At 71.7% G+C, this 57,671-nt stretch carries 31 protein-coding genes and 2 tRNA genes (1 of these 33 running past the window's edge); 22 read left to right on the top strand and 11 right to left on the bottom strand.

Annotation, left to right across the window (positions count from 1 at the left end):
- Positions 1 to 11: 11 nt before the first annotated feature.
- The 7 genes from AB0I42_RS06845 to AB0I42_RS06875 are packed head-to-tail and all read left to right on the top strand — an operon-like array spanning position 12 to position 23,302.
- Positions 12 to 6,716 carry an amino acid adenylation domain-containing protein gene (locus AB0I42_RS06845; RefSeq protein ID WP_357535241.1) on the top strand — a complete coding sequence of 2,235 codons (6,705 nt, stop codon included), beginning with the start codon at positions 12 to 14 and terminating at the stop codon, positions 6,714 to 6,716.
- On the top strand, positions 6,713 to 10,795 hold the full coding sequence (locus tag AB0I42_RS06850) for an amino acid adenylation domain-containing protein (protein WP_357534887.1): 4,083 nt from the start codon (positions 6,713 to 6,715) through the stop codon (positions 10,793 to 10,795). The genes AB0I42_RS06845 and AB0I42_RS06850 overlap by 4 nt, the downstream gene beginning before the upstream one ends.
- On the top strand, positions 10,795 to 19,950 hold the full coding sequence (locus tag AB0I42_RS06855) for an amino acid adenylation domain-containing protein (RefSeq protein ID WP_357534888.1): 9,156 nt from the start codon (positions 10,795 to 10,797) through the stop codon (positions 19,948 to 19,950). Before AB0I42_RS06850 ends, AB0I42_RS06855 begins: the two co-directional genes overlap by 1 nt.
- Positions 19,947 to 20,702: an alpha/beta fold hydrolase gene (locus tag AB0I42_RS06860; RefSeq protein ID WP_357534889.1), complete on the top strand. Its 756-nt coding sequence runs from the start codon at positions 19,947 to 19,949 to the stop codon at positions 20,700 to 20,702. Before AB0I42_RS06855 ends, AB0I42_RS06860 begins: the two co-directional genes overlap by 4 nt.
- The gene (locus AB0I42_RS06865) at positions 20,699 to 21,742 is read left to right on the top strand and encodes a GSCFA domain-containing protein (RefSeq protein ID WP_357534890.1); all 1,044 of its coding nucleotides are present in this window, start codon (positions 20,699 to 20,701) and stop codon (positions 21,740 to 21,742) included. The genes AB0I42_RS06860 and AB0I42_RS06865 overlap by 4 nt, the downstream gene beginning before the upstream one ends.
- The gene (locus AB0I42_RS06870; protein WP_357534891.1) at positions 21,705 to 22,400 is read left to right on the top strand and encodes a hypothetical protein; all 696 of its coding nucleotides are present in this window, start codon (positions 21,705 to 21,707) and stop codon (positions 22,398 to 22,400) included. The genes AB0I42_RS06865 and AB0I42_RS06870 overlap by 38 nt, the downstream gene beginning before the upstream one ends.
- Before the next feature lie 26 nt (positions 22,401 to 22,426).
- Entirely contained in the window at positions 22,427 to 23,302 is an 876-nt protein-coding gene (locus tag AB0I42_RS06875; RefSeq protein WP_357534892.1) for a TauD/TfdA family dioxygenase, read from the top strand.
- A gap of 2 nt (positions 23,303 to 23,304) precedes the next feature.
- Here the strand turns inward: AB0I42_RS06875 and AB0I42_RS06880 are convergent, their stop codons facing one another.
- Together AB0I42_RS06880 and AB0I42_RS06885 are read right to left on the bottom strand one after the other, a co-directional pair.
- On the bottom strand, positions 23,305 to 24,420 hold the full coding sequence (locus AB0I42_RS06880) for a hypothetical protein (RefSeq protein WP_357534893.1): 1,116 nt from the start codon (positions 24,418 to 24,420) through the stop codon (positions 23,305 to 23,307).
- A 134-nt stretch (positions 24,421 to 24,554) separates the two neighbouring features.
- A complete protein-coding gene (locus tag AB0I42_RS06885) occupies positions 24,555 to 25,613 on the bottom strand; it encodes an FAD-dependent monooxygenase (RefSeq protein WP_357534894.1) in 1,059 nt (352 codons plus the stop codon).
- Between the two features lie 375 nt (positions 25,614 to 25,988).
- Between AB0I42_RS06885 and AB0I42_RS06890 the strand changes: the two genes are divergently transcribed.
- Positions 25,989 to 27,161 carry a hypothetical protein gene (locus AB0I42_RS06890; protein ID WP_357534896.1) on the top strand — a complete coding sequence of 391 codons (1,173 nt, stop codon included), beginning with the start codon at positions 25,989 to 25,991 and terminating at the stop codon, positions 27,159 to 27,161.
- An 86-nt stretch (positions 27,162 to 27,247) separates the two neighbouring features.
- On the opposite strand, the gene AB0I42_RS06895 is transcribed toward AB0I42_RS06890, so the two are convergent.
- On the bottom strand, positions 27,248 to 28,015 hold the full coding sequence (locus AB0I42_RS06895; RefSeq protein WP_357534898.1) for an FCD domain-containing protein: 768 nt from the start codon (positions 28,013 to 28,015) through the stop codon (positions 27,248 to 27,250).
- A gap of 219 nt (positions 28,016 to 28,234) precedes the next feature.
- Between AB0I42_RS06895 and AB0I42_RS06900 the strand changes: the two genes are divergently transcribed.
- The 8 genes from AB0I42_RS06900 (at position 28,235) to AB0I42_RS06935 (ending at position 35,912) form a co-directional block, all read left to right on the top strand.
- Positions 28,235 to 29,473, top strand: a complete 1,239-nt coding sequence (locus AB0I42_RS06900; RefSeq protein WP_357534899.1) for a sugar ABC transporter substrate-binding protein — start codon at positions 28,235 to 28,237, stop codon at positions 29,471 to 29,473.
- A gap of 67 nt (positions 29,474 to 29,540) precedes the next feature.
- The gene (locus AB0I42_RS06905; protein ID WP_357534901.1) at positions 29,541 to 30,494 is read left to right on the top strand and encodes a sugar ABC transporter permease; all 954 of its coding nucleotides are present in this window, start codon (positions 29,541 to 29,543) and stop codon (positions 30,492 to 30,494) included.
- Entirely contained in the window at positions 30,491 to 31,306 is an 816-nt protein-coding gene (locus AB0I42_RS06910) for a carbohydrate ABC transporter permease (protein WP_357534902.1), read from the top strand. Before AB0I42_RS06905 ends, AB0I42_RS06910 begins: the two co-directional genes overlap by 4 nt.
- Positions 31,307 to 31,312: 6 nt before the next feature.
- Positions 31,313 to 32,461 carry a galactonate dehydratase gene (dgoD, locus tag AB0I42_RS06915; RefSeq protein WP_357534904.1) on the top strand — a complete coding sequence of 383 codons (1,149 nt, stop codon included), beginning with the start codon at positions 31,313 to 31,315 and terminating at the stop codon, positions 32,459 to 32,461.
- A gap of 2 nt (positions 32,462 to 32,463) precedes the next feature.
- Positions 32,464 to 33,090, top strand: coding sequence for a bifunctional 4-hydroxy-2-oxoglutarate aldolase/2-dehydro-3-deoxy-phosphogluconate aldolase (locus AB0I42_RS06920; protein ID WP_357534906.1), 627 nt, complete (start codon positions 32,464 to 32,466; stop codon positions 33,088 to 33,090).
- Positions 33,087 to 34,094, top strand: a complete 1,008-nt coding sequence (locus AB0I42_RS06925) for a sugar kinase (RefSeq protein WP_357534908.1) — start codon at positions 33,087 to 33,089, stop codon at positions 34,092 to 34,094. Before AB0I42_RS06920 ends, AB0I42_RS06925 begins: the two co-directional genes overlap by 4 nt.
- Positions 34,095 to 34,120: 26 nt before the next feature.
- A complete protein-coding gene (gene manD / locus AB0I42_RS06930) occupies positions 34,121 to 35,350 on the top strand; it encodes a D-mannonate dehydratase ManD (protein WP_357534910.1) in 1,230 nt (409 codons plus the stop codon).
- Positions 35,340 to 35,912: a gluconokinase gene (locus AB0I42_RS06935; RefSeq protein ID WP_357534912.1), complete on the top strand. Its 573-nt coding sequence runs from the start codon at positions 35,340 to 35,342 to the stop codon at positions 35,910 to 35,912. The genes manD and AB0I42_RS06935 overlap by 11 nt, the downstream gene beginning before the upstream one ends.
- 134 nt (positions 35,913 to 36,046) lie before the next feature.
- On the opposite strand, the gene AB0I42_RS06940 is transcribed toward AB0I42_RS06935, so the two are convergent.
- The 4 genes from AB0I42_RS06940 to AB0I42_RS06955 all read right to left on the bottom strand — a co-directional run bounded on the left by AB0I42_RS06940 (position 36,047) and on the right by AB0I42_RS06955 (position 44,412).
- A complete protein-coding gene (locus AB0I42_RS06940; protein ID WP_357534914.1) occupies positions 36,047 to 37,819 on the bottom strand; it encodes a stealth family protein in 1,773 nt (590 codons plus the stop codon).
- Positions 37,820 to 37,849: 30 nt separating this feature from the next.
- Positions 37,850 to 40,579: a CDP-glycerol glycerophosphotransferase family protein gene (locus tag AB0I42_RS06945; protein WP_357534915.1), complete on the bottom strand. Its 2,730-nt coding sequence runs from the start codon at positions 40,577 to 40,579 to the stop codon at positions 37,850 to 37,852.
- Between the two features lie 62 nt (positions 40,580 to 40,641).
- Entirely contained in the window at positions 40,642 to 42,459 is a 1,818-nt protein-coding gene (locus AB0I42_RS06950) for a stealth family protein (RefSeq protein WP_357534917.1), read from the bottom strand.
- 561 nt (positions 42,460 to 43,020) lie between these two features.
- Entirely contained in the window at positions 43,021 to 44,412 is a 1,392-nt protein-coding gene (locus AB0I42_RS06955; RefSeq protein WP_357534919.1) for a serine/threonine-protein kinase, read from the bottom strand.
- A gap of 210 nt (positions 44,413 to 44,622) precedes the next feature.
- On the opposite strand from AB0I42_RS06955, the gene AB0I42_RS06960 reads away from it, so the two are divergent.
- Both AB0I42_RS06960 and AB0I42_RS06965 read left to right on the top strand, forming a co-directional pair.
- Complete coding sequence (locus tag AB0I42_RS06960; RefSeq protein ID WP_357534920.1) at positions 44,623 to 45,222, top strand: NAD(P)H-dependent oxidoreductase; 600 nt, start codon at positions 44,623 to 44,625, stop codon at positions 45,220 to 45,222.
- 760 nt (positions 45,223 to 45,982) lie between these two features.
- Positions 45,983 to 47,011, top strand: coding sequence for a MerR family transcriptional regulator (locus AB0I42_RS06965; protein ID WP_357534922.1), 1,029 nt, complete (start codon positions 45,983 to 45,985; stop codon positions 47,009 to 47,011).
- Positions 47,012 to 47,302: 291 nt separating this feature from the next.
- Here the strand turns inward: AB0I42_RS06965 and AB0I42_RS06970 are convergent.
- Both AB0I42_RS06970 and AB0I42_RS06975 read right to left on the bottom strand, forming a co-directional pair.
- Positions 47,303 to 47,375: transfer RNA gene (locus tag AB0I42_RS06970), tRNA-Arg, on the bottom strand.
- Between the two features lie 35 nt (positions 47,376 to 47,410).
- Positions 47,411 to 47,501, bottom strand: a tRNA-Ser gene (locus tag AB0I42_RS06975).
- A 793-nt stretch (positions 47,502 to 48,294) separates the two neighbouring features.
- Between AB0I42_RS06975 and AB0I42_RS06980 the strand changes: the two genes are divergently transcribed.
- From AB0I42_RS06980 to AB0I42_RS06990, 3 genes are all read left to right on the top strand, one after another.
- Positions 48,295 to 50,394, top strand: coding sequence for a carboxypeptidase regulatory-like domain-containing protein (locus AB0I42_RS06980; RefSeq protein ID WP_357534924.1), 2,100 nt, complete (start codon positions 48,295 to 48,297; stop codon positions 50,392 to 50,394).
- A gap of 380 nt (positions 50,395 to 50,774) precedes the next feature.
- Positions 50,775 to 53,135: a carboxypeptidase-like regulatory domain-containing protein gene (locus AB0I42_RS06985; protein ID WP_357534926.1), complete on the top strand. Its 2,361-nt coding sequence runs from the start codon at positions 50,775 to 50,777 to the stop codon at positions 53,133 to 53,135.
- 94 nt (positions 53,136 to 53,229) lie between these two features.
- Positions 53,230 to 54,576 (top strand): hypothetical protein, encoded by a 1,347-nt coding sequence (locus AB0I42_RS06990; RefSeq protein ID WP_357534928.1) that lies wholly within the window; start codon positions 53,230 to 53,232, stop codon positions 54,574 to 54,576.
- Positions 54,577 to 54,629: 53 nt separating this feature from the next.
- Here AB0I42_RS06990 and AB0I42_RS06995 read toward each other — a convergent pair whose 3' ends face one another.
- Positions 54,630 to 55,403 carry a CPBP family intramembrane glutamic endopeptidase gene (locus tag AB0I42_RS06995; RefSeq protein ID WP_357534929.1) on the bottom strand — a complete coding sequence of 258 codons (774 nt, stop codon included), beginning with the start codon at positions 55,401 to 55,403 and terminating at the stop codon, positions 54,630 to 54,632.
- A 235-nt stretch (positions 55,404 to 55,638) separates the two neighbouring features.
- Here AB0I42_RS06995 and AB0I42_RS07000 point away from each other — a divergent pair, with 235 nt between their 5' ends.
- Entirely contained in the window at positions 55,639 to 56,754 is a 1,116-nt protein-coding gene (locus AB0I42_RS07000; RefSeq protein ID WP_357534931.1) for a globin domain-containing protein, read from the top strand.
- A gap of 7 nt (positions 56,755 to 56,761) precedes the next feature.
- Here the strand turns inward: AB0I42_RS07000 and AB0I42_RS07005 are convergent, their stop codons facing one another.
- Positions 56,762 to 57,671 carry the 3' portion of a peptide deformylase gene (locus AB0I42_RS07005; RefSeq protein ID WP_357534932.1) on the bottom strand. The gene runs 725 nt beyond the window's last position, so only the last 910 of its 1,635 coding nucleotides appear in the window; its start codon lies off the right edge, out of view; the stop codon is at positions 56,762 to 56,764.

The following is a 57,671-nucleotide window of genomic DNA, read 5'->3' on the forward strand; positions in this document are numbered from 1 at the left end:
CCGGGCCGCTGATCCGGGGCCGGCTGGTCGTGCTCGCCCCCGACCGGCACGTGCTGCTGCTGACGATGCACCACATCGTCTCCGACGGCTGGTCGATGGGGGTGCTCACCCGGGAACTCGGCGTCCTCTACACCGCGTTCCACGGAGGTGACACCGACCCGCTGCCGCCGCTGCCGATCCAGTACGCCGACTACGCCGCCTGGCAGCGGCAGTGGCTCGCCGACGGCGTACTCGCCCGACAGGAGACGTACTGGCGACAGGCCCTCGCCGACGCACCGGCCCTGCTCGAACTCCCCACCGACCGCCCCCGGCCGGCCGAACAGGACCACGCCGGCGCCCAGTTGGCGCTGGACCTCGACGCCGACCTGACGGCGGCCCTCAAGGCGCTCGGTGCCCGGCACGGCGGCACCCTGTTCATGACCCTGCTGACCGGCTGGGCGATCGTGCTCTCCCGGCTCTCCGGCCAGACCGACCTGGTCATCGGCACCCCCACCGCCAACCGACGCCGCGCCGAACTCGAAGACCTCATCGGCTTCTTCGTCAACACCCTCGCCCTACGCGTCGACCTCACCGGCAACCCGACCGTCACCGAACTCCTCGACCGCGTCCGCGACCTCTCGCTGACCACCCTCGAACACCAGGACCTCCCCTTCGAACAGGTCGTCGAACTCGCCAACCCCACCCGCAGCCTCGCCCACGCGCCGCTGTTCCAGGTGATGTTCGCCTGGCAGAACAACGAGGACGGCGAGCTGGCGCTGCCCGGCATCGAGGTCACCGCGCTGCCGTTCCCGTACACGAGCGCCAAGTTCGACCTGGTCCTCGCCCTGGCCGAGCAGGGCGGCCGGATCACCGGCAGCCTCGAATACGCCACCGCGCTGTTCGACACCGACACCGCCCGCCGATACACCCGCTACCTGCACCGGGTCCTGACCCAGATGGCCGACCACCCCGAACGCCCGGTGACCGAACTGAGCCTGCTCGACGAGCGGGACCGGGTGCGGGTGCTGAGCCAGGCCCGTACGTCGCCGGTCGAGCGGGGCATCCGGGCCCGGTTCGACAGCCGGGTCGGCACCGCCCCCGACGCCGTGGCGGTCTCGTTCGAGGGCGGAGCGCTGCGCTACGCCGAACTCGACCGCCGCGCCAACCAGCTCGCCCACCACCTGCGGGAGCGGGGAGTCGGTCCGGACTCGCTGGTCGCGGTTTGCCTGCGCCGCTCACCGGACCTGGTCGTGGCGTTGGTCGCGATCCTCCGGGCCGGTGGCGCGTACGTACCGCTGGACCCGGGTTACCCGGCCGACCGGCTGGCGTACATGCTGCGCGACAGCGCCCCGGTCCTGCTGCTGACCGCCGGCGACACCGCTGCCGTCGCCGACCTCCCCGGCGCGCCGCCCGCGATCGACCTCCACACCGACCAGTCGCGCTGGGCCGGGCACCCGACCGGCGCCCCGGAGCCGGCGGCCGGACCCGACCACCTCGCCTACGTGATCTACACGTCCGGCTCCACCGGTCAGCCGAAGGGGGTGGCGCAGACCTGGCGGTGCCTCGACAACCTGGTCGACTGGCAGTTGCGTTTCGCGGCACCGGGCAGCCCGGCACCGGAGCGGGTGCTGCAGTTCGCCTCGATCAGCTTCGACGTGTCGTTCCAGGAGATCTGGAGCACCCTGTGCCAGGGCGGCGAGCTGGTGCTGATGGACGAGGAGCACGGTCGCGACCTCGGTGAGTTGCGCCGGTTCATCGCCGAGCGGGGCGTCCGGCGGGCGTTCCTGCCGGCGGCGGTGCTGCACCAGATGGCCGGCCTCACCGGGGCGGTCGCCCCGCTCGCGCCGGGCTGCGAGATCGTGACCGCCGGTGAGGCGCTGCGGGTCAACGACGACGTCCGGGCCCTGCTGGTCGGGCTCGGTGGCGATTACCTCTACAACCAGTACGGGCCCACCGAGACCCACGTGGTCAGCCAGTTCGCGCTGGCCACCGCCGACGCGGCGAGCTGGCCGGCGCTGCCGCCGATCGGCCGCCCGATCGCGGGTGCCCGGCTCTACGTGCTCGACGGACGGCTCGAACCGGTGCCGGACGGCGTGCTCGGCGAGCTGTACATCGGCGGCACCGGCCTGGCGCGCGGCTACCTCAACCGGTCCGGCCTGACGGCGGCCCGGTTCCATCCCGACCCGTTCGCCGGGCCGGGCGAGCGGATGTACCGCAGCGGTGACCTGGTCCGCCGGCGCGCCGACGGCACCATCGAGTTCGCCGGGCGGGCCGACGACCAGGTGAAGGTACGTGGGTTCCGGGTCGAGCCGGGCGAGATCGAGAGCGCGCTGCGGGACGTGCCGGGCGTACGCGAGGCGGCGGTGCTGCTGCGCGAGGACTCGCCCGGTGACCCGCACCTGGTCGGCTACCTGGCCGGTGAGGTCACCGCCGAGGTGGCCCGCGACCACCTGCGCCGGCGGTTGCCCGGGCATCTGGTGCCGACCCGGTGGGTGGTGCTGGACCGGTTGCCGTTGACCGCGAACGGCAAGCTCGACCGGCGGGCGCTGCGCGCCCCGGAGCAGGCGGACGACGCGACCGCCTACGTCGCGCCGCGCGACGACCGGGAAGCCCGGATGGCCGAAATCTGGGCCGAGGTGCTGCGCCGCGACCGGATCGGGGCGTACGACAACTTCTTCGCGCTGGGCGGGCACTCGCTCCTGGCGACCCGCCTCGTCCACGCCGTGAACCAGCGGATGGCGGCGGGCCTGTCGCTGCGCACCCTCTTCCAGAAGCCGGTCCTGGCCGACCTCGTGGCCGAACTGGCGCGGCACGACCCGCCCGTCGTCGTCGACCTGCCGGCGCTCACCCCCGACCCGGCCGGCCGGCACGAACCGTTCCCGCTCACCGACATCCAGGAGGCGTACTGGGTCGGCCGCGAGTCGACGATCGAGCTCGGTGGGGTCGGCGCGCACGGCTACAGCGAGCTGCGGCTGCGCGAGTTCGACGAGGGACGCTTCAGGCGTGCGCTGGACCGGCTGATCGCCCGGCACGACATGCTGCGGGCGGTCTTCCACGACGGCACCCAGCGGGTCCTGGCGACCGTGCCGTCTTACCCGATGGCCCGGCACGACCTGCGCGGGCTCGATCCGGAGACCGTCGGGCGGCGGCTGGCCGAGATCCGGGAGCGGATGTCGCACCAGTTGCTCGACGCCGGCCGGTGGCCGCTGTTCGAGTTCGCGTTGACGCTGCTCGACGGGGAGGCGCGGCTGCACGTCAGCATCGACGCGCTGATCGTCGACGCGGCCAGCGGGCAGATCCTGGAGCACGAGCTGGGGCTGCTCTACGCCGACCCGGACGCCGACCTGCCGCCGCTCACGGTGAACTTCCGCGACTACGTGCTGGCCGAGCGGGCACTGCGCCGGACGCCGCGTTACGACCGGGCGCTCGCCTACTGGCGGGAGCGGGTCGGCACGCTGGCGCCGGCGCCCGGGCTGCCGCTGGAACGCCAGCCGGAGAGCGTCGAGCGGCCGCGTTTCACCCGGTACGACGAGGTGCTGCCGGCCGAGCAGTGGGGCCGGCTGAAGGCGGCGGCCGGCCGCTACGGGGTGACCCCGTCGGTGCTGCTGCTGACCGCGTTCGCGCAGGTGCTGGCCAGGTGGAGCCGGCAGTCCCGGTTCACGCTGAGCCTGCCGCTGTTCAACCGGCTGCCGCTGCATCCGGGCATCAACGCGGTGATCGGCGACTTCACCTCGCTGGTGCTGGTGGAGGTCGACGTGCCGGCCGGGGTCGACTTCGTGACCCGGGCCCGCGCGGTGCAGGAGCAGTTGTGGCAGGACATCGACCACGCCGCGGTCAGCGGCGTACGGGTCAACCGGGAACTCGCCCGGGCCCGGGGGACGCGGCACGCCGCGCTGCCGGTCGTCTTCAACAGCACGCTGAGCGAGCTGGCGCCCGAGTCCGGTGACAGCGGTCTGCCGGCGGCGCTGAACGGTGAGGTCGTCCACGGCATCACCCAGACGCCGCAGGTCTGGATCGACCACACGGTCCTGGAGGCCGAGGGACGGTTGCACTTCAACTGGGACAGCATCGACGAGCTGTTCCCCGCCGGGCTGGTCGCCGAGATGTTCGCCGCCTACCGGACGCTGCTCGGCCGGCTCACGGACGCCGCCGCCTGGCACACCACGGTGGACGGTCCGGTGGCGCCGCCGGCACCGGCCGCGCTGCCGGCCCCGGGTCCGCTGATGCACGAGCTGTTCGACCGGCAGGCGCTGGCGACCCCGGCCGCGCCCGCCGTGCTGGCCCCGGACCGTCGGCTGGACTACGCGACGCTGCGCACCGAGGCGCGGCGGCTCGCCGGCCGCCTGCAGGACCGGGGCGTACGTCCCGGGCAGCTCGTCGCGGTGCTGCTCGACCGGGGCTGGGAGCAGGTCGTCGCCACCCTGGCGGTGCTCTACGCCGGCGGCGCCTACCTGCCGGTCGATCCGGACTGGCCGGCGGAGCGGGTGGCCCGGGTGCTGGAGCGGGCCGGGGCGGAACTGGCCCTGGTGGGTCCCGCCCCGGTCGCCGTACCCGACGGTGTCGGGCACCTGGTGGTCGATGCGACCACGGTCGGGGCCGGCGGCCCGGAGCCGCGGCCGGTCGCGGTGGCCGACACCGACCTGGCGTACGTGATCTACACGTCCGGCTCCACCGGCACCCCGAAGGGCGTGATGATCGACCACCGGGGCGCGGTCAACACCCTGCTCGACGTCAACGGGCGCTTCGGTGTCGGGCCCGCCGACCGGGTGCTGGCCGTCTCCGCGCTCAGCTTCGACCTCTCCGTCTTCGACATCTTCGGCACGCTCGCCGCCGGTGCGGCGGTCGTGACGCTCGATCCCGAACTGGCCCGCGACCCGGTGCACTGGTCGGAGCTGGCGTGGACGCACCGGGTCAGCGTCTGGAACTCGGTGCCGGCCCTGGCCGGGATGCTGGTCGACCACGCCGAGGGCGGTAACCCGCTGCCGCCGTCGCTGCGGCTGGTGATGCTGTCCGGTGACTGGATTCCGCTGCCGCTGCCGGGGCGGCTGCGGGCGCTGCTGCCCGACGTCGACGTGCACAGTCTCGGCGGCGCCACCGAGGCGTCGATCTGGTCGATCCACCACCCGATCGGCGAGATCGACCCGGCCTGGCGCAGCATCCCGTACGGCCGGGCGCTGGCCAACCAGCGGTTCTACGTGCTGGACGAGGCGCTGCGTACCCGGCCGACCTGGGCCGTCGGCCAGCTCTACATCGGTGGGATCGGCCTGGCTCGGGGGTACTGGCGGGACGAGGCGGCGACCGCGGCCGGCTTCGTGCTCCATCCGGTCACCGGTGAACGGCTCTACCGCACCGGTGACCTGGGGCGGCTGCGACCGGACGGCTCGATCGAGTTCCTCGGCCGGGAGGACGACCAGGTCAAGGTCAACGGCTACCGGGTCGAACTGGGTGAGATCGAGTCGGCGCTGGAGAGCCATCCGGGCGTACGCGCCGCGGCGCTGCGGCTGATCGGCGCGGCGCAGGCCGACAAGCGGCTGGCCGCGTACGTGGTCCCCGACGGTGCCGCCCTCGACGCCGCCGTCCTGGTCGAGCACCTGGAGCGGCGGGTGCCGGCGTACATGGTGCCGGCGTCGTTCACGTTCCTCGACGCGTTGCCGCTGTCGGCCAACGGCAAGGTCGACCGGGGCCAACTGCCCGACCCGCGGCCGTCGGCGGTGCCCGTGGTCGCGGCGCTGGTGCTCGACGACCCGGCCGAGGACCGCCTGGTGAAGATCGTCACCGAGATCCTCGACGTGCCGGTCGTCGCGCCGGACGCCAACCTGCTGCTGCTCGGCGCCACGTCGATCGACATCGTACGGCTCGCCAACGCGCTCTCCGGCGAGCTGGGCTTCCGACCGAAGCTGGCCCGGCTGATGCGCCAGCCCACCCTGGCCGACCTGCTCGGCATGTATCGCGAGCACGTCGCCCAGCGGGCCGTCGTCGCGCGGGCGCAGCGGGCGGTGGTCGACGACCCGGCCGCCCGCGCCGAGTTCAAGGCGCGTGGCGAGGGCCGGCGGGTCTTCCCGCCGGCGACCGGGCAGGTGGCGCTGGCCGCGCCGGCCGACCCGGGCTTCGCCCGCCGCTACACCGACTACCGTTCGGTGCGCCGCTTCGGCGCGGACCCGGTGCCGGCGCACGCGCTGGGCCTGCTCCTGGCCGCGCTGGCGCAGCGGCAGGTGGACGGCCGGGCGAAGTTCCAGTACGGCTCGGCCGGCGGCACCTACCCGGTGCAGACATACCTTTACGTCAAGCCGGACCGGGTCACCGGGGTGCCGGGCGGGGCGTACTACCACGATCCGGCGACGCACCGGCTGGTCGCGCTCGGTGGTGAGCGCGAGCTGAGCCCGGACGCCTACGACTACTTCGTCAACCGGCCGGTCTTCGAGTCCGCCGCATTCGCACTGTTCCTGGTGGCGCAGCGGGCCGCGATCGACCCGCTCTACCCGGAGCAGAGCGTGGCCTTCTGCAACATCGAGGCGGGTGCGATGGCCCAACTGCTGACGATGGCCGCCGCCGACCACGGTCTCGGCCTGTGCGGGATCGGCTCGCTGGAGACCGACGAGCTGGCCGCGCTGTTCGACCTGGACACGTCGCACCGGCTGGTCTATTCGCTGGTCGGCGGCACCCGCCCCGACCCCGGCATTCCCGGGCCGCGCCCGGCCGACGCCGGGTCCACCGACACCATCACGGTCGAGATATGAACGCCTTCGAGTTGCTCGACACGCTCAACCGGCACTCCGTCGGGTTGTTGGTCGACGGCGACCGGCTGCGTCTGCAGGCGCCGCGGGACGTGCTCACCCCGGAGCTGCTGGCCGAGCTGAAGCTCCACAAGGAACAGTTGATCGCGATCCTGACCGGCTCCGATCCGGAGACGATCCCGCGCCGGCCGGTGTCGGACGCGCCGCTGCCGCTCGCGTACGCCCAGCGCCAACTGTGGTTCCTCGACCAGCTCTCGCCGGGCAACCCGTTCTACAACAACCCGGTCGCCTTCGACATCACCGGCGCGCTGGACGTGGCGGCGCTGGCCCGGGCGCTGACCGAGGTGGTCCGCCGGCACGAGGCGCTGCGCACCGTCTTCGCGGACGTCGACGGCGAACCCTGCCAGGTCGTACGCCCGGCCGGCCCGGTCGCCCTGCCGGTCACCGACCTCGGCGGGCTGCCCGACCCGGAACGGCGACGGCGGGCCGACGAGGCCGTCGAAGCCGACGCGCGGGCACCGTTCGACCTGGCCACCGGGCCGCTGCTGCGCAGCAGCCTGCTCCGGCTCGCCGACGACGAGCACCGCTGGCTGCTCAACGTGCACCACACGGTGGCCGACGGCTGGTCGATCGGCATCCTGATCGGCGAGGTGACCACGCTCTACGGGGCGTACGCGCGGGGCGCGGCGAGCCCGCTGGCGGAGCTGCCGATCCAGTACCCGGACTACGCGCTGTGGCAGCGCCGGCACCTGGCCGGTGGCGAACTGGAGCGCCAGCTCGGCTACTGGACCCGGACCCTGGCCGGGGCGCCGGCACTGCTGGCGCTGCCGACCGACCGGCCCCGGCCGGCGGTGCAGCGCTACCGCGGCGACTGTCACGGCGTCGTGGTCGGTGCCGACGTGCTCCACGGCCTGCGGGAGGTCGGCCGGGCCGGCGACGCGACGCTGTTCATGACGCTGATGGCCGCCCTGTCGGTGCTGCTGTGGCGGTACAGCGGCCAGGACGACGTCTGCGTCGGCACCCCGTTCGCCAACCGCAACCACCGTGAGGTCGAGGGCCTGATCGGCCACTTCATCAACACCGTGGTGATCCGTAACCGGCTGGACCCGGGGCAGCCGTTCGCGGCGTTGCTGGCCGACGTACGCCGGCACCTGCTCGACGCGTACGCCCATCCGGACCTGCCGTTCGAGCAGCTGGTGGACGCGCTGAAACCGGAACGGCACACCAGCTACTCGCCGCTGTTCCAGGTGATGCTGGTGTTGCAGAACATCCCGCGCGGGCAGGTGGACCTGCCGGATCTGGCGCTGCGGCCGCTGGCGAGCAGCACCGGCGCCGCGAAGTTCGACCTGTCGGTCGAGGCCGCCGAGCAGGCCGACGGGCTGCATCTCACCTTCGAATACAACACCGACCTGTTCGACGCGGCGACGGTCGCCCGGATGGCCGACCATTTCGTACGCCTGCTCGGGCAGGTGGCCGCCGACCCGTCGGTGCCGGTGGGTGCGCTGCGCCTGCTCGGGCCGGCCGAGCGGCGGCGGCAGGTGGTCGACTGGAACCGCACCGGGCGGCCCGTGACCGGGTCCAGCCTGGTCGAGCGGTTCGGGGAGCAGGCGCGGCGGCACCCCGACCGGCTCGCCGTGGCCGGTGCCGGCGGACGGCTCGACTACGGCACGCTGGACCGGCGGTCGAACCGGCTGGCGCACGCGCTGATCGCCCGGGGCGTACGCGCCGACCAGGTCGTCGGCCTGCACGCGGGGCGCGGCGTCGAACTGGTCGTCGCGATCCTGGGCATCCTGAAGGCCGGCGCCGCCTATCTGCCGCTGGACCCGACCCTGCCGCCGGCCCGGCTGGCCGGCATGGTCGACGACGCGGCACCGGTGCTGGTGCTCGCCGACGGGGCCGGGTCCGAGACCGGCATCGCGGCCGAGGGCATCACGGTCGAGGACATCGTCTCGGTCGAGGCGGAGGGGCGGTCGGACGCGCCGCCCGACGTCGCCCCGCATGCCGCCGACCTGGCGTACGTGATCTACACGTCGGGTTCCACCGGCCGGCCGAAGGGGGTCGCGGTCGCCCACGGCAGCATCGCCAACCTCCTCGACCACTGGGTGTCGCGGCTGGGCGCCGTACCCGGCGAGGCGGCGGCACTGTGGTCGAGCATCGGCTTCGACGTCTCGGTGCAGGAGATCTTCCTGCCGCTGACCACCGGTGGTGCCCTCCACCTCGTACCAGAGGAGGTGCGGGCCGATCCGGCCGCGCTGATGGGCTGGCTGCGCGAGCACCGGATCGTGCAGGCATACCTGCCGCCGGCCTTCGTCCGGTGGCTCTACGAGGACCCCGCCCGGCTGGCCGGGCTGGCGCTGCGGCAGCTCCTGGTCGGCGTGGAGCCGCTGCCGGAGCAGGGCCTGCACCGGATCCAGGAGGTCCTGCCCGGCCTTCGGGTGCTCAACGGATACGGGCCGACCGAGACCGCCGTCTACAGCACCGCCTACCTCGACCCGCGGCCGCTGGCACGGCAGTGCCCGATCGGCCGGCCGCTGGCCAACACCCGCGTCTACCTGCTCGACGAGCGGCTGGAACCGGTGCCGGTGGGAGTGACCGGCGAGATCTACATCGGCGGTGCCGGACTCGCCCGCGGCTACCTGGGCCGGCCGGCGCTGACCGCCGACCGGTTCGTGGCCGACCCGTTCGTGCCCGGCGAACGCGTCTACCGCACCGGTGACCTGGCCCGTTTCCTGCCCGACGGGGACATCGAATACCTCGGCCGGCGGGACAACCAGGTCAAGCTGCGGGGATTCCGGATCGAGCTGGGCGAGATCGAGGCGGCGCTGCTCGACCGGCCCGACGTGCACGAGGCGGTGGTGCTGGTCGACCGGGACGCGGCCGGCGAGCCACGGCTGGTGGCCGGGGTCGGCCGTGGCGAGGCGACGCCGCTGCTGCACAGCGAGTGGCGGGCGGCACTGTCGCGGCGGCTGCCCGGCTACATGATCCCGGCGCAGTTCGTGGAGCTGCCGCACCTGCCGCAGACCGCCAACGGAAAACTCGACCGGGCCGAACTGCTGCGGCTCGCACGGGCGAACATGCCGTGGCAGGTCAACCTGGCCAGCCCGCGCGACCAGATCGAACTCACGCTCTACCAGATCTGGAAGCGGCTGCTGCTCCAGCCGGACATCGGCATCAGCGACTCGTTCTTCGACATCGGCGGCACCTCGATCTCGGCGATCAAGCTGGCCCACGCCGTCGGCGAGGAGTTCGGCGTACCACTGCCGGTGCACGAGATCATGCTGCACCCGACGATCGAGGCGCTGGGCGGCCGGCTGCGGCGGGGCACGTCGGGTAAGCCGCCGAGCAACCTGATCGAGTTCCGGGCCGGCGACGGCGGCGCCCGGGTGATCTGCGTGCACCCGGCCGGTGGCACCGCGTTCTGCTACCTGTCGCTGGCCAAGGCGCTGCCCGAGTCGGTCGGCGTGTACGGCATCCAGTCGCCGGGGGTGAACCCGGGCGAGGAGTTCCTGCCGACGGTCGAGGCGATGGCCGAGACATACCTGCGGCAGGTCGAGCCGCTGCTGTCCGGGCCGGTCGTCCTCACCGGACTGTCGTACGGCGGGCTGGTGGCGTACGAGATGGGCCGGCGGCTGGCGCTGGCCGGGCATCCCGGGCTGAGCGTGGTCCTGCTGGACACCCTCGGCACGGACGACCCGGCCCATCGGGCCGCGATCGAGCCGGTGGACATGGCCGAGTTCCGGGACAAGCTGATCAAGTTCAACGGGATGTATCCGGGGATCGACGACCGGCAGATCGACCAGTACCACCGGATCTACAACCACAACCGCACCACCATGCGTGACTATCCGACGTTGCCGTCGCCGGCCCGGCTGGTGCTGTTGCAGGCGACCGCCGGGCGCGGCGAGGACTTCCTGGCCGAGGTACGCGGCTTCTGGCGGCGGCGCGGCGCCGACTTCCGGCTGGAGCAGGTGCACTGCGACCACTGGGACATCCTGGAGAGCGCGGAGGTGCTCCGGGTGGCCGGCCTGCTGCGTGACGAGCTGGACCGGATTCCGGCCCGGCAACCCGTACGGGAGGCGTGATGGAGCCCGGCCTCGCCCGCGCGGTGCTCGCCCAGGCGCGCCGTACGCCGGACGCGGTCGCGGTGTCCGACGGCGACCGGCGGCTGCGGTACGCCGACCTGGACGCCGGGAGTGCCGCCGTCGCCCGGTCGCTACGGGCCGCCGGGGTACGCCCCGGGCAGGCGGTCGCGGTCCGGCTCCCCCGTTCCTGGCAGCTCGTCTGCGCGATGCTCGGCATCCTGCGGCTGGGCGCGACGGTGGTGCCGCTGGACCGGCAGAGTCCACCCGATCGGCAGCGCCACATGCTGCTCGACGCGGCGGTCACCGCCCTGGTCCACGGTCCCGACGGAGCCGGCGACCTGCCCGACGGCGTACGGCCGCTGCCGGTCGACGGGCTGTTGCGGGCCGGTGGGGAGCCGCCGCCGGAGGTGGCGCCCGCACCGGTCGCGTTCCTCTTCTACACCTCGGGCACCACGGGTCAGCCGAAGGGCGTCGAGGTACGCGACGCCGGCATCCTGCGGCTGGCCCGGCCGGGCTACATCGAACTGCCGCCGGCGGCCCGGTACGCCTGCATGTCGAACCCGGCATTCGACGCGTTGAGCTTCGAGGTCTGGGTGCCGCTGCTGACCGGTGGCCGCTGCGTGGTCCTCGACGACGAGACGGTGGCGACACCGCACCTGCTGGCCGCCGCGCTGCGGGCCGAGCGGGTCGACACGGCGTTCATCACGGTGGCGCTGTTCAACGCGGTCGTCGACCGGGTGCCGGACTGCTTCGCCGGGGTCGGTCAGGTGCTGGTCGGCGGCGAGCAGCTCAACGCGCGGCTGATCCGCCGCTGGTACGACGCCAACGCGGCCAGCGGCACCCGGCTGTTCAACGTGTACGGCCCGACGGAGGCGACGACGTTCGCCCTGTGCCATCCGATCCCACGCGACTTCGCCGGGGAGGTGGTGCCGATCGGTGGGGTGCTGCCGGGCACCGACGCGCTGCTGGTGGTCGACGGTGGCCGGGTCGCCGGGCCGGGCGAGGTCGCCGAGCTGTATCTCGGTGGCGAGGCGCTGGCGGCCGGCTACCGCAACCTGCCGGCGGAGACGGCCGGCCGGTTCGTCCGGCTGCCGTGGCTGGACGAACCGGTGGAACGGTACTACCGCACCGGTGACCTGGTGCGGCAGGACGCCGCGGGCCGCATCGAGTACGTCGGCCGGGTCGACCGGCAGGTCAAGGTCCGTGGTTTCCGGGTCGAGCCGGGCGAGGTCGAACGGCAGATCGTCACCCATCCGGCGGTCCGCCAGGCGTACGTGTGCACCCGGCGCGGCCCGCTCGGGGTGAACGAACTGCTGGCCTACCTGGTGGCCGGTCCTGATCTGTCCTTCGTGGACCTGGATCGGCATCTGGCGGCGGCGCTGCCGGCGTACATGCGGCCGCACCGGATCCACCTGGTCGACGCCCTGCCGCTGAACGCGAACGGCAAGGTGGACCAGGACGCGCTGCTGGGCCGCGACGATCCGCCGTGGCGGGGCGACGACGACGGTGCGCCCGCGACGGCGTGGCAGGCCGAGGTGCTGGCGCTGGCCGGCGAGGTGCTGGGCGTACCGGACCTGCGGCCGGGCGACCGGTGGATCGCCAGCGGTGGCGATTCGCTGAAGGCGCTGCGGCTGCGCTTCGAGGTCCAGCGGCGCTGGGGTGGGGAACTGCCACAGGCGACGGTCCTGCGCGGCGACTTCGCCGAGTTGGCCGCCGCGATCGACGCGGCGCGGGGCGTGGCCGGTTCGCCGTATCCGGTGCCGGCCGCCCTGGCCGGTGCGCGGTCGGCGCCGGCCACCTCGGAGCAGCAGCGGCTGTGGCTGTTGCAGCAGCGGTCGCCGGGGTCCGGGGCCTATCACGTCGGATTGGCGTTCGAGCTGCGCGGCCGGGTCGACGTCGCGGCGCTGCGGCAGGCGCTGCGGCGGGCGGTGGTCCGCCATCCGGCGCTGCGGACCGGGTTCCGGGCCGCGCCCGAGGGACTGCTCCAGGAGGTCGGCGACCCCTACGACCCGTGGGCCGACCCCGGGCCGGACCCGGACGACGGCTGGCAGGATCGGGCACGGGCACTGTTCGCCGTACCGTTCGACCTGGCGCGGTCGCGGATGCTGCGGGCGTACTGGCTGCCCGGCGACGACGGCGGGACGCTGTTGCTGCACCTGCACCACATCGCCGTCGACGGCTGGTCGCTCGACGTGCTGTTCGGCTCCCTGTCGGCCGACTACGCTTCGGCGCTGGCCGACCCGTCGGCCGGGGCCGGACCGTCGGCCGGGGCCGGACCGTCGGCCGGGGCCGGACCGTCGGCCGGGGCCGGACCGTCGGCCGGGGCCGGGACGGACGACGACACCGGCACGGACGTGCCGACGCCGCTCGACTACGCCGTCTGGCAGGCCGACTGGTTCGACCGGCCGGCCTATCTGGCGCGGCGGGCCACGCTGCGGGACCACTACGCCGGGATCGACGAGGTCGCCGCGCCAATGCGACCGTTCCGGGACGGGGCCGGCGACCACCTGCTCCAGACCTCGGTCGACACCGTACGCCGCAGTGCGCTCGACCGGGTCGGCGCGGAGCTGGGGCTGACCCGGTTCCATCTGCTGCTGGCCTGCTTCGCGTGGGCCGTGTACGGCGTCACCGGCCGGACCCATCCACGCGTCGCCAGCCCGGTCGCGAACCGGCCGGTACGCGACTTCGCACCCAGCGTCGGGATGTTCGCCAACACCGTGCTGCTGCCGCTGGCGCTGGCGCCCCGCGAGGAACTGCGCACCCAACTGCTGCGGCAGGCCGCCGCCCTGCGCCCGGTGCTCGACGCCCAGGACGTGGCACTCGCGCACGCCGTCGAAGACCACGACTTCGGCGCCGACGCACCGCTGTTCGACTTCCTCTTCGTCCTCGACAACACCGACTTCTCGACGCTGGCGCTGCCCGGCTGCGTGGCCCGGCCGGTGTGGCTGGCTCCGGCCGGCACCAAGTGCCCGCTCACCCTGTCGGTGGTCGAGCACGATGCCGGGTTCGACTGCCTGTGGGAGTACGCCGGCGACCACTTCGACGGGGCCGACGTGGCGGCGCTCGTCGACCTCTTCCGGCAGGGCCTCGACGCGCTGGCCGGCGGCGGCACGTCCACCCTGGCCGACCTGGTGCGGGCATATCGGGGCGGGCTGCCGGAACCCGGCCGGGGCGAGTCCGCCGAGCTGGCGTACGCGACGGTGGCCGAGGGCTTCGCCCGGCGGGTAAGCGCCGACGCCGCAGTTACGGCGCTCGTCGCCGGTGACCGCCGGCTCAGCTACGCCGAACTCGACGGGTATGCCGGCGGTCTCGCCGCCGAACTCGCGCAGCGGTATCCGGCGCCCGCCGGGGACGCGGCCGTCGCGCTGTTCTTCGAGCCGTCGGTCGAGCACGTGGTGGCGCTGCTGGCGCTGGCCCGGCTCAACCTCACCATCGTGCCGCTCGACCGGGCGTACCCGCCGGCGTTGCTGCGCCAGATCCTCGCCCAGGTCGACCCGCTGTGCGTGCTGTTGTCGCCCGGTGACGAGGCCGCCCTCGACGCCATCGACGCGGGCGCGCACCCCCGCCACCCGGTCGTCCTGGCCCGCACCGCCACCCCACCCGCGCCGTCGTACGCCGGCCGGCCGCTCTACACGCTGTTCACCTCGGGCTCCACCGGCACTCCGAAGGGGGTGCGGGTCGGCGACGCCATGCTGTGCAACCTGCTGCGGTGGCAGGTCGAGGCCGGTGGCCTGGCCGGACGGGCGGCCACCCTCCAGTTCTCGATGCTCTCCTTCGACGTCTCCTTCCAGGAGATCTTCGGCACGCTCTGCGACGGCGGCACCCTGCACCTGCCCCGGCGCGGCTGGCGGCACGACATGCCGGCGCTGCTGGAGCACCTGGACAGCGCCGGCATCGAGCGGATCTTCATGCCGTACGTCGCGTTGCAGCTCCTGGCCGAGCACGGGGTACGTCTCGGCCGGTTCCCGGTCAGGCTGCGGGAGGTGGTCACCGCCGGCGAGCAACTGGTGTGCACCGACAGCATCCGCCGCTGGTTCGCCGGGCTTCCCGGCGCCCGCCTGTTCAACCACTACGGGCCGACCGAGACGCACGTGGTCAGCAGCCTGTGCCTGGACGGTGACCCGGCCGGCTGGCCGGTCCGGCCGGCGATCGGGCGCCCGATCGCCAACATGTGGCTGCGGGTCGTCGACGGGGCCGACGAGGTCGTACCGCCGGACTGCCCCGGGCAACTGCTGATCGGTGGGCCGCTGGTGGCGCCGTGCTACCTGGGCGACCCGGCGCTCGACGAGGCCCGGTTCGTCGAACTGCCCGGCCTCGGCCACTTCTTCCGCAGCGGCGACCAGGCCCGGTTCGACCGCGACGGCCTGCTGCACTATCTCGGCCGGGACGACCAGCAGGTCAAGGTGAGCGGCCACCGGCTGGAGCTGGGCCAGGTCGAGGCGGCGCTGCTGCGGCATCCGGCGGTCGTCAACGCGGTCGTCGTACGCGACGGCGAGCACCTGGTCGGCTGCCTGGAATGCCGGACCACCCCGCCGGGCGCGGAGGAACTGGCCAGCCACCTGGCCGGGCTGCTGCCCGCGTACGTGCGCGTCGACCGCTTCCGGTGCCTGCCGGAGCTGCCGCGTACGGCCAGCGGCAAGCTGGACCGCCGACGGGCGCTGGCCGCGCCGGGCGAGGAGTTGCGGGTGCGGCCCCTCGCGGCGCCGGTCCTGTCGGCGCTGGAGGCGCGGCTGGCCGGGCTGTTCGAGGAGGTGATCGGAGTGTCCATCGCTCCCGATCAGCGCTTCTTCGACGGCGGCGCGGGCAGCCTCGGTCTGATGCGGTTCCACCTGCGGTGTGCCGCCGAGGGGTTGCCGCTGACCATCCCCGACCTCTTCGAGCACGTCACCATCCGTCGGCTGGCCCGGTTCCTGGAGGGGCGGCCCGCGCCGGCTCCCGTCGCCGCAGCGGTCGGGCCGGCGGCGGACGAGCCGGTCGCGGTCGTCGGGATGGCCGTACGGCTGCCCGGCGCTTCCGACCTGGCCGCCTTCTGGGCGATGGTGGCGGCCGGCGAGCGTGGGATCGAGCACTTCGACGCCGCCGACGGCCTCGTCGGGGCCCGCAGCCAGCTCGCCGGGCCGCTCGCCTTCGACCCCGGGCACTTCGGCATCAGCCGGTCCGACGCGCGGCTGATGGACCCGCAGCAGCGGCACCTGCTGATGAGCTGTGTCGAGGCGCTGGCGCACGCCGGCATCGCCGACCCGGCCGGGCAGCGGGTCGGCCTGCTCGCGAGCTGCGGCGAGAACACGTACTTCCAGGCCATGCTGCGCAAAGGCGACCCGGCCCGGCTGCCGGACGAGTTCCAGTTGGCGCTGCACCACGACAAGGACTTCCTCGCGACGAAGGTCGCCTACCACCTGGGCCTGACCGGCCCGGCCTTCACCGTGCAGGCGGCCTGCTCGAGTTCGCTGGTGGCCGTACACGTCGCCGCCGGCCTGCTGCGCCAGGGCGACAGCGACGTGATGCTGGTCGGCGGGGTGCTGGTCGACCCGCTGCTGACCGGCGGCTACCGCTACCGGCCGCACCACATCTTCTCGCCGGACGGGCACTGCCGGCCGTTCAGCGACGACGCCGCCGGCACCGTCGGCGCCAGCGGGGTCGGCGTGGTGGTCCTCAAGCCGCTGCGGCTGGCCCGGCGCGACGGCGACACCGTCTACGCGGTGGTCACCGGATCGGCCGTCAACAACGACGGCGCCGACAAGCTCGGCTACACCGCCCCGTCGATCCCCGGGCAGCGCGAGGTGATCCGCGCCGCGCTGCGCCGCAGCGGTCACTCCAGCACCGACCTCGGCTACGTCGAGGCGCACGGCACCGGCACCGAGTTGGGTGACCCGGTCGAGGTGGCCGCGCTGCGCCAGGCGTACGACCTCGCCGAGTCCGGTCGATGCGCGCTCACCTCGGTGAAGAGCCAGATCGGCCACCTCGGTGCGGCGGCCGGCGTCGTCGGCCTGGTCCGCGCCGTCCTGTCCATCCACCGTGGACTGATTCCGCCGAACGTCGACTTCCGGCGCCTCAACCCACGGCTCGGCACCGACCCGGCACCGTTCTACATACCCACGAAGGCCCGCCCCTGGCCGGACGGGCGGCCGAGGGTGGCGGCGGTGAGCAGCTTCGGCATCGGCGGCACCAACGCCCACCTGGTCGTCGAGGCCGCCGAACCGGCGGCCACCCGGCCGCCGGCCGACGTACCGGTGGTGGTGCTCGCCGCCAGCAGCACGGCCGCCCTGCGCGCCGACGCCGGCCGGATCGCCGACTACCTCGCGGCCCGGCCCGACACCTTCCGGCAGGTGCTGCGCCACCTGCAGGCCGGCCGCCCCGCCGGACGCTGGCGGATGGCGGCCGGGTGCGCCGACGCGGATGCCGCCGTGGCCTGGCTCCGGACCGCCGCCGAGGTGACACCCGTGGCGGCAGCACCCGTGGCGGCGGCGCCCGTCGAGGTCACCGGGGCGGCCGCGGAGCTGGTCGCCGCGTGGCTGGCCGGTCGGGCGATCCGCTGGCCGGCCGGGCCGGCGCCGGCTCCCTGGGACTTCCCGCCGCCGTCGTTCGAGCTGGCCGACTTCGACTTCGCCCGGGCCACACCGCCGGCCGGACCGTCGCCGGCCGGGCCGGATCCGGCGTCGTCGGTGACCGGACCGCTGCCCGCGCCGGTAGCCGGGCCGGCAGTGGAGGGGTGGCCAGCGCGGGTGCCCGAGGCGGAATGGCTGCACCAGCCGCACTGGATCCGGTGGCGGCACGCCGGCTCTGCCGACGTACGCCGGCCGGCGACGCTGGTCGTCCTGGCGGCCGAGCCGGTTCCGCCGGCCGCGGTACGCGCGTTCGGGGCAGCCTACGACCGGGTGGTGACCGTCGTCGCCGCCGACCGTTTCAGCCGGGCGGCACCGGACAGCTACCGGGTCGACCCGGCCGACCCGGACTCGCTACGCCGGCTGCTCGACGCGCTGGCCGGCGCCGACATCGACTGGCTGCACGCGCTGCCGCTGGCCGTCACCGGACCGGTCGGCCCGGACTCGCTGGACCGCGCCTACTGGGCCTGCGTCGACACCCCGGCCGCGCTGCTGGCGGCGGTCGCCGGCCGGCCGGACCGCCACCGGGTGCGGGCCTGGTGGCTGTCGTACGACGCCCAGCCGGTGACCGGCGACGTACGCCGGCCCGAGTTGGGGCTGCTGGCCGGGATCTGCGAGGTGGCTCCCCAGGAATCCGCTGTCGACGGCCACTGGCTCGACCTGCCGAGCCGCGACCCGGCGGACTGGGCGACGGCCCTGTCCGCGCTGGCGGATCTGTCGGCGAGGTCGGATCTCCCGGCGGAGTCGGCGCCCCGGCGGCTCGCGCTGCGTGACGGCTTCTGGTGGGAGCAGGCCCTGTTGCCGGTACGCCCGTCCACCGGCCCGGCGCCGCTGCCGGCTGGACCGGCCGTGTACGTGGTCCTCGGTGGCACCGGCGGCATCGGGGGGAGCATCGCGTCGTGGCTGCTGGAGCAGGGCGACTGCCGGGTGATCCTGCTGGCCCGGCGGGGTCACCTCCCGGCCGGGCTGGCCCCGTGGGCCGACCGGGTCGACGTCGTGGCGGTGGACCTGGCCGAGACGCCTGCCGACGAGCTGGTGGCCCGGCTCGACGCGTACACGGGGCGCGTGGACGGGGTCGTCCACGCCGCCGGGGTCGCCGCCGGTGGGCTGGTCGCCCGGCGGGACGCGGCCGCGATGCGGCTGGCGACGGCCGGCAAGATCCGCGGCGCGCTGCTCGTGGAACGGATCGTCGCGCACTACCGGCCGGCGTTCGCGGTCTACTGCTCCTCGATGTCGGCGCAGTTCGGCGGGGTCGGTCAACTCGACTACGCCGCCGCCAACGGGCTGCTGGACGGGTTCGCCCGGCACCGCACGACCGGGAGCGAGGCCACGGCGCGGGTCGTCGTCGACTGGGACGTCTGGCACGAGGTGGGCATCGCCCGGGACGCCCTGCCGACCGACGCCCGGCACCGGGCGCACCTGGCGGTCGGCCTGTCCGTCGCCGAGGGCCGGCGGCTGTTCGCGGACGCGCTGCGGCTGCGGCTGCCGCACCTGCTGGTCTGCACCACGGCGCTGGACGAGGCGCGGGGGTTCTACGCCCCGCCGGCCGTGGCGCCGGTCGCGGTTCCGGTCGTGGCGTCCCGGCCGGCGGCCGACGAGCTGACCAAGTGGCTGTGCCACTGGCTGGATGTCGACCGGCTCGACCCGGCCGCGTCGCTGTACGACCTCGGCGCCGACTCGCTGCTGCTGCTGGACCTGGTCGACGAGGTGAAGGAGCGCTTCGGCATCGGCCTCGCCCTGTCCCAGCTGAGCCACCGGGTGAGCCTGAACGAGGTGCTGGACCTCCTCGGCGAGACGTCCCCGACCGACGGTTCGGCCGTACCGCTGGAGGTCTGGCAGGCGGGCCACGGCCGGACGCTGCTCTGCCTGGTCCACCCGGTCGGCGGCGACATCCAGGCATACCGGTCGCTGGTGTCCGAACTCGACCCCGGACTCACCGTCTGCCTCGTCGCCGATCCCGCGCTGCAGCACGCCGACCAGCCGGCCTGGTCGCTGACCGAGCGGGCCGCGCACTACCACTCCGCGTTGGAGGCACGCTTCCCGCGCGACGAGTGGCGCTGGCGGCTCGCCGGCTGGTCCTTCGGTGCCTGGGTGGCGCTGGCGATGGCGGCACGGGCCGAGGCGGACGGGCAGCCGGCCGACGAGGTCTACCTGCTCGACCCGCCGCCGCCGGACGCCGGCCCGACCTTCCGGGCGTACGACGACGAGCGGCTCGAGGCGCTCTTCGCCCACGAGCTGGGGGCGGTGTCGGATGCCGGCCCGGCCGCGACGGCGTACGTCGACGGGCTGGCCCGCTGCTGCCGGGCCAACCTGGCGAGCATGGCGGACCACACCCCGCCGAGGCTGGCGACCACGCCGGCCCGACTGTGGCTCGCGGGCCGCCCGACGGCCGGGCTGCCGGTCCTCGGCGCCGCGGACGAGCAGGCCCGGCGGTGGCGGGCCCATCTGCCCACGCTGGCATCGTGGCATCGCGTCGACACCACCCATTACGGCATCGTCGAGCCGGAGACGGCCCGTACGGTGGCCGGCATCATCAACGAGGCGACGCGATGACTGTTGATCAGTGGTTCTGCCGGGCATCCGATGTGGAGGCGCCGGCACGGTTGTTCTGCTTCCCTTTCGCGGGCGGCAACGCCGCCGCCTTCCTGCCCTGGCAGCGGTTGCTCGGCCCGGACGTCGAGCTGTGGGTCGCGCAACTGCCCGGCCGGGGCGCCCGGCTGTTGGAGGAGCCACTGGACGACCTGGACGAACTGGTCGCCCGGCTGGCCGACGCGGTCGCCGAGCGGGCCGACCGGCCGTTCGCCCTCTTCGGGCACAGCCTCGGCGCGCTCGTGGCCTTCGAGGTGGCCCGTGCCCTGCGCCGGAACCGCCGGCCCGTCCCGGGAAGCCTGTGGGTCGCGGGTGCCGAGGGGCCGCAGACCCGGTCGATCGAGCAGCCGTTGCACGATCTGCCCGACGCGGAGCTGATCGAGGCGCTGCGCGACTACGGCGGCACCCCGCCCGAACTGCTCGACGATCCGGAGATGATGGAACTGCTGCTGCCGGGGCTGCGCGCCGACCTGGCGCTGGACGAGCGCTACACATACCGGGTTGAGGCACCGCTCGACCTGCCCGTACACCTGTTGCTCGGGGACCGGGACCCGCACGTGGAGCCGGCCCGCACGGCGGGCTGGGCGCGCGAGACCAGCGGCCCCCTGCACCGGCAGTTCTTCCCCGGCGAACACTTCTTCCTCTTCCCGCACCAGGCCACCATCACCGCGCTGCTGGCGAAGGTGCTGGCCGCCGATCCCCTGGCGGCGCGATGAACCCGTACCAGTCGCTGCCGCCACGGTCCTTTTGGCGCACCGCCGTGGCCGAGCCGGACATGCTGGACATCGGCGACCTGTGGACGCCGAAGTTCGTGGTCGACCCGGACGACCCGGTCCTCACCGCCGGTTCGTGCTTCGCCCGCCACATCGGACCCGCACTGCTGGAGTACGGGATGAACTGGCGTGAGGTGGAGCTGCCGCCGCCGGGGCTGACCGGCGACGAGCGCCGGGCCCGCCAGTACGGCCAGTTCTCGTTCCGCACCGGCAACATCTACACGGCCGCCATGCTGCGGCAGTGGCTGACCTGGGCACTGGACGACGTGGCGGCGCCCGACGAGGTCTGGAACGAGGACGGGGCGTTCTTCGACCCGTACCGGCCATCCGTCGAACCCCTCGGCCACCCGTCGGCGGAGGCGGTGCTGGCCGCCCGGCGGGTCACGCTGGCGGCGATCCGGGCCGCGGTCGCCGAGGCGGGCTGCCTCATCTTCACGCTGGGGCTGACCGAGGCGTGGCGGGACCGGCCCACCGGGACCGTCTTCCCGGTCTGCCCCGGCACGGTCCGTGGCACGTTCGACGCCGACCGGCACGAGTTCCGCAACTTCACCGTCGCCGACGTCTACGCCGACCTGTCGGCCGCCGTCGCGCTGGCCCGGGCCGTCAACCCCCGGCTGACCGTCCTGCTGACGGTGTCGCCGGTGCCACTGACGGCGACCGCGACCGGAGAGCACGCGCTGGTCGCCACCACCTACTCGAAGTCGGTGCTGCGGGCCGCCGCCGGCCAGTTGGCACGCGAACACGACCACGTCGACTACTTCCCCTCGTACGAGATCATCACCGGTTTCCCGTTCCGGGGGGTCTTCTTCGAGCCGAACCTGCGTGCGGTGACGCCGGCGGGTGTCGACTTCGTCATGCGCCACTTCTTCGCCGCACTCGAGGGGCGACCCACCGAGGCCCGACCGGTCGGCCCGACCGGGACCAGTGACGGGGGTGACCTGCTCTGTGACGACGCCGTCCTCGACTACTACAACGCCGGCTAGGTTCCTGCTCCTCGGCGACTCGCACGCCGGGCCGATCGGCCGGGCGGCGAAGGCGGCCGGGCTGCCGTTCGTCGGCGGCCCGATCGGCTCCGGGCGCGACTTCAACGCCGACTTCTTCGACGTACGCAACGACGGTCTGGTGTTCCGCGACGCCGAGGTCGAAAAGCTCTACCGGGGTTTTCTCACCGACCTGGCCGTGGCCGACATCGGCCAGCTCACGATCCCGCTGGTGTCGACGTTCGGGCTGAGCGCCCACTTCTTCGCCACCACCGAGAACTGGCACGTCTACCGGTCCGGTGACGGCGGGTTCCCGGCGGGTTTCCTGTCCAGCCGGCTGTTCGACGACATCGTGCGCGCGATGGCGCGCGACGCGCTGGTCTTCTACCGGCACGCCGTCGACCTGGGGCTACGGGTCCTCGCGGTGCTGCCGCCACAACGGGTGCCGGGCATGGCCGACCGGGCGGTTTTCATGGCGGCGCAGGAGACCATGCGGCGCGCGCTCGTCGACCTGGGGGTCGAGATCGTCGACCTACGCGCCCGGGTCACCGACGCGACCGGCCTGCAACGCGCCGCGCTGTGCGAGCCCGACGACCCGATCCACGGCAACCTCGCCTTCGGCCGGCTGATCGTGGCCGACCTGCTCGCCCGGGGGCTGTGAAACAACCGATCCACGAGGGGAAAGAGATGGACAACCACGTACTGGCCGCCGTCGAGCGGCTGACGACCCGGCCGCAGGAGCACTACGACACGTTCACCGCCCGGCCGCTGTCGCCGGTCATCGGCGCGGAGATCTCCGGCCTCGACCTGTCCACCGAACTGGACGACAAGGAGCTCGCCGAGATCAAGCAGGCCTTCCTCACCCACCACGTGCTGGTCTTCCGTGATCAGGTGCTGTCGGCCGAGGACCACAAGCGGTTCGCCGGCTACTTCGGCGAGCTGCGGTTGCAGCCGCTCGCCGACGTCGACGGCGGGGACCCGGCCATCCTGGAGATCAGCGCCGACAAGGACTCGCAGTTCGTGGCGGGCGAGGACTGGCACACCGACGGCACCGCAGACGCCGAACCGTCGCTGGGTTCGATGCTCTACGTCACCAGGACGCCGGAGATCGGCAGCGGCGGCGACACCCTGTGGGCCAACATGCATCTGGCGTACGAGATGTTGTCCCCGTCGATGCGGTCGTTCCTCGACGGGCTGACCGCGATCCACGACGGCCTGATCCCGTGGCAGGGCTACACCCCGCCGCCGGAGTACGTGGTGCCCAAGAGCGAGCACCCGGTCGTCGTACGGCACCCCGAGACCGGGCGCAAGCTCCTCTTCGTCAACGCCGGCTTCACGTCGCACATCGTGCAGTTGGCGCGGCACGAGAGCCGGGCGCTGCTCGACATGCTCTTCAACCACGTCGCCGGCCAGCCAATCCTGAGCTGCCGGGTCCGTTGGACGCCGAACACGCTGGTGTTCTGGGACAACCGCTGCACCCAGCACCACGCGGTGTGGGACTACTACCCGCACTCGCGCTACGGCCAGCGGGTCACCGTCAACGGCACCCGGCCAACGGCGTAGCGCTAGCGCAGGACGTTGGTGACGTGCCCGCCGGGCTGGATGTTGGGGGCCTGGAACGAGAGCGTGGTGGCGTTCCACGGCTCGGGATAAGGACCTACCGGGGGAGTCGGCTTCGGGATGCGGATCTGCCACGCCCTGCCGTTGCCGCACCAGTCGCCGTCGAGGTGGTCGCCGTGGATGGTCATGGCGACCGGTTTTCCCGGAATGGCGACACCGGCCGCGGTGGCCGCGGTCGGCTCGTGCCAGGTTCCGGCGACGTTCGAGGTGGCCCGGACGGCACCGTCGTGGCCGGCGAACACCACGATGGTCGGGCCGCCGGCGAACTGGGCCACGGCGAGGTGTGCCCCGGCCGGTGCGGCTCCGGTGCCGGCGACGGCGACCGGTGCCCACGGGTCCGGCAACGGGCCGCCGGTCAGCCGCACCTGCCAGATCTGTCCGTCGAGCCCGGTGACGAACCCGGCCGCGGCGGAGGTGGCGGCGAGCCCGCCGCCGGGGGTGGCGAAGTTCGGTGGGCTGGCCGGGGCGGTCGTCCAGGTGCCGGTGCCGCTGGACCGGACCACGCGGAGTGCGCCGTCGGTGCCGACGAACGCGACGCCGGGGGTGGTGCCGGGGATGGCGGCGACCGCCGCGCCGGGTGGAGCGATGCCGGCCGCGGTGACCTGCTGCGGCCCGGCCGGGGCAGTGCTCCGGTATGACCTGTTGAAGACGGCGCCGTTGCGGGCGACGAAGAAGACGTCCAGGCCGGCGGCGGCTATCGGGGCTCCGGGCGGGGCCATGCCGTAGGGGCCCTCGATGCTGACGCCGGGCCCTCCGGCGCCGCCCGAAATGGTCCGTGACGCGACGAGACCGCCGTGCACGCCGATCGCGAACGCCGTGATGCTGCCGCTGGCGAACCGGATGGTGGCGACGCCGGCTCCGGGCGGCGCGAACAGGTCACCGTGCACCACGGCCGGTGTGCCGCCGGTGGACTTGTAGAGCAGGCCGTTCGCGCCGGCCGTGAACGCCTCGACCTGGTTGTCGGCGTACGCCGGTGAGGTGCCGATCGGCACGGCCGTGAGGATCAGCGCGGCGCCGACCGCGGCCGCGGCGCGCCGGTATCCGGCGCGGATCTGCGTCATGAGTGCCCCCTTCGGATGGTGGAACCGGTAGGGACAGACTCGCCGGGCGACCGCCGATTAGATAGAGGTAAATCGATCGACTTCGGGTATCGGCAATTCCCGCGCGCTCCCGACCGGCGCGGCTCCTCGGCCGACTATCCGGGGGCGACGATCTGCTCGGTGTAGGCCCAGTCGTCCTCGAGAGCCGCGTCCCGCTCCTCGGTCAGGCCGGTGAGGTCGGCCGCCCCGACCCGCCCGGCGGCGGCGACCCGGTCCCGCAGGATCCGGGCGGTGACCAGGGCGGCCCGGGTGCCCTGGGCGGTGACCGGATCCAGGTGGTAGCCGGCGTCGCCGACCAGGCACCAGCCCGGTCCACTCATCGGCCGGCGCAGCATCCGCATCCGACCGGCACCGCCGACCGACGTGGCCCGCCGTCCGGCCACGACAGCCGGCCCGACGTGCTGATCCGCGCGCACCATCCGGTCGTACATCCGCGCCGGGTGCTCGCCGGCCTCGTCGATCAAACTCTGGTGCAGGTCCAGGGCGACACACCACTGCTTGTCACCGCAGGGGGTGGAGATGAGGACACTGCGGTCCTGCAACGAGAAGTACGAGCGGTCCGTCGGCAGCGGCAGGTTCTCGTAGTAGGCGAGCAGTGCGAACCACGGCGAGTCGACGACCCGGTAGGCCGTCGCACCGACCCGCTCGGCGTTGCGCGACAGCCGGCCGTCGGCGAGCACCAGCAGGTCACAGGTGATCTCGCGGTCGACCCCGGCATGCCGGACGGTCACCCCGCGCACCCCGCCGGCGTCGAGCGCGATGTCGCGCAGCTGGGCCGGACGCAGGACGGTGACGTTGCCACGGCCACGGGCCGCGGCGAGCAGCGCCGGGTCCAGCACCTCGCGGGAAACACTCATCCGGTACGAGTACTCGTCCTCCAGCGGATACACCCGCTCGACGACCTCGTCGCCGACCCGGTAGGTGTCGCCGTACGTGCGCGGGGCACCACAGGCCAGAACGGTGTCGAGGAGCCCGAGTTCGGCCCAGGCGAGATTGCCGGTCCGGTCCCAGGTGGACTGTTGCGGCCAGAACGCGGTGGGGCGCGACGCGTCCACGACGAGGATCTTCTCCGCGTACGGGGCGAGTGCCCACGCGGTGGCCGCACCGGCGATCCGGCCGCCGGCGACGACGAGGTCCCAGTGGCCGGCGATCATGGCAGGACCGGCCCGGCGCCGTGGTGCTCCGGGGGTCGCTGGCTGTCATCGCTCGACACGGCTCAGTGTCCCACCCTGAACTGGCCTGGGGAAAGGGCGACCACGAAGGCCGCGATCACGCCCGCGGCGCACCACCATGTTGATTTTGGACATATACGCTCCGATCAAGATCGGAACAATCGCCCTCCACGACAACCGCGAATACATGCGAAAGAATCATTACGCAGAGTGACTTTGTGAGGCTGGCGCGGAACACTCCGGAGTTGTGGTGGTCAGTGGGCCGCCGCGATTCCGTTGTAGGAGGCCGCACAGATGATCGGATCACAGCCCTCGAGCAGGCGCGCGATTCTGCATCGTGCACTTGTCGCCACAGGCGTGGCGGTGCTTGTCGCCGCGTCGCTCACCAGCCCGACATCGGCGGCATCAGCCGTCGACGCCAAGCCCGTCCCGACCGGCGCCGTACCCGGTGGGTTCGCCACCTGGTCGGAACTGATCGAGGTCCAGACCCGCCTCAACGCCGCCGCCGACAAGGTGGAGGCGGCGAAGAACGCCGGCTTCGCCGGGCTCGTGGCCGCTCCGGAGAACCGCGAGCTGCGGGTCTACTGGAAGGGTGACGCCGGGACTGAGGTGCGTTCGCTGATCGCCGACCTGAACCGCGACGTACCGGTGAGGTTGCTGCCGGCCCGGTTCTCCGAGGCCGAGTTGGCGAGCGCGGCCCGCGGGTTCACCACCGTGCCGAACGTCGTCAACGCCATCCCGAAGGTCGACGGAAGCGGCATCCAGCTCACCGTCAGCGGCGGCGACAGCGCAAGAGCCGGCGCGGCGCGCGCGGTACGCGACTCCACCGTCCCGGTCACCGTCGTGGCCGGCGAGAAGCCCGTCGCCACCTACAACCGGCAGGCCGACGTCCCCTTGTACGTCGGTGGCAGTCGGTTCCGGACGCCGATCGGCGAGTGCACCACCGGCTTCGCGATCTTCCTGGGACCCAACTCGGCGATGCTCACCGCCGGACACTGCGGCGAGAACGGTCAGAATGCCTACACCGGCGCCGGCGTCTGGTTGGGCAACATCCACAGCAAGAACACCTGCCAGGACACCATGATCATCGGCGGCGCCTATTCGGCAGGCAGGGTCTACACCGGCGACCCCTACTCGAACAACCGTGTGGCAGTCGGTGGCGCCGCCCCCAACCGCGTCGGCAACTGGGTCATCACCAGCGGAGCCACCAGCGGCGAGCGCAACAGCATCCAGGTCACCGCGACCGGCCTGTTGACCACCGTCGCCGGCATCCCGTGCGCCATGGTCGGGCCACTGATCCAGGCCCGCCACACCGGCGGACAGTGCGCGGTCGCTCCCGGCGACAGCGGCGGCCCGGTGATCGCCTACCGCACCGACGGCAAGGTGAACGCTCACGGCACCATCACCGCCGGCTCGGACCCCGTCCCAGACAGCGCCTGCCCCGGCACCATCCACACCCCGGGCTACAACTATGTGTACTACGCCCCGATCACCATCACGGTGAGGGGCACCAACTTGATCTATGCCTGACCTCGACGGACGCACCGGGCCTGTCGGCACCGCCGACCGGCAGGCCCGTCGGGCGGGCCGTACGCGTTCCCGACCGGGCGCCGCTGTCAGAAGGGGTGTCGCTCGGTGGCGCCTTCCTGCTCCCACATCGAGGCCATCTCGTCGAACGCCTGCTCCATGAGCTGCACCATGGCCCGGCGGGCGCCGTCCCCGTCCCGGCGCTGGATCGCCTGTGCAACGTCGGCGTGCAACTGAAGTGCCTGCTCGTGCGGCTGGTGTGGCATGAGGTGGTGGTGGTGGCGTCCGGCGAGCACCTCGGCCACGAGGTCCTGGAGCTTGACGAACATCTCGTTGCCGGAGGCGCGCAGCACCCGGTGGTGGAACTCGATGTCGAGGTTGAGGAAGCGGTCCTCGTCGCCGGCCTTGCCGGCGGCCCACATCTTGGCGGCGAGGCCGACCAGGTCGCTGGCCTCGTCGTGGCTGACGCGATGGGCGGCGAGCCAGGCGGCGTGCGGTTCCACGGCCGTACGTAGCTCGGTGATGGAGCGGAGTTGGGCGATGCGTCCGGCCGAGGCGAGTCGCCAGCGGATCACCTGGGGATCGAAGACGTTCCAGTGACCGGCCGGGCGGATCATGACGCCGACCCGCCGACGGGTCTCGATGAAGCCCATCGACGCGAGCACCCGGAGCACTTCGCGGATCACCGAGCGGGACACCGCGTAGCGGTCGACCAGGTCATCGATGTTGAGCACTGCCCCGGGGGCCAGGTCGCCGCCGCAGATGGCGGTGCCGAGGTGGTCGAGGACGCGTCCGTGCAGGCCGGCCTCGGTGGGAGCGGTCTGGGTGGGAGCGATCCCCGAGGACGGCAGATTCACGCGTCAGAGCATATCAGTTAGGTCTCCCCCTTGTATAAGTCTGCTTTTTCGGCCTAGCATCCCGAAGTTAAGCGGATGTAAAACGCTGAGGTCGCGCCCGTCCCCCGAGGTGGCGACCGGTGACACGCCCATCCCCCGCGGGTGGCGACCAGCACAGAAGGAGAGACGGACGTGGGACGTCGATCGATAATCGGGACATCTCTGGCGGCGGTAGCCGCCATGACGCTGTCCGCCTGTGGCGGCGGCGGTAGCGGCGGCGAATCGGACACCGTGCGGGTGACGCTGGTCAACCACGTGTGGACCGAGAACATCCGGAAGGTGATCCCGGAGTTCGAGCAGCAGACCGGCCTGAAGGTCGAGGTCACCCAGCTCGGCGAGGACCAGCTCTCGGACCAGTACAACGTCAAGCTCAACGCCGGCTCCAGCGACATCGACGTGATGATGTACCGGCCGCTGCAGGAAGGCCGGCTGTTCGCGAAGAACGGGTACCTCGCCGACCTGACCGACCGGGCCAAGGACAGCGCCGACTTCGACTTCGCCGACTTCCAGGAGACCCCGGTCGGGGCCACCACCCACGAGGACAAGCTGGTCGGCATCCCGATCATCACCGAGCAGCAGGTCCTCTACTACCGCAAGGACCTGCTGGAGAAGTCCGGCTTCAGCGCCCCGCCGGCCACGCTCGACGAGCTGAAGGCCCAGGCGACGAAGATCCAGGCGGACAACCCGGGCGTGGCCGGCTTCGTGGCCCGGACCGGCAAGGCCGCCGCCGTCACCCAGTTCTCCAGCTTCCTGTACAGCTTCGGCGGCGACTTCGTCGACGCGTCCGGCAACGCCGCGGTGAGCACCGAGGCGGCCAAGCAGGCGTACGCCTTCTACGGCGGACTGCTGCGCGAGAACGGGCCGGCCAACGTCAGCACCGACATGAGCTGGTCCGAGGCGATGGCGATCTTCACCCAGGGCCAGGCCGCCTTCTACCCGGAGGCCAACTCGCTCTACAAGAACGCCACCGACCCGAGCAAGTCGAAGGTCGCCGAGACCGTCGGGTTCGCGCCGATGCCGGCCGGCCCGGCCGGTTCGAAGCCGTACAACATCCCGTCGTGGGGCCTGGCCCTCAACGAGGCCTCGGAGAACCAGGACAACGCCTGGAAGTTCATCGAGTGGGCGGCCGGCAAGGCGCAGACGCTGGAGCAGCAGAAGGCCGGCGTCCCCGGTGCCCGGACCTCCGTCTGGGAGAACCCGGAGGGCATCTCGACCTACCCGGCCGACATGGCCGAGGCGATCACGGTGAGCCTGGCCAACGGCGTCGGCCACGACCGGCCGGTCGTCGAGCGGGTCGCGCAGGCCCGGGAGATCGTCGGGCAGCCGATCGTCGACGCCATCACCGGCGGCGACGCCGCGGCCTCGGCCGAGACCGCCAACGCGGCGTTCCAGAAGTTCCTGGACGACGAGGCCCGCTAGTTCCGAGCGCGGGGTGGTGGGGCCAACTGCCCCACCACCCCGCCCGGGCTCCCACCACGGAGATCTGATGGCAGTTGTAACCGCCCCCAGCAAGGCGCCCAGTGACGCCTCCGTCATGCCCGACACGCCCGGTTGGGCGCGTTGGGCCAACGACCATCGCAAGTGGCTCTTCGCGGCCCCGGCGATGGCCTTCGTCGTCGCGCTGATCATCTTCCCGCTCGGCTGGACGATCTACCTCAGCCTCACCGACTCGTCCGGATCCGTCCGCGCCGAGTCGGAGTTCATCGGTTTGCGGAACTACATCGACGTGCTCGGCGACACCGACCGGTTCTGGCCGGCCGTGGGGCGTACCGCCGCGTTCACCGGTGTCGCGCTGCTCTTCGAGGTCGTCCTCGGTATGGCGATCGCCCTGCTGTTGTGGCGGCCGTTCCGGGGCGAGAAGTGGGTCCGGGTCGCCATCCTCCTGCCGCTGGTCGCCACCCCGGTCGCCGTCGGCATGATGTGGCGGCTGATCTTCGATCCGAACATCGGGCTGGCCAACCAGGCGCTCGGCTGGATCGGCATCGGCCCGCAGCCGTGGCTGGCCGGGCAGCACACCGCGCTGCCCACCACGATCTTCATCGACATTTGGCAGTGGACGCCGATGGTCGTACTGATCCTGCTCGCCGGGCTGACCTCGCTGTCGGACGAGCCGCAGGAAGCGGCGATGATCGACGGTGCCAGCCCCTGGCAGCGGTTCCGGCACGTCACGCTGCCGCTGCTGATGCCCACCGTGATCGTCGCGGTCCTGCTGCGCGGTATCGACGCGCTGAAGACCTTCGACATCCTCTACGCCACCAAGGGTCGTGGCGGTGGTTCGTTCAACGAGGTGGAGACCCTCAACGTGTACGCCTACGGGCTGAGCTTCGACTACAACGAGTACGGCCTCTCCTCGACGGTGCTGATCCTGTTCTTCCTGATCATCATCGGCTCGATGTGGGCGCTGACCTACCGCAAGAAGAAGCAGGAGGCCGGCCGATGAAGGCACGCTCCGGGTTCAAGGTCTTCCGCGCGGTGGCGCTGGTCCTCGTGGTGCTCTCGCTGGTGGCGCCGCTGCTGTGGATGGTCGCCGCGTCGTTCAAGACCAACGTCGACATCTACGACTCCAGCAAGGCGCTGATCTTCACGCCCACCCTGGACAACTACGGCACCGTCCTGCAGCAGGCCAACTACGTCCAGTTCATCGTCAACAGCCTCTGGGTGGCCTTCGCGGCGACCGCGCTGTCGCTGCTGCTCGGCGTGCCGGCCGCGTACTCGATGAGCCGCTTCAACATGAAGAAGTCGGCGCTCGTGGTGCTGATGGCCCGGGTCATCCCCGGCGTATCGCTGCTGGTGCCCTGGTACTACGTCTTCTCGAACCTGCGCATGGTCGGCGGCTTCAGCGTGCTGATCCTGAGCCACATGTTCGTGTCGCTGCCGCTGATCGTCTACATCATGATGGGCTTCTTCGACGGCCTGCCGGACGAACTCGAGGAGGCGGCCCAGGTCGACGGGCTGACCCCCATCGGCGCGTTCCGCCGGATCACCCTGCCGCTGTCCGTGCCGGGCATCGCGACCGCCGGCATCCTGTCGTTCATCTTCTCCTGGAACAACTTCATGTTCGCCCTGGTGCTCTCCGGCGCGAGCACGAAGACCCTGCCGGTGGCGATCTTCGACTTCGTCGGGTACGCCAGCATCGACTGGGGCGGTCTGATGGCGGCGACCACCGTGGTCACCCTGCCGATCATGGTCATCGCACTGTTCGTGCAGAAGTACATCGTCTCCGGCCTCACCGCCGGTGCGACGAAGGGCTGATCGACGATGACAATCATCTCCCGCGTCGAGACCTTCCTCGTCGCGCCCCGCTGGCTGTTCGTCCGGGTGGAGACCACCGACGGGCTCGTCGGCTGGGGCGAGGCGACCTGCGAGGGCCGGTCCGAGACCGTACGCACCGCCGTGGAGCAGCTCAGCGAGGTGCTCATCGGCCAGGACGCGCTGCGGATCGAGGACCACTGGCAGGTGATGACCAAGGGCTCCTTCTACCGGGGCGGCCCGATCCTGGCCAGCGCGGTCGCCGGCCTGGACCAGGCACTGTGGGACATCGCCGGCAAGCGGTACGGCGCCCCCGTACACCAGCTTCTCGGCGGGCCCGTGCGGGACCGGATCCGGGTCTACGGCTGGGTCGGCGGTGACGAGCCGAACGAGGTCCGCGACCACATCGCCGCACGGGTGGAAGCCGGGCTGACCGCGGTGAAGATGAACGCCTCCGGCCGGATGAGCCCGGTCGCCTCCGTCGCCGAACTCGACGCGGTGGTGGCCCGGGTGGCCGCCGCCCGCGAGGTGCTCGGCGACGAGCGGGACGTGGCCGTCGACTTCCACGGTCGGTTCACCCTCGCCAACGCCCGCCGGGTCGCGCCGCTGCTGGAGCCGTACCGGCCGCTGTTCCTGGAGGAACCGGTGGTCCCGGAGAACTCGCACCTGATCGGCGAGTTCGTCCGCTCGACCACCACCCCGGTGTCCACAGGGGAACGGCTCTACAGCCGGCAGGAGTTCCTGCCCGTGCTCCAGGCCGGCATCGCGGTGGCGCAGCCGGACCTCTCGCACGCCGGCGGCATCACCGAGGTACGCAAGATCGCCGCGCTGGCGGAGGTCTACGACGTACAACTCGCCCCGCACTGCCCGCTCGGCCCGATCGCCCTGGCCGCCTGCCTGCAGGTCGGCTTCGCCACGCCGAACTACCTGATCCAGGAACAGAGCATCGGCATCCACTACAACCTCGGCGCCGAGGTGCTCGACTACTGCGTCGACCAGCAGCCGCTGAACTTCGTCGACGGGTACGTCCAGCGGCTCACCGCGCCGGGACTGGGCATCGAGATCGACGAGCAGGCGGTACGGGCGGCGGACAAGCGTGGACACGCCTGGCGCAGCCCGACGTTCCGGCACTTCGACGGCTCCTACGCGGAATGGTGATCATGACTGTCGACCTCACCGCCGAACTCGCCGCGACCCGCCTGCTGGCGATCATCCGGGGCACCGACACCGCCGCCGCGATCGCGGCCGGCACCGCCCTGCTGGCCGAGGGCGTGTCGATCGTCGAGGTGGCGCTGACCACCCCCGGCGCCTGCGAGGCGATCGAGGCGATCCGGGCGACCGCCCCGGCGGGCTGTCTCGTCGGCGCCGGCACCGTGCTGACCGCCGCCGACGTGGCCGACGTGGCCGCTGCCGGCGCCCAGTTCGTGGTGACCCCGGCGGTCGTCGAGTCGATCGGCGAGGCGGCCCGCCGTGGCCTGCCGGTCGCCGCGGGCGCGCTCACCCCGACCGAGGCGTACGCGGCGGTGCGGCAGGGCGCCAGCGCGGTCAAGCTCTTCCCGGCGTCGGTGGGCGGGCCGGCGTACCTCAAGGCGGTGCGCGACCCGTTCCCGAACATCCCGTTCGTCGCGGTCGGCGGGGTCGGCCTGGCCGAGCTGCCCGCCTACCTGGCGGCCGGGGCGATCGCGGTCGGGGTCGGCGGCCCGCTGGTGGGTGACGCCGCGTCCGGTGGCGACGTCGACGCCCTGCGCGAGCGGGCCCGGGCCTTCGTCGCCGCGACCCGGCCATGAGCGACCTCACCGCCGCCCCGAGCCGGCCCGTGCCCGAGCCGAACGCCGGCGTGGGCGGCGTCGACGTGCTGACCGTCGGCGAGGCGCTGGTGTCGCTGCGGTCGTCCGCCCCGCTGAACCTCGGCGGGGCGCTGACCATGCACCTGGCCGGCGCCGAGTCGAACGTCGCGATCGGACTGGCCAGGCTCGGCCACCGGGCCGCCTGGGTCGGCCGGGTCAGCGACGACGAGCTGGGTGAGTTCGTCCTGCGCCAGCTTCGTGCCGAGGGGGTCGACACGTACGGGGTCCGTCGTGACCCGGACCGGCCGGCCGGTCTGATGTTCCTGGAGCGGCGGACCGCCGACCTGACCCGGGTGATCTACCAGCGGGCCGGGTCGGCGGGATCGGCGCTCGGCGTCGACGACCTGCGTGGACCGCTCGCGGCCGGGCCGCGCCTGGTGCACCTGAGCGGGGTCACCCCGGCGCTGTCCGACAGCGCCCGCGAGGCCGTGACGTGGGTGGCGCGGGAGGCGGCGGCCGTGGGCACGCCGGTCTGTCTCGACGTCAACCACCGGGCCCGGCTCTGGTCGCGGGAAGCCGCCCGCGCCGCCCTGGTCCCGCTGGCCGGGTACGCGTCGATCGTCGTCGCCTCCGCCGACGAACTGGACCTGGTCGCCGAACCCGGTGCCGACGAGGACACCGCGGTTGCCGGCCTGCTCCGTCGAGGCGTACACACGGTGCTGGTGAAGCTCGGCGCCGACGGCGCCCGGGCCTACACTCGCGACGGTGTCACGCCCGTCGCGGCGGTGCCCGTCACCGCCGTGGACACCGTCGGGGCCGGCGACGCGTTCACCGCCGGCTACCTCTCCGGGCACCTCGACGGGCTGGACCTCACCGGCCGGCTCGGGCGCGCGGTGGCGCTCGGCGCCTTCGCGGTCGTCGCCAGCGGCGACTGGGAGGGCCTGCCCCGCCGCGACGAGTTGTCCCTCATCACCGGCAGCGTCGCCGGCACCACCCTCCGCTGAGCACCACCCCGAGAAAGGCACCTCTCGTGAAGATCGTCGCCGCCGACGTCATCGTCGCCAGCCCGGACCGCAACTTCGTGACATTGAAGATCACAACCGAGGACGGCATCACCGGGCTGGGCGACGGCACACTCAACGGGCGCGAACTCTCCGTCGCCTCGTACCTGCGGGACCACGTGGTGCCGCTGCTGCTCGGGCGGGACGCGCACAACATCGAGGACGCCTGGCAGTTCCTCTACCGCTCGGCGTACTGGCGGCGGGGGCCGGTCACGATGGCGGCCATCGCGGCGGTCGACGTCGCGCTGTGGGACATCAAGGCCAAGGCCGCCGGCATGCCGCTCTACCAGCTGCTCGGCGGCGCCTCCCGCACCGGTGCCATGGCGTACGGCCACGCCTCCGGCCGCGACCTGCCGGAACTGTTCGACTCGATCCGCGCCCACCTCGACCTCGGTTTCCGGGCGATCCGGGTGCAGACCTCCGTGCCCGGCATCAACGCCGTGTACGGCGTCGCCGCCCAGCCCAGCATCGACGGCAAGCGCTACGACTACGAGCCGGCCCAGCGCATCCCGCTGCCGGCCGAGGAGGACTGGGACACCCGGGCCTACCTGCGGCACCTGCCCGGCGTGTTCGAGGCGGTCCGGAGCGAGTTCGGCCCGGAACTGCCGCTGCTGCACGACGGCCACCACCGGATGACCCCGATCCAGGCCGCCAAGCTCGGCAAGGCCCTCGAGCCGTACGACCTGTTCTGGCTGGAGGACTGCACCCCGGCGGAGAACCAGGAGGCCCTGCGGCTGGTCCGCCACCACACCACCACGCCGCTCGCCATCGGCGAGGTCTTCAACACCGTCTGGGACTACCAGACCCTCATCCGGGAACAGCTGATCGACTACGTGCGGTCGGCGGTCACCCACACCGGTGGCATCACCGCCATGCGCAAGCTGCTCGACTTCGCCGCCCAGTACCAGATCAAGTCGGGCATCCACGGCCCGACCGACATCTCGCCGGTCGGCATGGCCGCCGCGCTGCACCTCGACCTGGCCATCCACAACTTCGGTATCCAGGAGTACATGCGGCACGGCGAACTGACCAACCAGGTGTTCCGCCAGTCGTTCACCTTCACCGACGGCTACCTGCACCCGGGCACCCAGCCCGGCATCGGTGTCGAACTGGACGAGGAGGCCGCCGCGCGCTTCCCGTACCAGCCGGCGTACCTGCCGTTCAACCGGCTCAAGGACGGCACCGTCCATGACTGGTGACCTACCGCCGACCCGGCACGTCGTGGTGATGGGCGTGTCCGGTGCCGGAAAGACGACGGTCGCCCAGGGGGTGGCCGCGCTGACCGGGCTGACCTTCGCCGAGGCCGACGAGTTCCACTCCGAGGCCAACGTGACCCGGATGCGGGCCGGCGTACCACTGGACGACGACGCCCGCTGGCCGTGGCTGCGCGCCCTGGCCGACTGGATGGCGGACCGCCACCGCGACGGCGTGTCGACCGTGCTGGCCTGCTCGGCGCTGCGGCGCACCTACCGCGACGTGCTGCGGCAGGGGCCGCCGGGCGTCGACTTCGTGCACCTGGACGGGCCGACCGAGGTCATCCGGGAGCGGATGTCGCTGCGTGCCGGCCACTACATGCCGGCGAGCCTGCTCGACTCGCAGACCGCGACCCTGGAGCCGCTCTGGCCGGACGAGGAGGGCGTCGTGCTCGACCTCCGGCTGTCCACACAGGAGCTGATCGACGCCGCCGTCGAACGGCTCGGCCTGCCGGTGCGTGAGGTCCCGTCCACGGTGTCGGCGGTGGCACCCGAACGGCAGCCGTAGGGGCGGACCGACGACGTACGGGACCTCGTACTGGCCCGGGTTGGGCAGCAGGACGTCGTGACCCGCGCGGGCGGCGGTCCGACCTACCGGTCGGGCCGCCGCCCGGTTTCATGTCGCCCGACCACGATCGGTGCTCAGGCCTTCTCCCAGGGGCTGGGCACCGGGAAGTAGGTGTCCAGGAAGGGCGTCAGGATCTTGAGCTGCTGGGCCAGGTCCTCCTCGGTGGAGAACGCGTCGTTGAGGCAGAACACGTGCCGGTCACGGTGGGCCAGCAGGTGCGCCAGCCGTGCGGGCGTGTCGGGGTGGGACAGCTCCGCGATGGTGTATTCGAGATCGCCCGGCACCGCCCGCCCGGTGTGGAACGCGTAGTAGTGGTGCAGCGACGAGGCGATCGAGATGTCCGTCATGCTGCGGAAACGATTTGCGGCGGTCCGCTGGTGCTCGACCGGCAGGGTCTCCTCGATCTCATACAGCACACTGCGCCGTAGCGCGTGGGGCATGTGCTTCATCTTCCGGGAGAGCACCGTGCCGAAACGCTCGGCGATCAGGGCGCGGTTGTTCTTGCCGGCCGCGGACGCGGGGATGTCGTCGGCGTTCGGGGGGCCCGGAGGCACCAGCGCCGGTGACGGGAAGAACCGGGAGATGCCGTTGGCCAGGAAGAAGTCCTGGGGCGACACGTCGGTGCCGAGAAAGACGTCGTCGTTGAAGTAGAGGAAGTGCTCGGAGAGCCCGTCGACGTGGTGCAGTTGGCTTTCGATCGCGTGCGAGTTGTATGTCGGAAGCACCGAAGGGTCGGCGAAGATCTCCTGGTGGCCGACCACCCGTAGGCCCGGAACGGACGGGGCCAGCCAGCCGGGCACCTGGTCGTCGGTCACCAGATAGATGGTGCGTACCCAGGGCGCGAACAGGTGCACCGACCGCAGCGAGTAGCGCAGTTCGTCCCGGCTGAGGAACCGGGCAGCACTCGCCGCCTCCGCGTGGTAGGGAACTCCGGCTGCCTCGGCACGGCGACGCAGCCAGTCGGGGTCGGTGCCGTCGACCCAGGTGTAGACGATGTCGATCGGAAAGGCGACGTCGTCCGGGAGCCGACCGGCGAACTCCGGCCGGGTGCGGACGAGGGCGGGGTCGGGGTCGGTCGCGGCCACCATGCCGGTGAAGAGGGACTCGGAGCCAGGCTCGATCGGCGCCGACGCCGCGACCCGCTGTGCCACGGGATTGCGCCGGGGTGCGACCAGGGCCTCATCCTGCCGGGTCCAGAACTCCACGTCGCAGCCGTACGCCTGGCCCAGCACCAGCCGCTGCCGTGGATCGGTCAGGTACCAGGTCAGCCGCAGCACCGTGGCGTCGGCCAGTCGCTCCCAGACCTTCGGATCGAACCCGGCGGCCGGAGGCTGCTCGCCGCTGGCCCGTGGGACCGTCACGTAACCGGGGACCTGTCGGCAACTGTCTGCCAGCGCGGCATACACCCGGGCGCGGTCCGCGGCGTCGACGGCGACGACGGACGATCGGTCGGACCGGCCGCGGACGCGGAAGTACTCCACGCCCGCCTCCTCGAGCGCCGCCGTCACCGAAGCCAGGTTCGCCATCCGGGCACGCAAGGGCGTGGCGTCCGCGTCAACCTGGGCGATGCGGGGTGCGCGGTCCGCCGTGACCACCGCCCGGTCGCCGCCGGCGAGCAGTTCCGGATGCCGTCGGGCGATCCGTTCGGCGTGCCGGCCCGCCATCTGGGTGTCCTGGGAGACCCTGGCGACCCACTGCTTCAACTGGTGACGGGCCTGCGGGCTCACCTTCGTCGCGATGGCACGCCGGGTCTGCGGGCTGAGCATCCGACGGTAGACGTTCACCAGGCCCGACGGCTCGGCCAGGGCCCGGGGGGTCTCGGGCGGGTTGGCGCTCCCGTCAGTCATCCGCGTCCTCCGATCCGACCGGCCGCCGGCTCACCGCTGCGGCCCCGGCAGCGCCGCGATCGCGGCGGCCACCCGCTGGCAGTTGTTGCGGTCCTGGACGGCGAAGAAGTCAGCCGCCCGGCGCGAGTACTTCTCCTCGCGAACGCACCGGTTCTCCAGGTAGCGGACGATCGCGTCGACGGTTTCCTCCGCCGTCTCGGCGACCGGGCCGAACCCGTCCTCCCGCGCGTCGAAATAGCCCTTCTTGTAGCCGCCGATGGTGAAGAACTCCTCGGCGTCGAACTGTGTGTAGATCAGCGGAGTGCCGAGATACGCCACGTCGACCGCGGTGGAGGAGTAGTCGGTGATGAACAGGTCGCACTGGCGCAGCGCGTCCTGCACGGTGCGCGTCGTCTGGTCCGCCATCGCGAAACAGTCGTCGGCCGGTACGACGTCGGTCAGCAGCGAGCGCATCTCGTAGTGCGGAAGGAACTCCAGCACGTAGCCGTGCCCGCGCAGGGCCTGCCGCAGCCGCTCACTGCCGAACAACTCCGACAGGAAGACCTGGTATGCGGATCCCTGGAACGCCACCCGGGGACGGGCCGCCTTGTTGTACGACGGGGTCACCAGATACGTGCGCCAGGTGGGCATGAAGAGGATGCGCCGGCGGCCCCGGTCAGGCACCAGAGCGTCGAACCGTGGCAGCCCGGTGGTCTTCACCAGGTCGCCGTAGTCGAGGTCCGTCGAGACGTACTCCGCCTCACGATGGGCCGAGGTCACGAAGAGGTCGAAGGCGCCCCGACCGCGGTGCAGGCCGGCGCTGACGTCCTTCTCGATGACGCCGTGCTGGAGAAAGACCCGGGACGATCCGATCCGCCAGTTCAGGTGCTTCAGGAAGGGCGAGCGTTCCCACCGCGTCGGCAGCATGTAGGCGTCGATGTCGTACGAGTTGATCAGCTTCGTGGTGTGCAGCATCAGGAACTTGTGTCGGAACGAGTCGTAGGTGACGACATTGCCCAGGTCGCGCAGCCGATGACGGTCCGGACTGTCCTTCGTCAGCACGTAGTAGACGTTCCGCCGGCGCTCCACCTGGCGCAGGTGGCGGAACAGGTGCGACGAGTTGTCCTGGGCGGTGTCCTTACGCTCACCGACCAGCCAGATGTCCCGCCGGCCCATCAGTGGAGCGGTGACCAGGCGGAGCAGGCGCTGCTTCCAGAACGGGGCCCGCGCGGCGATGTGCCGCAGGTCCTTGCGCACCATCATGTTCCGCCACCGGCGCCGTCCGGTCGGCCCGGCCTGACGCTGGACCAGCAGCGCCGCGTCCTCCCGCCCGGTGAAGGTGGGCAGGATCCTGGTGTCGCCCGCGACCTTGGTGTTCGCATCCCGCAGGAACGCGGCGGAGATCTGGCACTGCCGGGACGCCTGCCCGGTCTCGCTCAGGAACACGAGTCGGAGGTTGTGCTGGCCGTTGCGTAGCTGGCTCACGGGAATCTCCGCGGAGAATCCCCTCCACTCATGACTTTCGTCAGCGGCCTTCAGGTCGAGGCGTCGTTCCTGGACGACGGGCACCGTCAGGCCGCTGCCGCGCACCCGCAGCCCCAACGGCGTACGCATCGGTCCGCACATCGGCAGCCCGTTGATCACGACATGTCCGGAGAGCTTGAGTACGTCCCCCGAGGGGGAAAGCCTCGCCTGCTCGAGACGGGCCGACACGGCGCTCACCCGGGTCAGCGGTAGCAGTGCCGGCGTGACGGGGTAGTCGAGGTACAGGTCGCCACCGCAGGCAACGACTCCCCGCAGCCGCTCCCCGGGCCGCGCGAACAACTCGAAGTCATAGGACTTCACCGCCAGGTACGCCACCCGGTGCCGGGTGTCCAGCGTCCACCGGGCGATGAAGGAGGGGTCGATGTCCTGGTAGATCCGGATGAGCTTCTCGAAAATCTTCCACAGGTCCGCGTCTTCGAACACCCCGTGTGCACGCATCGCGAAGCCCTGGTAGCTGCGCACCAGGAACCGCTCCAGCACCTCGCGCCGGAACACGTCCAGTTCCGGACGGAGGTCCGCCAGGGTGGCACAGAGCTCCAGGTGGTCCCAGAAGTTCTGCTTCCGGACGAAAAGGTTGTCCATGATGGAGCTGGCCGCTTCCCGCTTGCGGTACTGGTAGACCACCTCGTCCACCAGGGCGATCCGCTCCGCCTTGAGCAGCATGGGAATCGCCAGGAAGGCGTCCTCGAAGTACACTCCCTCCCGGAACCGCAGCCCGTGGGCGCGAAGCTGGGCGAGATCGTAGATCTTGTGGCACGGCCCGGCGTCGAAGATCAGATCCGGGGCGTCGACCACCGTCTCCAGGAGCCGGTCGCCCTTGCCGAAGGGCTTCTTCCACAGAAACATGGTGGGCTTCGGGAAGGTGTCCATGTCACCGACCGCGATGCTCGCCTTGTGCGTGACGATCGCCTTGAGCAGCACCTCGATGGCACGCGGCGGCAGCAGGTCGTCCGAGTCGACGAACGCGACGTACGGGGTGTCGGCCATGTCCAGCGCCCGGTTCCGGGCTGCGCCCGGTCCGCTGTTCTCCTGCTGGACCGCGGTCACGTTCGGGTGTTCGGTCGCGAACTGCTTGGCCAGCAGATCGGAGCCGTCGGTGCTGCCGTCGTCGACCAGGATGACATGGCACTGGGCGAAGACGGTCTGCGCGGCGATCGAATCGAGCGTCTCGGGCAGGTAGTCCGCGACGTTGTAGACCGGGACGATGATCGTGACCTGGCGGGCGGGGCTTACCACTCTGGGCTCCACTGAGAATGGGATACGAAATCGCGATACGGACCCGGGCGGGGGTCAGTCGATCAGCCGTCCGGCTGCCGTAGGACCGCCGTGAAGGACCCGACCGTGTCGAGAGGGTTGTTCGGCAGGGTGGGCGCGTCGACGGGAGCGGCCCGCCGCTGGCCCGGGACAGCCCGGGACGACCTGCGCCACAGCTCGGTCGCGCCCACTTTCCGCCGCTCGGCCACCACGTCGTCGGGCAGTTCGAACGGCGCGGGGAAAGGCAGGTAGCGGGGGAGGAAGTGGGCGAGCATGCTCTCCTGCTGAGCCATCGCCCGGGAATCCGAGTCCGTGTCGTTGAGGCAGAACACGTCCCGGTGCCGACGGGACAGGAGTTCGGCGAGGCGGGCAGGTGTCGAGGGGTGCGCGAGATCGGCGTACTCGTATTCGATGTCGGCCGGAACCGCCTGCCCGGACAGGTACGCCCAGTACTGGTGCAGGGACGAGGGGATGGAGAGGTCCCCGTGGTGACGGAACCGGTGCCGGGCGGTCTCGGCCACCTCCGTCGGCAGCATCTGCTCGATCTGGTGCATGATGCTGCGCCGTAGCGCGAACGGCGTGTGCTTCATCTTCTGTGTGATGGTGACGCCGAACTGTCGCTGGATCTGGCGACGGTTGTTCTTGCCAGCGGCGTTCACCGGCAGGTCGGTGGACCTCGCCTCGCCCAGCCCGAACTGGGCCGGCGAGGGAAAGAACTTCGCGATCCCGTTGGCGTGGAAGAAGTGCGTCGGCAGCAGCGGACGCCCCAGGAAGACGTCGTCGTTGAGGTAGAGGAAGTGTTCGGCAAGGCCGTTGATGCGGTGCAGCCGGGACTCGATGGCATGCGAGTTGAACGACGACCGCCCGCCGAGATCGGCGAAGAGTTCGGCGTGTGAGACGACGGTGACCAGCGGATGGTGTGGGTCCAGCCAGCTCGGCAGCTGGCTGTCGGTGATCAGGAAGATGCGCCGCAGCCAGGGAGCGAAGCTGTGCAGCGACCGCATCGAAAACCGCAGCTCGTCGCGGTTGTGGTAGCGCGACTCGTTCGCGGCCACCGGGTGCAGCGCCCCGTCGGGGGCGCCCAGGGCGGCCACCTTCCGCTTGAGCCACGCCGGGTCGGCCCCGTCGACCCAGGTGTAGACGGCGTCGATCGGGAAACCCACCCGGTCGAAGGCCCGGACGGCGAGGTCGCGGCGGGTGCCGTAGGTGTGATCGTCCGCCTCCGGCACGAAGTGACTGAGCAGCGCCGCGGCGACCCGAACCGGCTCCGCCTCGGCGGGCGTCTCGTCGATCACCGCGTTGTGCCGGGGGGCTCGGACGACATCGCCGTCACGCGTCCAGAACTCGATCTCGCAGGCGAACCGCGAGCCCAGCACCAGCTCCGCCCGGGTGTCGGTCACCGGGAACCACACCTCGAACACTTCGGTCGGCGCCAGGTCGGGCTGGTGCCGACCAGGCTGCGCCTGCACCGTCCGGACGTGGGCGCCCGACAGCGCGGGATCGGAGCGGAGCATCCGACCGACGGCGTCGCGCCTGTCGGCGAGGACCGCGACGGTGCTGCGCAGGTGATCGTCGTTGCGCAGACAGTGGTAGCGGATGCCGGCCGCGTCCAGGGCGGTCGTGACGGCCATCAGGTTGCGGTGCCACAACTCCAGCGGGGTGGCCGCCGCGACGACCTCGGCCCGGGTCCGGACGCCGTCGTCGTCGACCGTCACCCGCGATCCGATTTGGTGGAGCTTGGCACTGCCGCGTGGGCTGACGATGGTGCCCACCAGGCTGATCCGTCGGTGCGCGGGAAGCATCTGGACCAGTCGGCGCCGCACCGGGGACGGCAGCATGCGGTAGACCCGCAGGGCGATCATGTGCCGCGTCCTCCACCTCGGACTGACGCCTCGACGGCGAACACGGTCAGCGCCGGCCGGACCGGGTTGCCTAACCAGCCGTCACGCGCAGTCACAGGTCTTGCCAGCGGACATCGCTGACCGTCCTTTCTCCACATCGCCGTCCGTCACCCACCGAACTCCTCAAGGGAGGCGCGACTCCATCGGCGGACGCGCTGTCCCTGCTCCGGCCGGCCGTGACGGCATGGAACGGAGCATGACGATGTAAGGGGTGACGGTGGAGACCGTAGCAGTGCGTTCACCTCTGCGGCATCCCTCGTACACCAGATCACCCATCTGAACCCTGCCGATGTAGGCCGATTTGCCGTTGTCGCTCATTTCGCGCAATAGATCCCACCAGTTAGATGGATCAGTGATTGCCAGTTCGGCCGATGGACGCGGCCCCCTACACCGGTGTTCGGTGCGGCACACTCGACCACAGTCGTCACCCGTCGGCCAAGGTTGCGACAGCGACGGGCCGACCGGAACCGAACTCATCGCGCCGGCCGGAATCATTCCGGCTGCGCCGGGCGGCCTTCGACATCAGGCGCGGCGCGGGGACACCGGGATCAGGGCACCCGGCCGGCCGGCGGGTTCACCCACACCCATCGGGGTGGTCTGGGGGTCGGTCGGCGTCGGGGCCGTAGTCTCCGTCGGGCTGGATGTGGTCCCGCCGGTGGGCTGCGGATCCGTACTCCCCGTCGGCTCCGGCGACTCCGGGGCCGCCGACGGGCTCGGCTGTGGCGAGACCGGGGATGCGGTGGCCGACGGCAGCGGGCTGGAGGCGGAACCGGTGGGCCGGAAAGGCCGTCCCGAATTCGGTTGCTGCTCCTCCACCGGCACCTCGGCACTCCCGCTCGGTACGGCGGCCGGCGCCGCCGTCGGTGCGTTGACCGCCGGCGCATCGGCCTCACCCGTCGCACCGAGCGCCGCCCCGAGGCTCGCCAGCGCCACCAGAATCGCCGCGGCCGCGCCGATCAGGGCGCCACGGCGCCTCTTCCGCCCGGTCACAACCGGCGCGTCGGCGCGGATGCCCGGCTTGGCGTCCCGCAACGCGGCCACGCCGGGGACTGGCACCACGGTGGCCGGCTCGGTTGGCTCCGGCGCGTCGGAGACGGCGGCGCGGGCCGCCGCGGCCATCGCCTCCCCGCTGCTGAACCGGTCGGCCGGATCCTTGGCCAGGGCGCGGGAGACCAGCCCGCGGACCGCCTCCGGGATGTCGTACGGCAACTCTGGCGGCTCGTCGTCGAGGTGCCGGACAGCGACCTGGAGAGGACTGTCCCCGTTGAACGGCGGGCTGCCGGTGAGGCAGCAGTACGCCACCGCACCCAGGGCGTAGATGTCGGTGGCGCCGGAAACCGGGCGGCCAGCGGCCTGTTCGGGGGCCATGTAGAGAGCGGTGCCGGGCACCGCGTTCGCGTTGGTGACGCTGGTGATGTTGGTCGAACGGGCGACCCCGAAGTCGACCAGCACGACCGAGCCGTCCTCCTGCACCAGCAGGTTGCTCGGCTTCACGTCCCGGTGCACGATGCCGTTGGTGTGCGCGGCGTGCAGAGCCTCCGCGACCTGGGCCACGATCGACATCGTCTCGGCCACGTCCAGCGCACCGAGCGCCTCGATCCGCTTCGACAGCGGCTGCCCGGTGACGAACTCCATGACCAGGTAGTCGGCCCGGGCGCCGTCGGACAGCTCGTCCTCACCGCAGTCGTAGACCTGCACGATCCCGGGGTGCCGCAGCGCGGCCAGGATCCGCGCCTCGGCGCGGAACCGGGCAAGGAAGTCGGGGTCGGAAACCAGCGCGGGCAACAGCACCTTGACCGCGACCGAACGGCGGAGGATCAGGTCCGAGGCACGCCAGACGTCACCCATGCCGCCGGTGGCGACACGTTCGTCCAGGCGGTAGCGGACGCTGAGCACGACCTCCGGAGACAACACGGCAACACCGTATCCAGTCCACCACCGGCGCCGCCGGCCCGGCAGTGGCCCCGGGCCGTGCGGCCGTGTGCCAGACCGTAAGCGGTCCCGGTGGATCGCCGGCGGCCAGGTCGATGAGTGTGAATCCGTCGGTCGGTGGTGGTACAACGTCCGAGGCAACGCCGTGCGATGGGAAGCGGCTGCAGCCGACCATCCCTTGACAGGAGGTCCATGCACACCCTGATAGTTGCCACCCACCCCGACGAAACGTCCCTCACCCATCACGTGGTCGATCGCTTGATCACCGGACTTGCGCCCCTGAGTACCGCCGTCGCCGACCTGACCGCCGAGAAGTTCGACCCGCGCTTCACGCTCGACGACCACCTCGCCTACAACGGAGTGCGCGGACTTCCGACCGATGTGCTGGACGAACAGCAGCGACTCGCGCGTGCCCATCATCTCGTAGTGGTGTTCCCGGTGTACTGGTGGTCCATGCCCGCCCAGCTCAAGGGATGGTTCGATCGCGTATTCGCCAATGGCTTCGCCTACCGCAGCACCGATACGGGAATCGCCCCGGCGCTCCAGTGGCTGACCATGCACTTCGTGCCCATCGCCGCCACGAGAGCAGAACCCTTCGCCCGGCGCGGGTACGAATCGGCCCTGCGCACCCAACTGGAACACGGCATCGTTGACTACTGCGGCGGCGTACGTGGAACATTCGCACTAATCAACGACTCTCAGGGGAACACAGCCCTGACGATGGTCGATGACGCCGTCAGGCAGGTAGTCGAGAAGATTCGATCGGACCCGCGCGTCCCGGGCGAGGCATGACCTTGCCGGGCATCTCGACCGAAGCCCGAGTGAGCAACGATCGGATGAGTTGAAACCAATGACCACTTCCTGTCCACGCCGCGGATCTACACGGGGTGGCAGGCCGCTCAGAGCGTGATCTACCATCCACCGCGTAGCCGATGAATGCGGCCTGCACGATCCATCGTTGCCTGGCTGCGGGCACCTCATCTACTCGTCTCATCCGAGAGTTTTTGTCCGAGCCAGCGCGGGCGGCCCTGGGATTCGGTTCTCCTCTCGGTGTTGTGAGTCTCGTGTGAGAGCGGCCGGCGTTCGCCAGGGCTCACTTTGAGGTGCGGGCCTCTGCCGGGCCTGACAGGGGCACCGGTCCCGCTCGCCGCCGGGCACGGCGAGGATCGGACGCAATCAGCGTGCCTCGAGTGCCCCGCCAGTCGATTCGCTGACACCCCACCCGCACCCTGCTCAACCTCGCCACCGGCGACGACCGCCGCGCCATCCAGATCGCCGACCTGCTCCACACCTGCCGCCCCGGCCCCCAGCTATCCGACCGCGACACCATCGCAACCCGCATCCGCGCCGACGTCCCCGCCTCCACACCGACCACCGCCCGCCGGATACCTCACCACCTGGCGTGCGACCCACCAACGGCCTGACACGAACTCGGCGCCACGTACGCCGCCGGTGGCGGCCTTTCGGTGCACGACCGACGACTGCCGAGGCCCAGGCGACCGCCGGCATGGGGCTTGCATCTCAAGCCGCTTGAGATCGCATAGTGGGCGTCGTGGACATGAACGAGCTGTACGCCATCGGGGATGTCGCCCGACGGACCGGCCTGAGCGTCAGCGCCGTCCGGTACTACGCGGACGCCGGCGTCGTCACGCCGGCCGCCAGCACCCCGGCCGGCCACCGCCTGTACGACGTGTCGGCTATCGCCCGGCTGGAACTGGTCCGGACGCTACGGGAACTCGGCGCGGGCCTGGACGAGATCCGGCGGGTGCTGGCCGGCGAGGCGACCCTGCGCGAACTGGCCGCCACCCACCTGGCCCTGCTGGCACGGCAGGAGGCACGGCTGCGCAGCCGCCGCGCGGTGCTGTCGGCCATCCTGCGGCAGGACTCCACGGCCGAGCAGGTCACGCTGATGCACAAGCTGGCCGGCATGCCGGACGAGGAACGCGACCGGCTGATCGACGAGTTCTGGACCGAGGTCACCGCCGGCTGGGAGCCGCCGGAGCGGATGGTCGAGTGGTGGCGGGCGGCCCGGCCGGAGCTGCCCGAGCATCCCACCCCGACCCAACTGGGGGCGTGGATCGAGCTGGCCGAACTGGTCCGGGACACCGAGGCCCGACAGGCCGTGCGCCGTGAGCTGTACGAGGTGTGCACCACCGGGGCCGGGCCGTTGATGACCCTGTCGCCGATGCTGAACAGCCTGGAGGCGGCCACCCCGATCGGCCAGGCGGCAATGGACGCGGCGCGGGAGCGGGTGCCGCCGGACTCGCCGCGGGGGCGGGAGATCGCCGACCGGTGGATCGGGTGGCTGACCGGCATCTTCGCGACACCGGACAGCCCCGGGATACCGGACACGCCCGAGTTCCGGATCGAGACGGCCGACCACATGCTGGCGGGCGCGGAGTGGGACCGCACCCCGCCGCAGCTGGAGGGACCGTTCGACCGGTACATGGCGCTGGTCACCGCCGTGAACAACGCGCCGCCGGAGCGGTTCCCGTTCGAGTGGCTGGCCGCGGCACTGCGCGCATCCGCCCTACCGGTTCGCCAATCGGGCCAAGAGGAGCGCACTGATCTTGGTTGTTGAGGTGGTCAGCGATTGGCCAGGGTGCGGTGCCATGCTCCAATGCGCGTGCAGCGACACACGGCATGGCGGCCAGCGGCGACGATGGCCGTCAGATGAGGTGACGTTCGATCATGGCGAGGCTGGCTGCCTCGCCGCATCGTCCGCTACCTCGACCACAACAGGCAACGGACGGGGCAGGACGTGGAGAAGCTCGACGGACGAGCACCCACCGAGCACCCACACGTCCACAAGGGACGAAACAACGAAGGCGCCCGACCCACGTTTCCGCAGGTCAGACGCCTTTCGATCTTGTGCGCCCGAAGGGACTCGAACCCCTAACCTTCTGATCCGTAGTCAGATGCTCTATCCATTGAGCTACGGGCGCTGGTGCCTGAGCCAGTCTACACACCGGCCTGAGCGCGGAGACTCCGGGATTCGAACCCGGGAGGGGCTTTAAGACCCCAACCGCATTAGCAGTGCGGCGCCATAGACCAGACTAGGCGAAGTCTCCCAGGTGGCCCGTAGACCACCGCCGACCGAGAATACAGTGCTCCCACCGGGCGGGGCAAAGCGACTATCCCGCGCGCGCCGATCATGACACTCTGGGGCACCGCACCGGCACGTTCCGCTGCCGCGAATACTCTCGAACCTCCCGCCTCAGGGGCGTCGTGCGCATATTCCTGCCCGTCTGGGCCGGTCTGACGGTTGCCGCACGGCACTGGCCGCCTCGGCCGTCGTAGTCGCTCCGGCCGCCGGCAAACCCCACCGACGCCATCTGACTCAACCAACCGCACCCTGACCACCAGCCGGCGCTCCCGGCTCGTACGGGACAGCGACGCTGTCGACCACACCTCGCTCGACGGAACGGCGACTACCTGTTGTCCGGCATCCGGCCAACAGCTGCAAGATCGAGTTCTGTACGCAGGGGGCCTGCGGCAGCCGGCACCAGAAGTCCGCTTCTCGAATCCGCCGACCCGCGCGTCCGGAATTCCGACCAGGCCCTCGCGGTCGACGAGGCGTCGCTACCGACACTCCTCCCCCAGAACACGGTCGTCGTCGCCGTACCGCCGCTGAGAGTTCGATCGCGGGCTGGTTCCTCGACTGGTCAAGAAGCCCGATGGCCGGGGTCAGCGGTTGGCCCGACCCCGTCCGCCGTGGCCGCCTGCGCCCGGCAAGTAAAGGCCTTCACTGTACGCGGCGACGCGATTATCCTGCGCTAGCCGATCATGGCACGCGGGGACACCGCTTCGTCACACTCCGCATCGGAACGCGTGTTCCCGGCCCTCCTCTCCTCAAGGACGTGCGTGTACAGAAGATCGCTCCGCTGGACAACCCTCGCGAGCGCCCTGGTGCTGACAGCCACCGTCGCGCTCGCACCACCCTCCGCCGACCCTGCCGCCGCCAACCCCGCCACCGGCACCATCACCGGCCACCTGACCGATGAGACCGGCGCCCCACTCGTCGAAGCCTCGGTCACCGCCTACGACGACGAGATCAACCCCGTCGCCAGCGGTCAGACCGACAGCGCCGGCCGGTACAGCCTCGACGTCCCGCCCGGCACCTACCGGGTCCGGATCCTGGCCGACGACTTCGGCCAGTGGATCCCGCAGCAGCAGTACGCCGAGACGGCACAGGAATTCGCTGTGACCAGCGGCGGCACCGTCGTCGTCGACGACTCCCTCGTCCCCACCGGCTCGATCGCCGGCCGGATCGTGAACCAGGCCGGGCAACCGGTCCGCGATCACGAGGTCGCCACCCGTAACCAGGGACAGTGGGGCCCGACCGCCCGCACCGACAACAACGGCAACTACCGGATCTCCCGCGTCTTCCCCGGCGACTACCTCGTGGGGGTACGCCATCCGGCCAACATCTACCAGTGGGCGCCCGGCCAACTGGCTGAGAATCTCGCCACCGTCTTCACCGTCTCGGTCGGTAACCAGACGACTGTGAACGAGACCCTGCTCGGCTCCGGATCCGTCGCCGGCCGGTTCCTCGACGCCACCGGCGCCGGGGTGGCCGACGCGCTTGTCTTCCTCAGTGACGACAACGACGTCGGCCTGCACACCTACACCGACGGGTCTGGTGCGTACCGGTTTGATGGTGTCACCGTCGGCGACGCCTACATCGTCCGGTTCAGCGACCCGGCCAGCAACCGTCAGCAGTACGCGTACGGGACGGCCGACTACTCGGAGGCCACCCGGTTCACGGTGTTGCCGGGGGCCACCACCACCGTCGACGACACCCTGCTCATCCCCGGGTCGATCCGGGTCACCGCGACCGACGCGGCGACCGGCACGCCGCTGAGCACCTTCTGCGCCGACTACAGTGGGCCGTCATCGACGGCCAACGGGTGCACGACCAACTCCGAGGTCGTGTTCACCGGCCTCAGCCCCGGCTCGTACGTCGTCACGATCACGCCGGAAGAGGGCTCGCTGTACCTGGGCAACCGGGCGGACGCGACGGTCACCCCCGGCGGGACGGCCCAGGTGACGGTGCCGCTGCACCGGGGCGGCGCCATCACCGCCACGGCGACCGCCCGCGCCACCGGCGCACCCGTCGCCTGGGCCTGCTACTCCGCCATCGCGGCGGGTACGGGCACCGTCCCCACCGAAGGCTACGGGTGGTGCACCGACCGCAACGGCCAGGCCACGACCGGGGTGCTCGCGCCGGGCGACTACCACCTGCTCGTCCAACCAGTGCCGGCGACCGGGTACGGCATGCAGTGGCTCGGCGCCACCGGCGGCACCGGCGCCGCCGCCAACGCCGTACGGATCACGGTCACCGCGGGCCAGGTCGCGACCGCCCCGCCGGTACTGCTCGACCCGGCCGGTTCCATCACCGGCGTGGTCCGGGGCGCGGACGGTACTCCGCTGCCGGATGTCATGGTGGCATTGTCGGACGTCCATCCTGGATACGTTGGTGGAAAGGCCGTCACCGACGAGGACGGCAGCTACACGGTCACCGGTCTGGGCCCGTACGCCTGGCCGTTGCACTTCGTCGACGACCAGCACGCCCGGCAGTGGTCGGGCGGCACGGGGAACCGCCTCGTCGCCAAGAAGATCAAGGTGACGGCGGGCGCGGCCGCCAGCTATGACATCAAGCTGAAGACCGGCACCCTGGTAACCGGCACGATCCGGGACCGGGCCGGTGCGGAGGTGACCAGCTCCTACCTGCTGGCGTACAGCGCGTTGACCCGAGACATCGTCGGGGTCAAGTGGGACACGGGCGGCACCTACCAGATGCGGCTGATCGCCCCCGAACTCGTCAAGGTGCAGGTCTTCGCCTACGTAGACGACCAGAACTTCAACTTCTGGTATGACAACGGCACCGACTTCGACACCGCCCAGACGCTCGCCGTCCCGTGGCAGGGACGCACGCTCGACGTGGTCGTACCGGTCAACTGACCTCGTGAGCATGATGGCTTGACCAAGCGCGACCGGCTCGACGGGGCGGCGACGGGTTCATCCCCGCGCCGCCCCCATCTCTGTCCGAAGTCGCTGGTCTCGTCCACGTACGACCCCTGACCCGCGGAAAATCGCCCCCAGCGGAGGAAACAGAGCTGGACATCGTCAACCCGGTGAACTGACGCTCACGGATTTGCCGGGCCGGCGGCCGCCGGCCCGGCAGAGTTCCAAGTGTTCACCGATGACCGCCGATAAATGGCCCCCACCGTACGAAGTGGATCAACTATCCTGCGTGAGCCGATCATGGCACACGGGGACCAGACCGTCACGCTATGTTGCCGGACCGCGTCCCCGGACCTTCCTTCCCCTCAAGGATGGCCGTGTACAGAAAACTGCTCCGCTCGGTGGCCATCGCGAGCATCGTGGCTCTGACAGCCACGGTCGCGCTCGCGTCGCCCGCCACCGCCAATCCCACCTTCGGCTCGATCACCGGAACCCTGACGACCAGCACCGGCACCCCGGCCACCGGGGTACGCGTCACGCTGCTGGACACCAACCACTTCCACCGCGGCGAAGTCGGCCTCAACAGCCAGGGCCAGTTCACGTTCCCCCTGGTCCGAGCCGGCGTCTACAAGGTCAGCTTCACCAACTCCGCCAACCAGGTGCAGTGGGCCCACCAGCAGCGGTCCTTCGAAACCGCCACCGAGATCACCGTGGTGGCCGGCGCGGCGACGGTCGTCAACGACTCGCTCCTGGCGCCCGGCACCATCACCGGCCGGGTGACCGACAGTAACGGCGTGCCACAGGCCGGTATCTGGGTCAGCGCCCGGGGGCCGGATGGATCCGTCGGCACCAGCGCCGACATCGACGGCCGCTATACGCTCTCGCTTCTGCCCGGGGAGTACCAGGTGGAGCTTCTTCTGGGCTCCGGATTCTCCCAGTGGATCCCGCAGCAGGAGCAGTCCCACACCGCCCAGGTGTTCACGGTCGAGCCCGGGGGCACGGTGGTCGCCGACGATGTGGTGGCACCGACCGGATCGATGACCGGCCGGGTGGTCGACGCCAGCGGACAGCCGGCGGCGAACGTCGATGTCAGCGCGCGGTCGATCACGAGCGGCGGCGGCGCCACCACCTGGACCGACGACAACGGCGACTTCCAGATTCCGCGCCTCTTCCCCGGCAACTACAAGGTTCGGTTCCAGCTTCCCAGCGGGGCGACCCAGTGGGGGCATGGCCAACCCGCCGAGGACTACGCCGACACCTTCAGCGTCGCGGTGGGCACCCAGACGACCGTGAACGAGACGCTGCTCGCGACCGGGGCGATCGCCGGCCGGTTCGTCGACCAGTCCGGCGCCGGAATCGGCCACGCCGAGGTCACCGCCTACGACAGCTACAACAACAGCGCCTACGTCATGACGGACGAGACCGGCGCGTACCGGTTCGACGACCTGATCGTCGGCGACTACAAGGTGTCCTTCGTCGACCCGACGACCGGCCGCCGCCAGTACGCGTACGGGGTCGGCAACTTCGAGGACGCGGCGACGATCGTGGTGCAGGCGGACGCCACCGCCACCGTCGACGACACCCTCATCGACGGTGGGGCGCTGCGGGTCACGGCGACCGACTCCGGCACCGGCGCCCCGCTGACGGCGTTCTGCGCCCACCTCGAGGGGCCGTCATACGGCTACGAGTGCACCACCAACTCGGAGATCCTGTTCGACGGCATCGGTATCGGTCGCTACATCGTGTCGGTCAATCCGGCCCCCTCCTCGCTGTACCTCGACGGCAAGGCGCAGGCGACCGTCACGGCCAACGCGACCACCGACGTGGCCGTGCCGGTCCCGCTCGGCGGTGCGATCACGGCCACGGTGAGCAACCGCGCCACCGGGGCACCGGTCGCCGGCGTCTGCGTCGCCACCGTGGCGGCCGGAACCGCCCGGCTTCCCGACGGCGAGCCTCACTGCAGCGACGGCGCTGGACAGATCGACATCAGGCTGCTGGAGCCGGGCGACTACCACATTTTCGTACGCCCCCGGGAATCGACCGGCCTCGGCGCGCAGTGGCTCGGCGCGAACGGTGGCACGGGTGCCGCGAGCAGCGCGAAGCGGATCACCGTCACGGCGGGCGCGACGACGGCCGCGCCGGCGGTGCTGCTCGATCCGGCCGGCGCCATCACGGGCGTCGTCCGCAGTGCGGACAACACGCCGCGCGCGGGCGTCGGGGTGGCGCTGTCGAGCATCCACCCGGGTGTCGGCGGAAACTACCCGGTCACCGACCAGAACGGGCGGTACACGGTGCGCGGCCTCGGCCCGTACGCCTGGCCGTTGTTCTTCATGGACCACCAGCATGCCCGGCAGTGGTCCGGGGGCACCGCGAACCGGATGGTCGCCCAGAAGATCCAGGTGACCTCGGGTGCGACGGCCACCTACGACATCAGGTTGAAGACAGGCACCGTCATCACCGGTTCCATCCGGGACCGGGCCGGTCAACCGGTACCCGACGCCTACCTGATGGCACACAGCGCACTGACGCAGGACATCATCGGGATCAAGTGGGAGAACGGCGACACCTACGAGATGCGGGTGCTCGCACCCGAACTCGTCAAGGTCTGGGCGCTTGCCTACGTCGACGACCAGGAGGTCGAATTCTGGTACGACAACGGCACTGACTTCGCCAGTGCCCGGACGGTCGCGGTGCCGGCGCAGGGTCGGACCCTCGACCTGGTCGTTCCGATCAACTGACGGTGACGGTGTCCGGGCCGGCGGCGGTGACGCGTCGCCGGCCCGGGCGCTTTCGAGAGGTGTACGCCGGCCGGCCCGGATAGGCTTCCTGGTCATGGAACAGCCGCCTGCCGAGCCGGCCGACCGCAAGCCACGCAAGCGCACTCCGAAGGCCGCGTTCACGCCGGCCGAACCGACCGAGACGGCTGCCGCGCCGGCGCCGCGGGCGCGGCGGGCGAAGGCGTCGGCGCCGGCCGTCCTCTTCCAGCCGCCGGCCGCCAGGACCACGAGTGGCCGGCGGGCCGGGGCCCGGGCCGACGATGGCAGGGACACCGGCGACGGGGCCGGGTCGCCGGACGTGCCGGCCGCCCGGACGCCGGCATCCGACGAGGGCGCCGGTGACGATGCGGGCACCGATACCGCGAAGGGGCCCGCCCGCAAGACAGCGGCGAAGCGCACCCCGGCGAAGACGGCGACCACGGCCGCCGCGAAGAAGGCGAGCCCGGCGAAGAAGACGGCCGCGAAGAAGGCGGTGCCGGCGAGGAAGGCGGCCGCTGCGGAGAAGGTGGCGCCCGCGAAGACGACCACCCGCCGCAAGACGGCACCGGCCGAGGCCGGCGCCGACCAGCCCACTGACCGGCAGCAGCCGGCCCCCCGGGAGCCCGTCAAGCAGCAGCCCGTCGAGCAGCAGCCCACCGGGCAGCACGTCAGCCCGGAACCGGCAGCCTCAACAGAGGTCGCCGACCGCCGGCCCCCGGACCGGTCCCGGCACCCCGTCCCCGCCGCGATGGAGATGACCGGCCGGGCACCGGAGGGGACGGTGCACCGTACCGGGGAGGGAGCGGAACCGGCGACCGGCCGGTTGGTCGACCACCCGGGGTTCGCACCGGAGTTGTTGGCCCTTGCCGCGGTACGGCGGCGCGGGCCGGCGGCGGCCGCGTGGGCGGAGCGGCTGCGGGCGGAGTATCCGACCGCGACGCCGGACGGGCTGGCCCGGCTGGCGACCCGGCGGTTCGTCCGGCTGGCCGGGGCGGGCGGGGCGGTGTCGGCGGCCGCCGGAGTGCTCGCGCCGCTGGCGGAGCTGGCGGCGGTCGCCTGGACGCAGACGGACCTGGTGCTGCACGTCGCCGCCGCGTACGGGCACGATCCGGCGCATCCTGACCGGGCGGTCGAGTTGCTGGTGCTGACGCAGGTGCATCCGGACGAGACGTTCGCGCGGGCGGCGCTGGACGCGGCGCTCGGCGCCCGGCCGGACGGGCGGGTGCCGGCGCGGCGGGCGGCGGAAGCGGCGTGGCGGTTGGCGACGCCGCTGGTGGCGCAGGCCGGCGGCTGGCTGGCGTTGCGGCTGGCGGCGCGGATGCTGCCGGGTGCGGCGCTGCTGGCGGCGACGGCGGGTGACTCGGCGGCGGCGCAGCGGCTGGCGGCCCGCGCGGTCGCCCGCTACCGGGCCGGCGCCACCTGACCTCCGACACCGCCTGAACCGGACCGCGTCCGGCGCCGGACCGCGCCGGGCCGTCAGAGCCAGTCGAACCACTCGCGGGGCAGTAGGGCGTATCCGACGAACGCGAATATGTCCAGCACCGCGTGCGCGACGATCAGCGGCATCACCCGCTTGGTACGCAGGAAGAACAGCGCGAACACGATCCCCATCACCACGTTGCCGACGAAGGCGCCGAAGCCCTGGTAGAGGTGGTAGGTGCCGCGCAGCACCGCGCTGGTGAGGACGATCAGCTCGATCCGCCAGCCGAGGTCGCGTAGCCGGGTGATCAGGTAACCGACGACGATGACCTCTTCGAGGATCGAGTTCTCGAACGAGGCGAGGATCAGCACCGGCACCGCCCACCACAGGTCGGGCAGGGCGGCCGGGACCAGGCTGGCGTTGACGCCGAGCTGGGCCGCGACGAAGAAGAGCCCGATGCCGGGCAGGCCGATCGCGGCGGCGAGCGCCGCGCCCCAGCCCAGGTCGGCCCAGGGTGAGCGGGCGTCCAGGCCGAGCAGCCGGCGCGGGTCGTCGCGGTCCCGGTTGAGCAGGTGTACGGCGAGCAGCACCGGTACGAGCGAGAAGAGGATGCCGAGCAGTTGGTACGTCAGGTCGAGCCACGGCCGGGCCGACTGTGACGCGTTGAGGGTGGCGGTCTGCTGCGACAGCGGCCGGTCGGCGGTGAGCCGGGCGGTCAGGCTCACCATGGCGTAGATGGCGGACTGCCCGAGGGAGAGGCCGAGGACGAGCAGCACCTCGGTGCTGATCGTCCGCCTCGACAGCGGCGGCTTGACGAGATCCACGCTCACCCGATCACTGTGCCGGACGGCCCTGGAAAACGGGTCGGCGGTCCCTCGTTTTGGTCCATTCCGCTGCCGACCATAGGCATGACGACCTCACATCGCACAGTCTGTGCGATAACTCCTCACGTTCTGTGCCCAATCTGGAGTCACGATCTACAACGAACGACCACCCACCCACGGAACGCAACCTAGTCCCCCAGGTGCGCGGCACCCGCCGCCGCCGTCACTGAAGAGGGCGTCAATGGGTAATCTCTCGCGACTGCTCAAGGAGAGCTGGACGCTCGTCGAGGAGCAGCAGGACAAGGTCGCCGGATACTTCTACGCCCGGATGTTCCTGTCCAACCCGGAACTGCGGAACCTCTTTCCGGTGACGATGGACGTGCAGCGGGCCCGCCTGCTGGGCGCACTCGTCACCTCCATGCAGTTGGTCGACGACCCGGACCGCTCCGACGAATACCTGCACGCGCTCGGGCGCGACCACCGGAAGTTTCACGTGGAACCCGAGCACTACGAGATCGTCGGGTCGGCGCTGCTCGAGGCGTTGCGGGCGGTCGCCGGCGAACGGTGGGCGATCGAGTACGACCAGGCGTGGCGGGACGCGTACCAGGTGATCTCGGCCCGGATGATCGCCGGGGCGGCGACCGACACCAATCCGCCGTACTGGAACGCGGAGGTGCTGACCCACGAGCGGCGGGGACCGGACGTCGCCGTACTGACCTGCCGGCCGTTGCAGTATCCGCTGTCGTACCGGGCCGGCCAGTACGTCAGCGTCGAGACGCCGCGGCACCGGCCCCGGCTGTGGCGGACATACTCGATCGCGAACGCGCCAGACGCCGACAACACGCTGGAGTTCCACGTGCAGGCGGTCGGTGCCGGCTGGGTGTCCAGTGCGCTGGTTCGCAAGGTACGGCCGGGGGAACTGCTGCGGGTGGCGGCACCGATGGGGTCGATGACGCTGGACGCGTCGTCCACCCGCGACATCGTCTGCGTCGCGGGCGGCACCGGGCTGGCCCCGATCAAGGCCCTGGTGCAGGAGCTGACCCGCTACAACCGCACCCGCTGGGTGCATGTGTTCTTCGGTGCCCGCGACCGCGACGGCCTCTACGACCTGGCCGAGCTGAACCAGTTGGCGGCCCGCTACCCGTGGCTGTCGGTGGTGCCGGCGTGCAGCGACGACGACGGCTTCACCGGCGAGCAGGGCAACATCTCCGACGTGGTGGCGCGCTACGGGCCGTGGGCCGAGCACGACTTCTTCGTCTCGGGTTCGGCGCCGATGGTCCGGGCGACGCTGCGTACGCTCGCCGAGTTGCAGGTGCCGTCGATCCGGATCAGGTACGACAGCTTCAGCGACGGCTGAGCTCGCCTCAGTAGTGCCAGGGGCGGCCGGTCTCGCGGTATTCCTCGACCGGGACGAGCGGCACGTCGGCGGCCATCCGGTCGTCGTAGAGCCGGCCCTCGAGGTGGTCGATCTCGTGCGCGACCAGGCGGGCCATACCCTGCTCGAACGAGGTGATGATCCGGCTGCCGTCGGCCCGGGCGTGTTCGACGTCGATGCGCAGCGGCCGGGTCACCAGGCCGCGTACGTCGAAGAACGAAAGGCAGCCCTCGTACTGCTCGTCGGTTTCGGCGGAGGCGTCGACGACGCGCGGGTTGAGCAGCACGACCGGCTCGGCACCGTCGGGCGGGCGGACGATCGCGGCGGACCGGGGCTGGCCGATCTGCGGGGCGGCGAGCCCGACCCCCTTGCTGAAGAGGTGGAGTTGGTCGACGCGGGCGAGGGCCTCACGGAGCCGGGTGACGACATCGTCGGCGGTGCCGGCGTCGGTGGGCAGGTCGAACGGGTCGGCGGCGTGGCGGAGCAGTTCGGCATCGCGCTGGACGATGCCGGCCGCCCGCATGCGGTCGCTGGCCCGGGCCGGCACGGCGCCCGGCGTCTCGGCCACCGGCCCCGCCCCGTCCGCCGTCGCCCCGTCTGCCGCCGCGGCCCCGACGGTCGCCGGCCCTTCGGTGGCGGGTTCGGCCGGGTCGGCCGCGGTGAAGTCGGGGGCGGGGTCGGCCGCCGCCTGGGCGCGGAACCGCCACTCCAGCCGGTAGCGGGCGTTGAGCAGCGGCTCCTCGGTCGTCCAGTCGACGTGGGTGCGGCCGTCCTCGACCCGCCGCTGAAGGGGCGTACGCAGTGGCGCCTCCTCCGCCGACAGCGAGGTCTCGACCCCCCACACGTGCGGGTCGAGCCGCTCGGGGAAGTCGAGGCGGACGGTCAGTTTGCGGGTCGGC

Source organism: Polymorphospora sp. NPDC050346 (assembly GCF_040655695.1).
In the GTDB taxonomy this organism is placed as follows: Bacteria; Actinomycetota; Actinomycetes; order Mycobacteriales; family Micromonosporaceae; genus Polymorphospora; species Polymorphospora lycopeni.

Coding starts and splice junctions, on each gene's coding strand:
- AB0I42_RS06880 (WP_357534893.1), bottom strand. CDS start 24,420: ATGACGCAGATCCGCGCCGGATACCGGCGCGCCGCGGCCGCGGTCGGC.
- AB0I42_RS06905 (WP_357534901.1), top strand. CDS start 29,541: ATGGCAGTTGTAACCGCCCCCAGCAAGGCGCCCAGTGACGCCTCCGTC.
- AB0I42_RS06855 (WP_357534888.1), top strand. CDS start 10,795: ATGGAGCCCGGCCTCGCCCGCGCGGTGCTCGCCCAGGCGCGCCGTACG.
- AB0I42_RS06860 (WP_357534889.1), top strand. CDS start 19,947: ATGACTGTTGATCAGTGGTTCTGCCGGGCATCCGATGTGGAGGCGCCG.
- AB0I42_RS06925 (WP_357534908.1), top strand. CDS start 33,087: ATGAGCGACCTCACCGCCGCCCCGAGCCGGCCCGTGCCCGAGCCGAAC.
- dgoD (WP_357534904.1), top strand. CDS start 31,313: ATGACAATCATCTCCCGCGTCGAGACCTTCCTCGTCGCGCCCCGCTGG.
- AB0I42_RS06865 (WP_357534890.1), top strand. CDS start 20,699: ATGAACCCGTACCAGTCGCTGCCGCCACGGTCCTTTTGGCGCACCGCC.
- AB0I42_RS06960 (WP_357534920.1), top strand. CDS start 44,623: ATGCACACCCTGATAGTTGCCACCCACCCCGACGAAACGTCCCTCACC.
- AB0I42_RS06935 (WP_357534912.1), top strand. CDS start 35,340: ATGACTGGTGACCTACCGCCGACCCGGCACGTCGTGGTGATGGGCGTG.
- AB0I42_RS07000 (WP_357534931.1), top strand. CDS start 55,639: ATGGGTAATCTCTCGCGACTGCTCAAGGAGAGCTGGACGCTCGTCGAG.
- AB0I42_RS06950 (WP_357534917.1), bottom strand. CDS start 42,459: ATGATCGCCCTGCGGGTCTACCGCATGCTGCCGTCCCCGGTGCGGCGC.
- AB0I42_RS06990 (WP_357534928.1), top strand. CDS start 53,230: ATGGAACAGCCGCCTGCCGAGCCGGCCGACCGCAAGCCACGCAAGCGC.
- AB0I42_RS06920 (WP_357534906.1), top strand. CDS start 32,464: ATGACTGTCGACCTCACCGCCGAACTCGCCGCGACCCGCCTGCTGGCG.
- AB0I42_RS06900 (WP_357534899.1), top strand. CDS start 28,235: ATGACGCTGTCCGCCTGTGGCGGCGGCGGTAGCGGCGGCGAATCGGAC.
- AB0I42_RS06910 (WP_357534902.1), top strand. CDS start 30,491: ATGAAGGCACGCTCCGGGTTCAAGGTCTTCCGCGCGGTGGCGCTGGTC.
- AB0I42_RS06875 (WP_357534892.1), top strand. CDS start 22,427: ATGGACAACCACGTACTGGCCGCCGTCGAGCGGCTGACGACCCGGCCG.
- AB0I42_RS06885 (WP_357534894.1), bottom strand. CDS start 25,613: ATGATCGCCGGCCACTGGGACCTCGTCGTCGCCGGCGGCCGGATCGCC.
- AB0I42_RS06850 (WP_357534887.1), top strand. CDS start 6,713: ATGAACGCCTTCGAGTTGCTCGACACGCTCAACCGGCACTCCGTCGGG.
- AB0I42_RS06940 (WP_357534914.1), bottom strand. CDS start 37,819: ATGACTGACGGGAGCGCCAACCCGCCCGAGACCCCCCGGGCCCTGGCC.